Consider the following 43,293-nt stretch of genomic DNA (forward strand, 5'->3'; position numbering starts at 1 on the left):
ACCCTGGTTGACCGCATCGTTACCGGCTTTCCGGCGGAAAGCGAGCAGTTGCAACGTGAACTGGGTTATGAAGATCGCTATCTGGTGGCGGGCGAAGTCTACTACCAGTTTGTGATTCAGGGGCCGTCGGCGCTGTTCAGTGAACTGAAACTGGCGGCGCTGTCGCCACAGGTGCGTCATGTGGATGACATTGCGCCCTATAAAGCGCAGAAAGTGGCGATCCTCAATGGCGCACATACCGCGATGGTGCCGGTGGCGTTTCTGGCCGGTCTTGAAAGTGTCGGGGAGGCGATGGCCGATCCGGCGATTGCCGGATTTGTGGATAACCTGCTGCGTCATGAAGTGATCCCGACGCTGGATCTGCCAGCCGATGAACTGCACGCCTTTGCTGATGCGGTACAACGCCGCTTCCGCAATCCGTTCATTCGCCATGCGCTGCTGTCGATTGCGCTTAATGGCATGACCAAGTTCCGCACCCGTCTGTTGACGCCACTGCTTGCCGCGCATCAGCAAACGGGCAAATGGCCGACACACATCACTTTTGCGCTGGCGGCGCTGATCGCCTTTTATCGCGGCGAGTCAGCCGGTAAAAGCTGGCCATTACAGGATGAGCCGCAGTGGTTACAGCACTACGCCGACGCCTGGAAAGCACTTGATGCGGATCAGCTGTCACCGCAACAGCTGGTGCACGGCGTGCTTAGCGACGCGCAACACTGGGGCGAAGATTTAACCCGTCAGCCCGGACTGGCTACGGTTGTCACCCAACACCTGCAAAATATCATCGCCCACGGAATGCGTGAGGCGCTGAGCCAACTGAGATAACGCTATGCAAGACGCAATTAAAATTGATCCCCGCGACAATGTCGCCGTGGCGTTACGTGACTTAGAGGCGGGCGCCACCATAGAGCTGCCACCACTGAGTGTGTCGGTGCAACAGGCGGTCGGGCGCGGGCATAAATTTGCCCTGCAGCCTATCGCCCAGGATGAGCTGGTGATCAAGTATGGGTTGCCGATTGCCCATGCCACCCAGCCTGTGGCCGCCGGTGTGTTAATCCATTCGCAGAACGCTCGCACCAATCTCAGCGATCTGGATGAGTATGCGTATCAGCCTGAGTTCGTGAACTTACCGCCGCAGCCGGGTGACCGTGAGGTTCAGATCTACCGTCGTGCTAACGGCGAAGTCGGCATCCGCAATGAGCTGTGGATCCTGCCGACCGTCGGCTGTGTAAACGGCATTGCGCGTCAGATCCTGCAGCGTTTCCTGAAAGAGACACAGGAGGCCGAAGGAATCGATGGCGCATTCCTGTTCAGCCACACCTTCGGCTGTTCGCAACTGGGGCAGGACCACGAAAATACCCGCACCATGCTGCAGAATATGGTGCGCCACCCTAATGCGGGTGCGGTGCTGGTGATTGGTCTCGGTTGTGAAAACAATCAGGTCGATGTTTTCCGTGAGACCCTCGGCGCGTTTGAAAGCGACCGGGTCGAATTTATGGTGTGCCAGCAGCATGATGATGAGGTTGAAGCCGGGCTGGAGCGCCTGCATGCCTTGTATGAAAAAATGCGGCATGACCGGCGTGAACCAGGCAAACTCAGCGAGCTGAAGTTTGGTCTGGAGTGCGGCGGTTCGGACGGTTTGTCTGGCATCACGGCCAACCCGTTACTGGGGCGTTTCTCGGACCAGATGATCGCTAATGGCGGCACGACCGTGCTGACTGAAGTGCCAGAAATGTTTGGCGCAGAGCGGATTCTGATGAGTCGCTGTCGCGACGAAGAGACCTTCGGCAAAACAGTAGCCATGATCAATGACTTCAAGCAGTACTTTATCGATCACCAGCAGCCCATCTACGAGAATCCGTCGCCGGGCAATAAAGCAGGCGGCATCACCACGCTGGAAGAGAAGTCACTGGGCTGTACTCAGAAAGCGGGGCAGAGCCAGGTCGTCGATGTGCTGAAGTATGGCGAGCGGTTAAAAACGCCTGGTCTCAATCTGCTGAGTGCGCCGGGCAATGATGCGGTCGCTACCAGTGCGCTGGCAGGAGCCGGTTGCCACATGGTGCTGTTCAGTACCGGACGCGGCACGCCATATGGCGGTTTTGTGCCAACAGTGAAGCTGGCGACCAACACGCCGCTGGCGGAGAAGAAACCGCACTGGATCGACTTTAATGCCGGACGATTGATCGAGGGCATGAGCATGGATGCGCTGCTGGAAGATTTTGTCGACAGCATTGTGGCGATTGCCAGCGGTCAGCCGACCAACAACGAGAAGAACGACTTCCGCGAGCTGGCGATTTTCAAAAGTGGTGTGACGTTATAGTCTGCCGGACGAAATGGCGGCCTTGAGGTCGTCATTACCGTCGGTTAATCCTGTGCCCTTCGCGGATGGCAGAGTCCGATCGCAAAGTCGCTTAAAGCATCCCTGCTCGCTCGGCCCGCGCCTTCCCTGGCGCGGGACGCTTTGCTCTTCGGACTCTGCCACCCGCTCTTTGAGCTTTTGAGCTATCTGAAAGATTAAGCCCGGCTGGTTTCGCGCTCTGCTTCTGCCTGACAGACGGCGGCAGTAAACAGAATGTCAGTAGAGGAATTCAGCGCGGTTTCCGCCGAATCCTGCAGTACGCCGATAATAAAGCCGACCGCCACCACCTGCATCGCCAGGTCATTCGGAATGCCGAACATATTGCAGGCTACCGGAATCAGCAGCAGCGAACCGCCCGCCACGCCCGATGCACCACAAGCGCAAAGTGACGCCACCAGACTCAGCAGAATCGCCGTCGGCACATCAATGCTGATCCCCAGCGTATGCACCGCCGCCAGCGTCAGCACGGTAATCGTGATCGACGCACCCGCCATACTGATGGTTGCGCCCAGCGGAATCGACACCGAATAGGTATCCTCATCCAGATCCAGACGTTTCGCCAGCGCCATATTCACCGGAATGTTGGCAGCAGAACTGCGGGTAAAGAAGGCGGTGACGCCACTTTCACGCAGGCAGGTGAAGACCAGTGGATAAGGGTTACGGCGGATTTTAGAGAACACCAGCATCGGGTTCACCACCAGTGCCATCAGCAGCATACAGCCGATCAACAGCGCCAGCAGATGCGCATATTGCCACAGTGCCCCAAAGCCGGTTGAAGCCAGAATCGATGCCACCAGACCGAAAATACCGACTGGCGCGCAGCGGATGACGCAGCGTACCAGCCAGGTTACGGCATGAGACGCATCATTCAGCAAGGCGCGGGTGCTGTCACTGCTGTGACGGAACGCCAGCCCCAGGCCAATGGCCCACACCAGAATGCCAATATAGTTAGCCTGCATCAGCGCGGTGATTGGGTTGGCGACCATGCTCATCAGCAGCCCATGGAGCACTTCGGTGATGCCGGAAGGAGGAACGATTTCCGTGGTGCCTGCCGCCAGTGTAAGTGTCTGCGGAACCAGATGGCTGAAGACCACCGCGACCACCGCCGCGAAAAAGGTGCTCAGCAGATAGAGCATGATAATTGGCCGGATATTACTTTTCTGGCCCTGCTGGTGGTTGGCAATCGAGGCGATCACCAGCATCAGTACCAGCAATGGCGCGACCGCTTTCAGCGCACTGACAAACAGTTCACCCAGCAGACCGACTGCCAGCGCGGCATCGTGTGAAATCCAGGCGAGCGCCACACCAGCGATCAGCCCAATCAAGATTTGCTTCACCAGGCTTCCGGCGAGCAGCGTGCCCAGTCGTGCGGAGAAAGTTTTCTGCATAATATTTTCTGTATTTTGTCGCGGATGTAGTTTCAGACGCGATGTTTTACATCGGCTAAAACGGTTTGCCCGGCGGAGTATAAGGAAAACATCAGATGAGAAAAGAGAAAGTTCTGTCAGTGTGGCGCAGGTCAGATTTTAATTATGCTGAATAGTGGAAGTGTGACAGAGGGATGAAATGGCACGACAGTCTGTCGCAAAATAAAACAGGGGCATACGCTGCCCCTGCAGGTAATTATGGTGCGATCTTTTTCTGATCTCTTTTGCGGTTAACCCAGGCATTAATCAGCAGGGTTGAGGCCAGAATGGCGCCGACCACACCCAGTGAGATACCAACCGGGATATGGTACAGGTCCACAATCAGCATCTTAAAGCCGATAAACACCAGCACAATCGCCAGACCATACTTCAGCATCGAGAAGCGTTCTGCCACGTTTGCCAGCAGGAAGTACATGGCACGCAAGCCCAGGATAGCGAACAGGTTTGAGGTCAGCACGATGAACGGGTCGGTGGTTACGGCGAAAATGGCCGGGATACTGTCGACGGCAAAGATCACATCGCTGAGTTCCACCATGATTAGCACCAGCAGCAGCGGGGTCGCAAACAGCACGCCGTTTTTGCGGGTAAAGAACTTCTCGCCGTCGAGATCATCGGTCATGCGTAAATGCTTACGCAACCAGCGCACCACCGGTTTGTCACCCACTGCACCGTCATCCTCTTTCGCCAGCGCCATCTTCACACCGGTAAACAGCAGGAAGGCACCGAACACATAGAGGATCCAGCTGAACTGGGTGACCAGCCAGCTACCGGCAAAGATCATGATAGTACGCAGCACGATAGCGCCTAACACACCGTAGATCAGTACACGGCGCTGCAGGTTAGCCGGAATAGAGAAGTAGCTGAACAGCATCAGCCAGACGAAGACGTTATCTACCGCCAGCGCTTTTTCCAGAACGTAGCCGGTCAGGAAGGCGAGCGTCTGGGTGTTAGCGACTTCACGTCCCACGCTGCCCTCCAGATACCACCAGAAAGCGGCGCTAAACAGCAGTGAGACGGAAACCCAGATCAGCGACCAGACAGCCGCCTGTTTGAAAGACATGGTCTGCGCGCCGCGGCGTCCCTGCAACAGCAGGTCGATAGCCAGCATGATAAGCACCACAACCGCAAAGCTGCCCCAGAGTAAAGGCGTACCCACAGTTTGCATATTCGTATCCTGTCTTAAAAAGAAAAAAACGGCTGAAGTCAGAAGACGTCAGCCGCTTATTTTTGTGTAAGCAAACCTCGCCTTCCGGCAAGGTCTCACTTACAACACAGAAATCGATTCCGGGTTGCCTGATGACCGGATGCTTTCGCAACGTAGTGACGATCAATCAGCTTACAAGTTACTCCCCTTTGCAGGAGAGTAAGTTACGGTTTAGCCGCACAGGAAGCAACCTATCTCAGACATATTTAGAAATATTTACACAGCAGCCTGATCGGCCGGGAAGATGACACCGGTCTGGCGGCGGATTTCGGTCAGAAGCGCGGCGGTAATCCGCGAAACCTCCAGTCCGGGATGGTCCACCTGACGCTGCTCAACCAGCCGTGCAAACGCAGCCGCTTCATATAGCATGGTGTTGATATGCTGCGGCTCACTCAGCGCCTGCTTTTCAGCACCACGAGGAATAAAGGTCAGCTTCTGGCACTCCGAAAGCTTCTCAATGACCAGCGTACCCGCTTCACCCTGAATTTCGCTGGGCAGTGAAGAGTCACTCACCTTGGAATGCAGAATCGTCACGTCGAAATCGCCGTAGCTCAGCACCACCACGCCATGGGCATCCACGCCGCTCGCCAGCAACGTCGCGGTGGCCTGCACACGGTCTGGCTCGCCCCATAGTGCTACTGCCGATGCCAGGCAGTAATAACCGATATCCATGACTGAGCCATTCGACCAGCGTGGATCAAAGGTATTGGGGTTCTCGCCGTTGAGATAACGCGGATAACGTGAGGAGTACTGGCAGTAATTCAGCAGGGCTTTTCGCAGTGTACCCACGTCTGGCAGCGCCTGCTTCAGCCGCTGGAAGTTTGGCAGGCTGGCGGTTTTAAACGCCTCGAACAGCACCACCTCATGCTCACGGGCGCAGGCGATCATCTGCTCCACTTCCGCCAGGTTAGAGGCCAGCGGTTTTTCGCAAATCACATGCTTGCCGTGCGACATAAACAGCAGCGCCTGCTGGCAGTGCAGAGCATTGGGGCTGGCAAGATAGACCGCGTCGATCTCCGGGCAGGCGGCCAGGGCATCCAGTGAGGTAAAGGTCTGTTTGCAGGGATAATCAGCAATAAAGGCGTCGGCCTGCTGCTGACTGCGTGAGTAGACCGCACAGAGCTTCATCGCTCCGGTTTCATGGGCGGCATCAATAAACTGGCGTGTAATCCAGTTTGTTCCCACAATGGCAAAACGAATCACGTCATCTCTCCGGCAGCGTTAAAGCGGCAGAGTAACATCTCCCCGAGGCGGTGCAAGGGGGCCGGGTACGCAAGGATTGATCCTGCGATCCGCATTCCAATAATATGCTGAAGCCATGATATTCAGGCATCAACCAGGGAGCGAAGGTGAAAGCAAGTAAGCACGCATTAAACTGGACCACACTACTGATCGCCATTCCGGTCGGGTGTGCGGCGTCGCTGGTGACGCTGGCTTTTCGCGGCGTGATAGAACTGATCAACCATCTGCTCTTTGCCCGAAGTGGCGAAATTACCGAATCCCTGCATCTCTGGCCGTGGATCTTCTGGCCGCTGCTGGTGGGGGCGGGCGGGGTGCTGGCGGGCTATTTTTTGCGTTATGCGGTTGCCATTGAGCAACAGCAGACGGTGAAAACGGATTATCTTGAAGTGATCAACGCCCGACTCGATGCGGTACCGACACGAACCTCGCTGTTCCGTGCCTTATCGTCGATTGCCAGTATCGGCAGCGGTGCTTCGATCGGTAAAGAGGGGCCGATGGTGCAGCTTTCGGCGCTGTGCGGCAGTGCGATTGGCCGCCTGTTACCGGCCTCACTGAACCTGAAAAACAGTGACGTGGTGGCGATGGCGGCTGCGGCGGGCCTGGCGTCGGTCTATCATGCGCCGCTGGCCTCGGCGATTTTTGTGGCGGAGATTGCGTTTGGTATTTCTGCGTTGCAGCGGCTGATCCCTCTGATTATCGCGTCGGCGACAGCGGTGATGACCATGTGGACGCTGGGCTTCCGCAGCGCGCTCTATCCACTGGCAGACGCAAACTTCGCCATGGATCTCAGCAGCCTGTTGATGACGGTGGTCATTGGTTTGAGCGCCGGTCTGGCGGGCTGGCTTCTGATTAAATGCATCGCCCGCAGCAAAGTACTGTTCAGCGGCATCGCTTCTCTGCCCTTGCGCCTGGGCGCGGGTGGATTCGCCGTCGGCTTACTGGCGCTGATCTCTACTGATATTCTCGGCAACGGCTACGAAGTCATCGTCAAAGTCATGGCAGGCGACTATCTGCTGCCGGGATTACTGCTGTTGCTGGTGCTGAAAACCCTCGCCACCAGCCTGTCTGTGGGGTCGAACGCTGTCGGCGGACTCTTTACGCCTTCGCTGCTGATAGGCGCGCTGCTTGGGGTGATTATCGCGATGATCGGGGCGGCGCTGCATTTGCCGCTGGGCAATGTGCTGCTTTATGCCGCGATTGGCATGGCAGCGGTGCTGGCGGCGGTCAGTCAGGCGCCATTGATGGCGATGCTGATGGTGCTGGAGATGACGCTGAATAGCAGCCTGCTGTTTCCGCTGATGATAGCAACAGTGCTGGCGTCGATGGTGGTTTATCGCCTGCAATCCGCCAGTACTTATCCAGTGGTGAGTCATCACTTCAGCCGTTCAGAAGCGAAATACGATTTCGATAACATGCGCATTGCTGAGCTGATCATTCCTGGTGCGGCGTTGCAGCCTGAGGAGTCAGTGGGGCAGGCGCTGGCAGTCAGCTCGCTAAAACGTGAACGCTACGTCTATGTAATCAACGCTGCAGGGGCATTCCTTGGCGTAGTGTCGATTCATGAGATCTCACGGCGGGTGCTGGCGCAGGAGATCACCCTCGACTCCCCGGTGCAGTGCGTCATGGATCAGGATTTCCCGGTGGTCTTTCAGAATCAGAGCATGCGTGAGGGATGGGAGGCGTTTGCCGCGGTCACGCTGGAGCGTCTGCCGGTGCTGAATAATCCTCAGGAGCGACGCTTTCTGGGGGCGCTGACTAAAACCAGCCTGATTCAGAAAGCGCAGGAGTTTCTTTAAGCCGCATTGCCGCGCATCGCCTGGTCAGTCATCCACAGGCGTGCGTCAAATTCGAGCTGGTGGTAATCCGGCTCCATATGGCAGCAGAGCTGGTAAAACGCTTTATCGTGGTCTTTCTCTTTCAGGTGGGCCAGCTCATGCACCACGATCATCCGCAGAAATGGCTCAGGGGCGAGGCGGAAAAAGGTTGAGATACGGATTTCCGCTTTCGCCTTGAGTTTGCCGCCCTGAATCCGCGAGATAGCCGTGTGCAGCCCGAGTGCATGCTTCATCACCTTGATCTTGTTATCCCACATCACTTTGCTGATTGGCGGCGCGTTGCGCATATAGCGGTTTTTCAGCGCCTGCGTGTAGTCATACAGCGCCTTATCACTGATCACGTCGTGGGTGTCAGGATAGCGTTCCTGCAGAAATGCACCTAAGCGCTGGTGGGCGATTAGCGTCTGGACCTGCTCAAGAAGAGGGGCAGGATAACCCTGAAGGTAGATCAGTGAGGACATTAGGGATTCCTGGCGAAAGACAGTATACTGCGCCCCCGATTTTGGGGCGAAAATCAATCAAAGTGTACCACGCCGGAGAATTCATGAGCCAACTTGAACTGAACGATCGCACACTGATCCTGCATCGCTTCCCGCAGATGCGTGACGAAAGTCCATTACAAGCCTGGGATGCGGCTGATGAATACCTGTTACAGCAGGCGCTGCCAGAAGGACCCGTGCTGATCTTCAACGACAGCTTCGGGGCGTTAACCTGCGCACTGAATCCGCGCACTGTCTGGCACGTCAGCGACTCCTGGCTGAGCCAGCAGGCCGCTCGTCAAAATCTGAGCTTCAATGAGATGGATGACAGCAACGTGCACTTTGTTGATAGCCTGGCTGAGCTGCCCGCGGCTCCGGCGGCGGTGCTGATTAAAGTGCCTAAAACGCTGGCGCTGCTGGAGCATCAGCTGCGTGCCATTCGTGAAGTCGTCACGCCAGATACGGTGATTGTGGCGGCGGCGCGCGCCAAAGAGATCCACAACTCGACTCTGCAGCTGTTCGAACAGATCATCGGTGAAACCAAAACCTCACTGGCCTGGAAAAAAGCGCGCCTGATCTACAGCCAGTTCAGTCAGCCTGAACTGCGTGAGGCCACGCCGACGCTGGTCTGGCCGCTGGATGGCACCTCTTATCAGATCCACAACTACGCTAACGTCTTCTCGCGTTCTTCGCTGGATATCGGCGCACGACTGTTTGTGCAGCATCTGCCGGAAAACATTGAAGGTGAGATTGTCGATCTGGGCTGTGGCAACGGTGTGGTAGGACTGGTGGCGCTGGAGCAGAATCCGCAGGCCGAGGTGCATTTCCTTGATGAGTCTTATATGGCGGTCGCCTCCAGCAAGCGGAACGTAGAAGTAAACCGTCCTGATGACCTGTCGCGCTGTCAGTTCCTGGTGAATAACGTGCTGAGCGGCTATCCATCAGATCGGCTGCACGCGGTGCTGTGCAACCCGCCATTCCATCAGCAGCACGCTGTTACCGATCATCTGGCATGGCAGATGTTCCGCGATGCGAAACGCTGCCTTCAGTATGGCGGCGAGTTGCGCATTGTCGGCAACCGCCACCTCGATTATCACCACAAGCTGAAGAAGTTGTTCGGCAACTGTACACTGATCGCCTCAAACCAGAAGTTTGTGGTGCTGCGCGCGGTGAAAATGCGCTAGTCAGATCGTCAAAGCGAGTTGCGTCGCCTGTGCTATCGCGCGGCGCGCATCCAGTTCCTCCGCGACATCTGCGCCGCCTATTACGGTTACCACCTGTCCTTTTGCACGCAGCGCGGCTTCCAGTTCGCGCTGCGGCTCCTGGCCGGCACAGATAATCACGTTATCGACCTCCAGCAGCAGCGTTTCACCGTTACGCCTCAGGTGCAGGCCGCTGTCATCAATGGCCAGATATTCAATGCCGCCCCACATCTCCACGCCGCGCGCCTGAAGGCTGGTGCGATGAATCCAGCCGGTCGTTTTTGCCAGCCTGGCACCCGGTTTCCCTGATCGGCGCTGCAATAGCCAGATTTGCCGTGATGCGGCAGGCGGCTGTGGGGCAACCAGGCCGCCGCGCTGTGTAAGGCTGTGGTCGATGCCCCATTCTGTGTAAAACGCCGCCAGATCCTCGTCATGCGACGGCTGAGACAGATACTCCGCCACATCAAAGCCAATCCCACCCGCGCCAATAATCGCCACCCGTTTACCCACCGGGCGCTTATCGCGCAGCACCTCCAGATAACTCAGCACGCTGTGGTGATCGATGCCCGGAATAGCCGGTGTACGCGGCTTAATGCCGGTTGCGAGCACCACTTCATCGGCGTCACTCAGCTGATCGGGCGTGACCCGACAGCCCGTCTGAACCGTCACGCCTGCTGCCGCCAGTTGATAGCGGAAATAACGCAGCGTTTCACTGAACTCAGATTTGCCGGGGATCTGCCGGGCAATATTGAACTGACCGCCAATCCCGGGCGCGGCCTCATAGAGCGTCACCTGATGTCCGCGCTGCGCCGCCTGCAGGGCAAACGCCATTCCGGCCGGGCCGGCACCCACCACTGCCAGTCTGCGCGGTGCGGTGCTGGCGATGACCGGCATCAGCGACTCATGGCAGGCGCGTGGATTGACCAGGCAGGAGGTGATTTTACCGGCGAACACCTGGTCAAGGCAGGCCTGATTACAGGCGATGCAGGTGTTGATGCTGTCCGGTTCGCCGCGCTGCGCTTTGCTGACAAAGGCGGGGTCGGCGAGGAAAGGGCGTGCCATCGACACCATATCGGCACAGCCCGACTGCAACAGGGCCTCAGCGACAGCGGGATGGTTAATACGGTTGGTGGCGATCACTGGCACCGAAACGTGGGCACGCAGGCGCTGCGTCACCCAGGCAAAGGCCGCGCGCGGCACGCAGGTGGCGATGGTCGGGATGCGCGCTTCGTGCCAGCCGATGCCGGTATTGAACAGCGTGACGCCGCACTGTTCCAGCTCGCCCGCCAGCAACAGGGTCTCCTCCAGCGAACTGCCTTCTTCGATCAGGTCGAGCATCGACAGCCGGAAGATAATGATAAAAGCGTCACCGGTTGCGGCGCGAACCGCGCGGGTAATTGCCAGTGCGAACTGCATCCGCTGCCGGAAGTCGCCGCCCCAGCGGTCGGTGCGCTGATTGGTGTGTTTCACCAGAAACTGATTAATCAGGTAGCCTTCGGAACCCATGATCTCCACACCATCGTAACCTGCCTGCTGGGCAAGCCGTGCGCAGCGGGCGAAGTCCTCAATGGTCTGTTCAATCGCCGTCTCGCTCATCGCCTGTGGCGTAAACGGGTTGATGGGTGCCTGACGGGCGGAGGGCGCGACCAGATCGGGCTGATAGCTGTAACGGCCAGTGTGCAGGATTTGCAGGGCGATTTTGCCCTGATGCTGATGCACCGCCTCCGTAATCTGCCGATGCCAGCTACATTGTGCTTCATCGGTGAGCATCGCGCCATGCGCGGTGGTAACACCCTGCGCATTGGGGGCGATGCCGCCGGTGACAATCAGCGCTACGCCTTCCCGTGCCCGCTCGCCGTAGAACGCCGCCAGCCGGGCTGCGCCATCCGGATGCTCTTCCAGGCCGGTATGCATCGACCCCATCAGAAAGCGGTTTTTCAGGCGGGTAAAGCCAAGATCCAGCGGCGTAAACAGCGCAGGATAATCAGGATTGACGGACATGGTAGTCACTCACAGCAAAGTGGTCGGATGAGTTTACTCTAGCCCCTTCTGCATTAAAAAAAAGTGAAAGAATGTCAGGGTGTGAGTGAAATCATAAACATCGGCAGGTGAGCAGGGCGAGCGAGCGCAGGGAACCCGGGCCTTAAGCAACACGGCCATCCGTGGCGTGCGTGGCTTTTAATGTTTCTGGCTCTGAAACCGTTAACGCCGCCGGATCCACGAATAGCGCGAACGATAGCCGCTGCTATGGTGGGTATTGAAGCGGTAGCTGGAACCGCTCTCGGCCATGCAATAGGTGCAGACATTAACGTTGTCGATCTGCGCGGCCGGCACACCCGCGTTGACCAGCAGCTGCGTCGCCAGTGCGGGCAGATCGAACCAGACACCCTGCTGATGGGCTGCGGCCTGTGGACGTTGTGCTTGTGGGTTTACCGGTTGATTCCGGTGCCAGCGTAACCCGCTGGCAAACGCTGGGTTCTGCGCAATCTCCGCCAGCTGCGGTTCGGCCAGCTCATAGCAGCAGGGGCCCATCGCCGGGCCAATCGCCACCACCAGATCCTGCGGGTTGCAGCCCTGCTCGCCCAGTTTTTCCACGGCGCGGGTCAGCACACCCGCCAGTGTGCCCTTAAGTCCGGCATGCACCGCCGCCACGATCCGCTGTTGGCGGTCGGCGAACAGCACCGGCAGACAATCGGCGGTGTAGACCGCCACCGGTCGCGTTCCGCTGCCGATCACGCCATCGGACTCACAGCTTTTGGGCGGAATGTTCTCACTATCGGTGACCACGGTTGCGCTGTGGCGCTGATGTCCATAGGCGGCATCGGCGGGAGGTGGCTCACCGGCTGGCTGAAACGCATAATCGAGCCACTCCAGCGAATCGAGCAACGGCGAGCGCGGGATCACGGCCATAAGAATCTCCTGTTATAACAGCGTGCGTTGGGCTGCCAACAGCTTACGTTAACTGCTACATTTTTGAAGCTTCTCCTCAGACCTTTCTCACCTTAAGGATGAAATGATGAAAACCTCCGCAAAACTCGCAGCATCCGGACTGGTCGCGCTGCTCCTGACCGGCTGCGCCTCGTCGACACATCAGACCGCGCAACAGCAACTCGGTCAGCAATCGGTGCTGGCTGTAAACTGGTTCCAGCAGTCTGGCGAATATCAGGCGCTGACCTGGCAGGCGTTTAACACCGCGCGCATGGCATTTGATCAGGCACCGTCGCTGACCGGCAAACCCAAAGCGGTGATTGTCGATCTGGATGAAACCATGCTGGATAACAGCGCCTACAGCGCGTGGCAGGCGAAAAACGGCCAGCCGTTCAGCAGCAAAACCTGGTCAGCCTGGACGCAGGCGCGTCAGGCGAAAGCGGTGCCGGGCGCGGTTGAGTTCGCGCGTCATGTGACAGAAAATGGCGGCACGCTGTTTTATGTGTCGAACCGCGATCAGAAAGATTACGCTGCCACGGTCGCCAATATGCAGCAGCTCGGCTTCCCTGACGTCAGCGATAAAACGGTACGTCTGAATACCGACAGCTCCAATAAGCAGGCACGTTTCGATGCCATCAAAAATGCGGGCTATAACGTGGTGCTTTACGTCGGCGATAACCTCAACGATTTTGGTGGGGCGACCTGGCATAAGGGTAATCAGACGCGTCGCGATTTCGTGAATCTCAACCATCAGCAGTTTGGTACGCAGTTCATCGTGCTGCCCAATCCACTCTACGGCGACTGGGAGAGCGGAATGGCGGAAAACTACAATAAGCTGACCCCGGAACAGCAGTTGTCGGTGCGTGAATCACGTCTGCAGAGCTGGAACGGTAAATAATTCGTCAAGAAAAAGAGCCTGCTCGTTCAGGCTCTGTTTATTATTGGTCCTTATTTACTTACTGTCGTCACTATTTTCCTGCAAATTAAATTAATCATCTCTTGCTCCCTTCTTAACTCATTACAGGTATATCTGACTGGCTTATACCCATTAAGCCGGTTGATTGTGCTAATGGTTAATTTTTTAATTAAGAGGATTCCTGGTGAAATGAGCGCTGGCTGGTATGGTGCTGAAAAACCCCTTTGTTAATGCTTGTATTTATTTGTCAGCATTAACTTTAGTTAATTTTCTAACTACATGTTTTTGATTCATTAAAAATGAATTCTGGCTTTTCCCTTTCGTCTTTGCTGCTTAATTAAATTTACGTAACCCTGACTCTTACTGACGGCAAATTGACAAAACCCGTGAGAACAAAGCGTTGTGAAATATTGCCCGTGCATTGGGAATGGTTAGCGTCTATAACCTTTTTCTGTGATTCAGTTCTTATTTCCCTGGCGGCTCATGCTTTATTTGTGTGCCGACACATGTTGTGGTTAGCCAGGATGCGACATCCCGGTAGTAGAGAGAAGATGATTGTGACGACACTTAAACCCTTATTAGCGAAAAATCGCAGTTGGGCCTTGCAGCGCCGCCAGCGTAATCCGGATTATTTTAAAAAATTCCTTCATCAGCAAAAGCCGCACTCACTCTGGATAGGTTGCTCTGATAGTCGCGTTCCGGCTGAGGTATTAACCGGCTCCCATCCTGGCGAACTCTTTGTACATCGTAATATCGCCAACATGGTGATTGAGGACGACGACAATTTGCTGAGCGTACTGCAATACGCGCTCTTCTTTCTCGGTGTGAAACGCATTGTCCTTAGCGGCCACTATGGCTGTGGCGGCGTAGAAGCCGCGCAAAACCTGCCGGGCAGCGTGCTGGACGGACAGGAAAGCGCGCTGGCGAGACGTATTCAGACGCTGCGAAATGATATTCAGCAGGGGCTGGCAGAAAGCCCGGCCTCAGACGTGACGCCGGGTGAACAGCTTGATCGGCTGGTTGAGGCCAACGTGAAGGCGCAATTCGCCAGACTGGTGAAATCTGAACCGGTCCGGCAAATCTGGCAATCGGGCCAGGAACTGGAGGTGTTTGGTTGTGTTTATGACCTGCGCTCCGGTCATCTCAAAGAACTGATTCATCAATCTGCAGAGGAACCTTCATTATGAACCTCGATACCCTGCGTCGCGATATTCCGGCGGGTCTGGTGGTGTTTCTGGTCGCCTTACCGCTCTGTCTTGGCATCGCACAGGCCAGCGGATTACCGCCGTTTGCCGGTCTGCTGACGGGTGTGATTGGCGGTCTGGTCGTGACGTCGCTGAGTCCATCCCGATTTGCCGTCAGCGGCCCGGCAGCGGGCCTGGTCACTATCGTGGTCGCCTCAATGGCGTCGCTAGGCAGTTTCTCCGCGTTTCTCACTGCACTGATTATTGCCGGGGCGCTGCAATGCCTGTTTGGTCTGCTGCGTGCCGGACGGTTTATTTCGCTGGTGCCGGGCAGCGTTATCAAAGGGATGCTGGCGGCGATTGGTTTGCTGCTCATCATGCAGCAGATCCCGGTGGCACTGGGTGCCGCTGGCGATGCGGAGCTGGTGTCGCTGGTGACCGGCGAGATGACCTTCTCGCTGCCCGCCATCGTGGTAGCAGGTGTCGGTCTGGCCATTTTATGTCTCTGGACCACCGCACCGGTGAAACGGATCAAGGCGCTGGCCTGGATCCCCGGCCCGCTGATTGCCGTGCTCATCGGCTGCCTGGCTACCGTGATGGGTGGGAGGCTGTTTCCTGAGATGACGCAGGGTCTGGCTCGCATTTCGCTGCCCGCTTTTGACAGCGTCTCTGCGCTGGTGGCGGAGCTGGAAACGCCTGACTGGATGGCCTGGCAGAATCCGCAGGTCTGGGTGGTTGCGGTGACCTTAGCCCTGGTCGCCAGTCTGGAGACCCTGCTGAGCCAGGAGGCGCTGAAAAAACTGCGTCCTCAGACGCCCGCGCCGTCGCCCAACAAAGAGATGTTCGCGCAGGGTATCGGTAACCTGGCGGCCGGTTTCCTTGGCGCGATGCCGATCACGGCGGTGATTGTGCGCAGTTCAGTGAACGTCAGTGCGGGCGCGCAGACCAAATTGTCGATTTTCATTCATGGTGTACTGCTGCTGATTTGCGGCATGTGGTTCAGCGAGATGCTGAATGCCATTCCGCTGGCCAGCCTCGCTGCCGTACTGCTCTATACCGGTTATAAACTGGCGACACCGCGACTGTTCGTTGAGCAGTTCCGGATGGGCGCGCAGCAGTACGTGCCGTTTCTGGCCACCATCATCGGGATTATCACGCTGGGCATGCTGGTCGGTATTGGTATCGGTATCGCCACGCAGATCCTCTATAGCATCTATAAGAGTCATCGCAACGCACTGCAGCTCACCCGCTATGATGACCACTATGTGCTGCGCTTTCAGCAGAACCTGACCTTTATGCATAATCCCAGGCTCCAGGGATTGCTGGATGAGATCCCAGAGAACAGCGTGGTCATCGTTGATAACGACAATGCGGAATATATCGATCCCGACGTCAAAGCGGTGCTGAAAGATTTTGGCGATAACGCTGATAAACGCGGCATTCGCCTGAGTCAGTGGCCGGTTGCGGTAAAATAGCGCTAAACGCAACGGTAAAGTCGTTTGAGAGGGAAAAATCGGATATCTCGGATATCCGTTTTTTTTATTTGCGAGGCATAATAAGTCCCCAATTTTTACTGTCATCTGATGAGGTTAGACTCTTCAGCGTCACGTTCCTGAGTCAGCCCAGGAAGGGCGGTTGACCGCCGGATGACAGTGAGAGTATCCAGGATTTAATCATTCTGACACCACGCGCCTGTGCAGGCTGACGTGGACAGCCAGCCTCTCTGCGACAAGGTCCGGATGTATGCGCATGCAGCTGTTTGAAGAGCACAACGCTAAGAAGAACGCATTTTCGCTGTTTTTAGTGACGTTGTTATTTTGCTTTATCGGCGGACACCTGCGCATCCCACAGGAGCTGTCACTGTTCTGGCCAGTCAACGCGATCGTCACTGGCATTATCGTCCGAAATCCTTATCTGCATCAGACCCGCTATTACCTGGCTACGTTTGCTGGCATGGTGTTTAACGACACTGTTTTTTCAGGCTGGGCGCTTTCTGCCTTCACGCTGAACCTGGCGAATCTTCTGTTTGTGCTGATAGCGGTTACGCTGCTGATAAAACATCTTCAGAATGATTCCGGAAGGGAGCGCATTATCAATGTGCTACGTATTTTCCCCGCCTGCCTGCTGGCCGCGTTAGCCTGTGCCAGCTGGGGGGCACTGGCACAGCAGGCTGATTTCACTGTCGGTCTGGCGATCGCCTGGGGTGAGTGGTTTAGTGAGCAGTTCTCTACCGGGCTCATGGTACTGCCGTTTTTGCTGACGCGTGACTGGTCGTCGCTGTCGCCCCGCCAGTTTTTGCAGCTGCGCAAGCTGGCACCCGTTATCGCTCTGATCTTTTCGATGATGATTGGGGCAATAATGGGTGGCGCAGGTAGCCTGACGTTACCGGTTCCGGCGCTGGTGTGGTGTGCCATCGTGTTGCCGATGCCGCTGACCAGCCTGGTGATTCTGCTGAGCGGTATTGTCGAAATCATTCTGGTTTCGCACGGCGTAATGAACATTCAGGGCGATGATACCCTCCTGCTCGTCAGCCACCTGACCTCGGCGCGATTGGGTGTGGCGACTATCGCAATTAGCCCGCTGATCGTGGCCGCGAGCATGGATGCCATTCGCCAGCTGAATCAACGGCTCGCGCTGCGCGCGAATTACGATTTCCTGACCCGGCTGCTGTCGCGTTCCGGCTTATATGAAAGCCTGCGTGCGGAGCCTATTTTCCCGGATCGTAAGGTGGGCGTGATCCTGCTGGATGTCGACTACTTCAAAGCGATTAATGATAATTTTGGTCATGACGCGGGTGACAGCGTGCTGGAAGAGATCGCTCGCCGGATGCAGCAGGTTATCGGTAAAGAGGGACGCGTCTGCCGGTTTGGCGGAGAGGAATTTGTGGTGGTGCTGTTCGACCAGAATCCCGCAAAGCTCTATTTTCTCGCCGAGAGCATCCGGCAGAAGATGGCGAAAGAGAAATTCTGGCTACAGGGCAGTACGGCTACCGTGACCGTCAGTCTGGGACTGGCGCATAGCAGTGCCGGAGAAGCGACGGAGTGGCACCGTGTGATTAACCGGCTCATTTCGGCGGCGGATAAAAACCTCTATCTCTCGAAGCGCAATGGCCGTAATCAGACCTCACCCGTCAACTATTGCGGCATCTCCAGCGACGTGGCATAACGCCACGCCGCCGGAGCGGGTCAACTGACGCTGCTTTTCAGCGTGCTGGCCTGCTGGTGGCGTTCAATCGCCAGGTCGATCAGACGGCTGATCAGATCCTGATAGCTGAGCCCGGCTGCCTGCCAGAGTTTCGGGTACATGCTGATGTTGGTAAAGCCGGGCAGGGTATTCACTTCATTGACGATAATTTCGCCGTCGTCAGTCAGGAACACATCGACGCGCGCCATGCCAAAGCACTCCAGCGCGGTAAAGGCCTTGATGGCGACGTCACGAATCGCATCGCTGGTTTCCGCTGCGATGGCCGCCGGGACCACCGTCTGTGCTCCGTTCTCAGAAATATATTTGGTGTCATACGTGTAGAAGGCGTCATGCACCACCACTTCGCCGCAGGGGCTGGCTTCAGGTGCATCGTTGCCCAGCACCGCGCACTCAATCTCCCGACCTTTTATCCCCTGTTCAATCAGTACTTTGCGGTCAAAGGAGAAAGCCAGTGCCAGCGCGGCATCAAACTCTTCAATGCTATCTACTTTGCTCACGCCCACTGAAGAACCCTGGTTGGCGGGTTTGATAAATAGCGGCAGTCCAAAGCGGGCAATCACGGCCTCTGGATCCAGATGGGCGCGTTGTGCCTGAGTGACGCTCAGCCACGGCGCGACGTTGAGGCCGGCATCGCGTAGCAGGCGTTTGGTGAAATCTTTGTCCATGCTCACCGCAGAACCCAGCACATCGGACCCGACGAACGGTAAAGAGGCCATACGCAGCAGACCCTGCAGAGAACCATCTTCACCCAGCGTACCGTGAACAATCGGGAAGATAACGTCGATTTGCGACAGTGGATGGGCGTTGTGACGGGTGATGATCTGCTGCTGCGTCTTGCCCGGCACCAGCGCCACATCTTCAGCGGCGTGATTCAGTGCGATCAGCGCCGGATTTTCAGCGTTAAGTAAGAAGTTGGACGCATCATTCAGACGCCAGTGTCCCTGTTTGTCGATGCCCAGCAACACCACGTCAAACCTGGTTTTGTCGATCGCCTCAAGGATATTTTTGGCCGACTGCAACGACACCTCATGCTCGGCCGACTTCCCGCCAAACACGATCCCTACCCGCAACTTTGTCATCTGTTTTGCCCACTGAAAAAATCAAAACCACAAGATAGCATGGGGTTTGCGCGGGTTAAATTACCTGAAATCTAAATGCTGGCGACAGTAATTGCCTCGTCAGGCTGTTTTAATCGCAGCTACCTTTTCTCCATACGTTATCGACAGGTCGCAGGGATAACTTCGGATGAAGAGCGGTTGCAGATCAGAAAGGATAAGAGATGACTAAATCTGACGATCAGGCAGAGGGCAATGCGGGATATCGCCAGGTTTGGCTGGAGAATATCACAACCCGTTGTCGTACCTTACCCAGTATGGTGTTGCGGGCGCTTTCGGGATAATGATCTGCGATGTGGCGATGACGCCACATTCAGGACTATCGCTGACGATTCGCGGTGCCGCTTGAGAGGATGAAAACTGTGAGCTGAGGTAAAACGGTCAGCGTGGAAGATAGCTTCTGCAAGTTTCGCTTGTGTTCACACCAGCAAATATGAGGATGAGTACGTTTTCTCAGTTGCTCTCATCTTTGTGCGGCACATCATTTCTTTTTTGGTCGGGCGTTATCTTGCATAAAGGTTCGTAGGCAAGACCTGAGATCTTCCTGGTGTCCTTGGCGGGCTTCTTCTCCTTTCGCTTTCCCGACATGACAGGCCACGCGCTAAATAACTCTGAGAGTATTTCGAAAATCTGATGCATAGCTGTTGCTCACTTGTTCGAGTCAGGCAATGCCAATGACTTTAACATGAAGCTAATATTTAATGGGCCGGATTTATGAGAGGCGTTGAGGGTTAGTTACAGGTGAGAAACCGTGTCGCTGTTTCCGGCTTCAGCCATTATTGATGCGTGGTGGACTCTTTGAAACCGTCTACTGATTCTGCTGTGTGGCGCCAGCCGTGCCATTGATGATAAAGACTCGCAGAAGGCTCTGCAATTCACGGTCTTGATTCGGGCTGCTCAGGATAATCAGTTGAGGATTTCCCATGGCAGTGAAAATGCATCGCCACTTTGCCGCCACTCGAAAAGCCAGTAACAAAAAAGCCGCTTCAACGAGCGGCTTAGGTATATGTTTTTTTATCACTAAATTTGGTGGCCCCTGCTGGGTTTGAACCAGCGACCAAGCGATTATGAGTCCCAATTCGAAGTGAGTTAAATCAGTAACTTACTGATTTTTATATTTTCTTTAGGCCGAATAGAGACAGAAAGCGTTTAATAGCATTGCGCTCTGCTGCCAATTATTTTGAAAACTAGTCAACTAAAATCCGTAACCAATCACGGTTACTAAGAATTCGATAGAAAGGTCGTAAACGTGTTCTCAAGTAAGTGATCAGTTGATGTTCACTCATCTCTGAAGCTCTGGAGTTAAAAACGGGTACTGCTTCGTCGTAAAGCTCCCAATAAAAATTAGAAATTAAATTCGTTATTCTGGCGAAAGCTCTTGGCGGATAATCCGAAAAGTAGTGAGTAAAAAACGCCAACCTTTTTTCTATCTCATTGGATGATGAATCTGTTATTAAATAACTTATCTCCCTCCTGAGCCAAACTAACGCGCTGTAATAAATGTCTGGATTTTGAATGTTTTTTTCACGTTGATAAATGCGTAGGTATTTTTCTACATCATGGCGGTCTGGTGTGGGTTCGAGATTCAATGATGCCAGAATCAGGAGTGTGTCTGATTCTTCTCCAGCTATAATCTCTCTTTCTGCCCAATTTGTTATTGCTTTAATGGAATCATCCAAACCGATTACTTCGAAGGTCTCACTGAATACCTTTAGGCATAGTAGATCTTCTAAGCTCAGTTCATTATTATGGCATTCCATTTTCATCACAATTCCATTCTATTCAAAGGATTTAACAACATCGCTTCAGACAAATGGTCTGGTGCAAAGTGTGCGTATCGCATCGTTACCTTAATATCCGTATGTCCCAATATCCGTTGAAGCACAAGGATATTGCCACCATTCATCATGAAATGAGAAGCAAAAGTGTGGCGTAAAACATGCGTTAGCTGTCCGGCAGGTGTCTCAATGCCTGCGCGCTGCATTGCCTTTCTAAAAGCTGAATAGCACGTAGAAAAGAGTGGCTGCGCCTTTCTGCTTAATGGCAACTCAGCCTGCAACTTCTCAGTGATCGGCACTGCACGGTTTTTCTTGCCTTTAGTTTTTACGTAGATTATCTGACCCGCACGAATCTGGTTCCCTTTCAAACCTTCTGCTTCACTCCAGCGTGCTCCAGTAGCAAGGCAAATTTTAACGACTGTCGTTAAATCCTTAGAACGGCTACTCTCACATTCGGCAAGTAACGTGCGTATCTCATCAATGGTGAGATAGGCCATCTCTGATTCACTGATTTTAAACTCGCGCACGTTCTCTAACGGGTTCGGTGCGGCCCATTCATCTAACCGCCGCAGTTCATTAAACATCGCCCTGAAATATGCCAGCTCTAGATTTACCGTGCGCGGCGTAACCGTCTTTACTCGACTGGAGCGGGTGATCTTCCCGCTTAATAGCTGCTCGCTGTAGGACGCAAAAATCTTCGCGTTGAACTCGGTAGCGAGTGGATTTCCCATCGCTTCGCAGGCGAACGCCATCGTAGTTCGCCGCTTCTCACCATCCGCCAAGGTGATGCCATGCGTGTTGAACCACAATTCAACCAGCTCAATTATCCGGCGCTTATCTGTTTTCTCACCCAGCCAAGGCTTGTCCTGACGCTGATCTTTTACGAACTTCTTAAAAGATTGCGCTTCGCCTTTAGTGGCGAACTGGCGGCGTATTCTCTTACCGTCTCGGCCGTTCGGGAAAACCTGAGTCTGCCATTCCCCAGTGGGTAATTTACCTATCGCCATGCTATGCCTTTCTCTGAGCGGGCAACGACTTGCCCAAAAACTTGATATTATGGCCGCGCTCACCGCCTGGATGAAGTACGTATGGGCAGTGCAGATCACCAATGTGTTAGCCACGCCGCATATCAGTTGGCCCGAAAAGCCCGCCTGACTGGCGAACTGGCAATGGATTAACAACCTGGCACACAGATGGTAAAGTAAAATTCGCTAACCATTTAACGAAAGGGATCAGCAGGTATGGATACAACAGAGCAACTGGATGGTACGTATTATTTCAACCAATTGCCTAATCTGACGCCGCAGGAGTTGCTGTTCTGGATACTTATTGATGAGACACAAAAGCAACTAGGCGTTCAGGATATTTTGGCCGTTGCGGGATTAATTCTGGGCAACAATAATATCGACGTTCCGGGGAAACCTAACACGGCAACCCCCGGTACTTCCGTTGCGTCGCTCTTTTTCCGCAAACACCTTTCTTACAAATTCCGGTGCCGCATTCTGCCAACGCTGACCGCCAAATCTTTCAGCCTGCGTGGGCTGAAGATTTTTTGGGTAAACAATCTGGGGGCATTTGTAGGCAGAGCCGTGCCTGTTGTCGGATGGTTGATTCTGGCAAACGATGTTGCACAAATTAGTTTCCACACTGTCCATCGCTATAACCTGATTGTGCGATCGGAGGATAAAATCTGGTGAATAATATGACAGTAACCCCTGATGCAGTGCGCGAATTTATTCTGCGTGAACTGCCGCTGGTGACGACGTTTCTGTTGAAGAAAATTGAAGTCGGCGACGATGACATTCTGCAGGAACAGTTCGAGGCGGATGATATCGCTGAAATGGCGAAAAATTTTTTTAATGACTTTGATGTGCAGCCAGCAGGCTTCAATCTTGTCGCTTATTTCCCCTGGAAATCCTCCTCGCTGTTCTCACGCAAAAATGTAAAACAGGATAAAGAGCCACTGACCATAAGAATGTTTATTGAGTCAGCCCGTGCAGGGCGCTGGCTTTTCTGATTGCTCATAGCAGGTGATAAAGTTCCCCGTTTTGTCAGCTGCCACACAATTACAATAATATGATTTACCTTCCCTAAGGCCTGACCATAACGGAACTCCTTCACAGAAGTATCGCCATATAACACAGAATTATCACCTGGACGCCGCGAAACCGCACAACAGGCCAGCCGTTGCAGAAAACACCCATACAGCGGCAGGTTGAAAGCCATTATCCGGAGCTGGCCAGCGGTCTGCACCTGCCTGAAAGGCGCGTGTTGTTGCCCCGACTGAGGCGGTTAAAAGCGGAAACTTTGATGACCCCTTTCAGGCCGCGCTATGACGTCAATCTGCAGCTGCTGGACGCTGACGGTAATCCTGACGGCAGTACGCCGGTTTATCCTGCTGTGCCGTTGCCTGTACCGATAACCGGTAATGATCCCGGCATGTTTCAGTTCCCGCCGGAGGGTACGCTGGTTGAGGTCGGTTTTACCGGCGGACGCCCGGACAAGCCGTTTGTGCGCCAGACGATGCCGGAAGGGACCAGCCTGCCGGACGTTAAGCCGGGCGAACAGCTGCAGCAGCAGCGCGCGGAAGTATCGCAGCGGGTAACGCAGGCAGGAGACTGGGAGCGCCAGACCGATCAGGCCATCCGTGAAACGTCCATGAGCCGGGAGGTTAAAGCCGATACGGAAAAGCGTGAGCTGGTCAGCAGGGAAACGACTGTGAAAGCAACGGACAGGACCACGGTGATCGGAACGACGTCACTGATGGCCGGAGCCATTCAGCACGTAACGACCGGTAGTTACAGCGTGGCCGCACAGCAGAATCAGCTGATTACAGTGGGCGGCAATGCCGAATCGGACGTTACGGGCAGCGCGGCGATAAAAGTCGGGCAGGCACTGACTGAGAAAATCGGCCAGCTGCGCCAGAGCATTGCCGGGACGCGTCAGGAAATTATCGCGCCGGTGGTGTGGATTGGTTCAGAGAAGATTAACGTTGCCCAGCTGATGCTCGATACCGTGGCACTTGTGCAGCAGCTGGCTGAACAGCTGGCCAGCCATACGCACCCGTCAACCGGTCAGCCCACGAACAGCAGCGCCATCGCACAGAGTGGCCAGCAGGCCGCTGCGCTCAGTAAGAAATACTCCCCCGTCATAGGCAAGTAAGCCAGCACGCTAACCCGCTACCGCAGCGGGTTTTTTATTGCCCGTCACCAGAACGCCTCAGACGCACGCTGCGCTACGCGCAGGCGCGACCATTACGCACAATTACCTCCGACAGATCATCCGCAGAGCGTGGCACTGGCTGCGCGTCAGCCCCGGCAAAATAATCGCTGTGAAGACAAAATCGGCGCTACACCGCACCCGCCTGCAGGTTTTGGATCATAAAAATTTTTCAGTTTTATTTTTTTACAATGGGCATGGCCAGACTGCGCCATTGCTGGTGTTCTGCCTGAGTTCGCCAACTGAAAAGAGCGAAAAGAATTTCAGTGTTTTTCAGTTCTCTGGATCTCTATTGGATCTCAGGGTAAGCATAGTTTGTTGAATTTAAAGCATATTAAATATTTTTGTTCACTTTTTGGATCTCAAGTGGATCTCAATAAGACTAAGCGAGTCAACAGCCAAAGCAGATAGGACAAGGGTTTCAGAGGTTTCAGGACATTTTACAAGGCTGAAAAACACAGTAAGATATACACTGTTTTTATGTACAGTGTTTTTATTGGCAAGAGGTCGCCCAAATGCGACGTATTTCACTTAATGGCGCGCTGTTTATGTTTATGGAGCGGGGAGAAAAGCTAACTCATGAAACTATCTGGAATGACCGGCTGGGACCGGATAACAGATACGTGTTATGGCCACGGGGTGAATACTGGGATGTCCGATTCAAGCATGTTAAAAACAACAAACTTGAGTGGCTTCCTGTAGCAGATAAAATATTCACGAATGAAAATGAGGCGTGGACTGCGGCTTATAGTCATTGGCAGAAGCAATTAGCTGCAAAGTGTTTTAGATCAAAATGAATAAGAAAATCCTGTAAATATAAAATTCAAATTGATTTTTTATCAAGTGGAAAAGAATAATTCTTTGGAATGTAATTTATAAAACTTTGATTTTCTGTATCAAACAAACATATACTCTTTGTTTTAACAGAAATGCTAATTCCTTTTTGACTGTAAATTGCTAAAAGAACGAATTGGTCTGAAGTGTCAAGTGAGCACTGAGAGTGACCTTTCATAACAAGGCTTGATTCTTCTATTTTTGGTTCTCCTTTAACATGTCCGAGATTAAGGCATAATCCGGGCAAGAAGATAAAAATAAAGGCAAAGAATGCTAATCTTCTTGAGTTGTAATAATCTAACTTAAGCAAGTAATGATTAACAGTCCAAAAAATTACAATAGAGAATCCAAAGCAATATATTACGGATCCATAAAAATCTATTTCTTGTATTAGATATTTATAGGAATAATAAATGCCGTACAAGAAAAAGATAAATTGAAGGAATTTTATAGTTCTATCATATCTTTTAAATAACTTTATTTTCTCTTCTTTTTCGTCAGCAATAACGTCATCATTAGCCATGCTTAAAATATAAAAAGCAGTAAAGAAAAAAGCTGTTATGAAGGGCATGATAAGAAATTTGACCATGTCTAGTGGTGAAATTAGCCCTAAGACTACTTGAAAGTCAATGTTATACGATGACCAATAACCATAAGTGTAAGCGAAGCCCAGCAATACAATATATCCAGTAATTATGGCAGTTAATGGAATCATTCCTGTTATTTTAGATATTAGTTCTTTTTCGTTGAAAGCCATTAGTAACTCATTCCTTTGCAAAGCTAAAATTATCTTTTTAATGGTATCTTTGGAAACACAACATTAAGCAAAAAATCTTTAAAGAAGAAACAGCTGGACGTTCTTGAAAAACTTAGAAGTTTACGAAGAAAGGCCACCATCTTTTTGATGGCCTTGCTAGGATTTACCAGTGGCTGAGTAATTATGAGTAAAATGCAAACTTAATACTAGCAAAATCGCTGCCGCCATTTTGCCGCCAATTACAGAAGAAGTATGCATAAGTTATTGATATTTTTACGGTATTTATCATAGTTAGGTATTTTTGCATAACAACAAATTAAATCATCCGGAAGGAAATTCTGTTTTACTGCTAAAGAGGACTTTGACACTCCTCAACAAAGGTATACGCCCTTCAAATGTGAGGGTTCGGCATTTCAAGTTTCGTCTGTTCAGCTAGTATGTAGCTAAGCCTGATGGGACAAAAAGGGGACAGTTGACTGACAGAGACAAAAAAGCCACCTCTGAAAGATGGCTTAACTGCATGATATACATCACTAAATTTGGTGGCCCCTGCTGGGTTTGAACCAGCGACCAAGCGATTATGAGTCATATGAATAGCTTGTTTCATCATTTTCCATCTTTAATCATTCCCACCTTTTAAATAATAAAAATCAGTAATTTATGTTTGTGTCTTCGTTTCATGTTGTTCCGGGTATTTGCTTTCAGTATCATCCTTACGTCACCTGCTACATCACCCAGAAAACGGCAGTAAAACATTTCTCGTAAGGACTCTCTTTTGGCAGATAATTTAACGGACTCAATGGTGCGCGGCCTGAAAGCGCGCGACTCGGCTTATCAGGTATGGGACAAAAGTGGTGAGCGCGGAGCAGGGCGTCTGGGCGTTAAAGTTGAGCCATCCGGGCAGCGGGTTTTCTACTATCGCTACTACTGGGATGCTAAGCGCCATTTCATTCAGTTGGGTCGTTACCCTGAAATGTCGTTAGCTCAGGCTCGCCAGCTTGCGAAAGGTTATGCCGGTACGCTGAAGGAAGGAAAGAACCCTAAGGTCGAAAAGGCTGAACAGGAAATCGCGCTGGAAAAGCAAAAGCGTGCCGAACAGCTAAAGGGCAGCATCGAGCAGCTTATTCAGGGCTATACCAACAAAATGCGGGAAGATGGAAAGCGGACATGGCAGCAGGTGCTGTACCGTCTGGAAAAGGAAACCTATTCCTTCATCGCCAAAGATACGAAAGCTAACGAAGTCACACCGCTACATATCAAACAGATTTTGTCTGCCATCATTCAGCGCGGGGCGAGCGTTGAAGCGAATCGTGTGCGCTCTTATCTGATGGCGGCTTTCAACTACGGGCTCAAAGCGGACAACGATCCGGCCAACCACCAGCAGAACGTGATGTTTGGACTTGAGATGAACCCGGTGGGCGTCATCCCTAAGCAGTCGGCTGCAGAGAAAGCGGGAACCAACTGGCTGAAGTTGAATGAGCTGCAACAGCTAATGGGTGATTTTCCCAAAACGCCAAGCGTCGGCAGCACGGTGAGCTTGCTGCTTAATTTATGTGTTTACGCTGGTGGTCAGCGCCCACATGAACTGGCTTCCAGTCGGTGGGATGCCGTGAACTGGGAAGAGAAAACGCTGTTGATAGTTGCTGACGTCTCAAAGAACAAGCGCGACCATCTGGTGCCGTTAACGGATTCAGCTATAGAAATTCTGGAAAGGCTGAAGAGCGAGAACGTTAATGATAGCCCGTATATCTTCTCGCAGCGGTTGGATGCAGGTAAGCATCTACGAACTGACAGCTTTGCGCAGGCAATCATCTATTATCGCGAGCATTTTTCTGACAATCCGGTGTTTGTTGCGAGGGATTTGCGGCGGACCTGCAAAACGCTGATGGGCGAAATAGGTCTCTCGAAAGAGTTACGTGACCGTATTCAAAACCATGCATTACAGGATGTCAGCTCGAAGCATTATGACCGTTATGATTATCTTGTAGAGAAAAGAAGGGCATTAGAACAGTGGGAAAACAGGGTCAATCATATTGAACAGGCCACCAGCAATGTCGTAAATTTATTCCAGAGAGGATGAGAATTGGCTAGATATGGTCTGGATTATTTGGAGAGCATACGCTAGTCAGGTTCATCGGATAGCATATTGTTGAATAGACTGGGTATTATCGATGAAGCCGAGTTTGATGTGTTATCAGTTCACGCAGATACTGGCTTACAGTCTTTTTGACGGGCATAAAGCGTTTTGAAGGCTATTCAGGCCGAAATCATCGACAGCTATATGCCGATGATACAGCTTGTTGACGATATTTTGCCGAATTAGCGAGCTAAGCCTATAGCTTTTGCTCAATTTTCTGCACAGCTACACCCGTTTCAATAGCCGTTGAGCTAGCAGCGGAGCGGCAAATTTGTTGTTTGGTGATTTTGGCGCTGGTGGCTCGACTTTGCATTGTGAGGTCCTCATTGTGCTTATTGGGTTTGTAGTGGGTGGGAGATGAGCTTACAAGATGGTTTATCAGAGGGTGTTTGCCGGGAGGTAGCCCACCATTGAGGTGGGCTAATCTGCTTAATCCTGGTACTTGGCTCTTGCTCTCACTTCCTGCTTTGCATTTGGCCTGCAGAATCAGCAGGTTCTGACCGCCATTGAGCAATCCATCCTATCCCGTCAGTGGGTTGCTGTAGCAGGCAACCGCCAGGACCGTACTTAAAAGGAATCACTATGTTTCCCTCTTCCCTGCCCGCTCCGCGACTGCCCTCTGAAAAGTCGACATCGCGCATGGCCGTCCGGGTGACATGCTCTACGAACGCCAGCTGAATTCGCCCCCCGAACGCTACCCGGCATGGGAGAGCACCCCTGCGTCTTTCAGGCTGAAGGGAGGAATGCAGGCGCTGACGGCGGCACTCAAAAGTCAGATCCCTGCTCAGAAGATTAAAACCGGCCATCAGGTGGTGGCGGTTTCCCGGGCTGGCAAAGAAGTGCAGGTCCATACTAGGGCCGAAGGCAGTAAAAAAACCGTGTTTAACGGTGAGCATGTCTTCCTCGCTCTGCCTCCTGCCCTGGCAGCTAAAATAGAATTCAGACCGGCGATGCCGGAACAGGTGCTGTCAGGCTGGCGGAAAACCCCGATATGGATGGCCCCTCATGCGAAATATGTCGCTGTATATAAAACGGACTTATTGCATGCACGACAGCTTTCAGGGCATGCAGGGAGCCGCGTGGGGCCAATGGCTGAGATCCACGACGTGTCCGAGCCAGACTCGGGTAAAACGGTGATATTTGGTTTTATTGGCGTACCGGCAAAATCGAGATGGACTGTCAGCGAAGCTGCTCTCAAAAACCTTTGCCGGGAGCAGCTCGTACGCTTATTTGGCCAGGATGCGGCAGAGCCCGAAGCTGAGTATATAAAAGACTGAGCGGCGGATCCGTTTACTGCAACGGACTTTGATCTTCTGCAGGACGCCGGACACGTGATGCCTGAGCAACTTCCCGCCGGTGAAGAATGGTCTGGTGAGATAACGGGTATTGCCAGTGAATGGTCGCCGCAGTTTTCAGGCTATCTGGCAGGCGCCATTGAGTCTGCATCAATGGGGATTCAGCGCTGGCTACAACAGAATTAATCCTGTGAGAATGGTTCGCGGCCTTTCGAGCCAGAAATAGTGTGTTAAAAACATAATGATCCCGCTGGCGTTAAAAGGAGCTGGCTTCTGGAACGTCCGCTTCTGGCGCAAAGCTGACTGATGCCTAGGCCAATGTCCGCTATGAGCGAAGAGCGGACGTCTGTAAATTTACCATCATTAATTAATGAGGCTACTATACCTTGGTATTCCTTAATATTGTGTTACCTGAAGCGTCTCAGTTTAACAAAGTAAAATTTTGCGCCAACGATTCACCAGGAGCCTTTCTGGGCATGGTGATGAAGGCGCTCTCAGGAAGTGTTCTGTCATTACCTCCAACAGTACGCAGGGTTAATTTACAGTTGTACAACCTAACCCGGTATTGGTAATTGATATTTCCGATATTTCACCTGGCAGAGATGTCGGGTTACATCTGACGCTATATGTCGCATTCGCGCATAACCTTTTCAAAACGGAATGCATCATTGTCTTCCCCGAGGAAAACATCATCTTCTGAATGGTTAATGTCAGGATGTTTTTTATTAAAGAATTCGACGATTTTGAACCCACACTTGTTTACATAAAAATGGATGTTACGCCTTTCAAAATAGGGCGTATGTGTTTGCCAGGATACTGTCTCGGGATATTTTTTCTCAATTAAATGCCAGCCTTTAAGGCCTATGCCTCGGCCCTCTTCTCCAGCCCTTAAGAAAAAGAGATCGAGTGAATTGTGATGGGTTTTACTATCAATATTCAGCACAGCACCTCCAACCTTTCGACCATTACAAAGAATGTGAAGTGATACGGCATTGGTAGCATTCATTGTCATGTCTAGCGTTTTATCTGACGGGATTGGCTCATCTGAACGCTCTTCAAATTTATCCACTATCGCTACAGAAAAAGCTTTCTGTAAATCTGACTTGAAGTCAGCAATGTCAGCTATTTTTAGAGGCATAAGTGTTATGCGTTCTTTCATTTTTATCCTTAAGAATGTATTAGATAATCGGATTTGACAAATGCGGGTTATGTTCATCTTGAAAGCATTTCGTTCAAGGTGTAGATGAAAAAACCTCTCGGTCAGGTGGTTTTTAGAAGGTGCATCAATCAGCAAATTTCTTAACTATGGCGATTTTTTTTCAAAGTACAGGAACCGAACTCGCTCTGACAGCCTGGCCGTGAGTAGCCTTATCATTCAACACTTCTGTGTACTGTGAATCCTTCATCATAGGTGTTTTAACAATTAATTTTCGCGCTGAATAACGTCGTAATTATTCGGCTCTTGCGCCGTCAGTAAGCCACTCTGTTTAGTGGTCGTAATATCTGCCGCGCTATGAAACCTTTTAGAACCACCAAACGTTTGCTCCTGGCACCAAGCGGGCACCACGTAATTCTTTTCCGCCAGCAACGTATAAGCAGGACAACTTTTATAATTATCAACCCGCCTTTATCCTCAGAAATATTTGCGGCAGAGTTTATTCTGCCTTCAGTCAGGGTGACTGACTTTAGTTTCAGGCAGCCAGAAAGAGAATCGGGTGCCATTAAGATTGTTTTTTTCGCATGACACCTTTCCACCCTGTGCAAGCACGATCGCTTTGACAACCGCCAGACCTAAGCCTGTTCCGCCACTCAGGCGTGAACGTGAATCATCTGTGCGCACAAACGCATCCCAGATCGATCTGGCAAAAGCCGGATCGATGCCGGGTCCCTCATCATCTATATGCACCGCTACGAAGCCAGCTTCCTGTTCACAGGAAATCATGACGACGCCAGGGATAGAATAACGACGGGCATTTTCCAGAAAGGCCAGCATCACCTGCCTGAAGCGTAAAGCATCGCATTCAATGATGGCCGGATTAACTTTCAGCACGAGTGAGTGGTGACTGGCTTTGAAATCCTCTTTCACCAGTTCAGCTAACGATTCAATCTCACTTTTGATATTCACGCGCTCATAGTGAATATGCAGATGTCCCGTCTGGGCCAGACTCAGCGTTCGGAGATCTTCAATTAACCGCGTCAGGCCATCGGCCTGATGAATCAGATTAACGAAGAGCTTATGATCGGGCGCAAATATACCGTCAGCTAAACCCTGAAGTCTCCCGCGTAATATCGTCACCGGGGTTCTTAATTCGTGTGCGATAGCGGCGTTCCAGGTCCGGCTATCGTTTGACAGGGTTTCGAGTGTTTCCGCCATGCGGTTAAAGTCTTTGACCAGCGCATTAATCTCACCGATTTCGATTGCGCCTTCACTCGCTCGTGCGCTTAAATCACCTTCCGCGACGCGCTTTGCACTGTGAGTCAGCGACTCCAGAGGAACGATCATCTGACGCGCGAACCGTGCAGAAAAAAACACCGAGACGGCTATCGTTAACAGCGTTGTCACCAGCAGGGTAATCCAGTCGCTGGCTGTCCCCTGGTCGAGATCGAGCGGAACAAGCTGACCTGAAAATAATCCAATAACGGTCGGATAAAGTGAGTAGGTGGCAAACGAGGTCAGGAAGGAATAGATCGTAACTTTGACGATGAGCCAGTTCAGCTGCCCGCTAAGACCACGCTGCTTCATTTACTCTCTCCCAGGCGATAGCCGAAGCCCCTCACATTTTGCAGCAGTCCTGATACCCCCGCGTCATCGAGTTTCCTGCGTAATTTACTGATATGGCTGTCAACGGTTCGCGGTAACGTGTCACCTTCCGGAAAACACGCGTCCAGCAGTTCATCCCGGCTAAAAACCCGGTTAGGTTCGCGCACAAAATGGGTGATCAATCTGAACTCGGTTGTGGTCAGGCGGGGGGCGATATCCGTCCCGTCAGGTTTAACAACCACGCTGTGCTGCTGCAGGTTAATGGAAAGCGATCGGGTAGAGTAAATATCTTCCGAACGCGTGATAACCTGGGTACGTCTCAATACTGCCTGAACCCGTGCCACAACCTCAGCAGGATTAAACGGCTTAACGACATAATCATCGGCCCCAATACGGAGTGCGGAAAGTTTATCCACATCATCGTCGTTGGCCGTAAGCATAATGACCGGGGTATTTCCGCGCCGACGCACTTCGGCCAGCACCTGCCAGCCATCCATCACCGGCATGCGGACATCCAGTATGATCAGCTCAGGTGAGGATGTCGCACAAAACGCCAGGGCTAACGCTCCGTTTTCCGCATGACTTACCGTGTAACCGGCATTCTGCAGATAGGCGGTTAATATTGCGGCTATTTCAACATCATCTTCGACGATTAAAATCACGCTGCTGTTCATCCTTATCCTGTCTTCGATCTGTATCGACCCGGACGGCGACGGTGCAGATCTGATTCTGAAAGACCGCCGCCGGGCTCATACTAAAAGAGTGTTAACGTCGCTATGGCTTCAGGGACGTTGTCATGATGATATCAGGTCCGTGAAACAATAAATCAGACGAGATACGCGCTGGGCGCGCGGTATGCATATCATTTTTCATGCGTACTCAGCCTGTTGCGCAGTGTCATCACGGTGACAAAAAACAGCGGAACAAAAATAACGGCCAGAACCGTAGCGCTGATGATCCCCCCAAAAACGCCGGTGCCGATGGCATGCTGGGTTTCGCTGGCGGGTCCTGAAGCCATGATCAACGGGACGACGCCCAATCCGAAAGCCAGCGAGGTCATGATAATCGGACGCAGACGCATTCTGGCCGCAGTGATTGCCGCTTCACGCAGGCTCTTGCCCTCCTGGTGTAACTGTCTGGCAAACTCAACAATGAGCACGGCGTTCTTGGCTGATAGTCCAATCACCGTAATCAACCCCACTTTAAAGAACACGTCATCAGGCAATCCGCGAATCATCACGGCGGCGACAGCGCCCGCGATCCCCAACGGAATCACCATCAATACGGAGAGCGGAATGGCCCAGCTCTCATAGAGCGCCGCTAAGACCAGGAAGATCACCAGGATAGAGAGCGCCATCAGCATAGGTGCCTGTGCGGCAGACTGCTGCTCCTGCAACGACTGGCCGGTCCATTCAACTGCGAACCCCGGCGGCAGCTGTCTGGCCAGCGCTTCGATCTCTTTCATGGCATCACCACTTGACACACCCCGCGCAGCGCTACCGGAGAGCCTCATCGCGGGATAGCCCTGATAGCGGACCTGCTGGAGAGGGGCTGACGACCAGACCGGCGTTACAAAGGTCTTCAGCGCCACCATCCGGTTTTCACTGCTTCGGACATACAAATTGAGGATGTCATCAATCTGCATACGATCTTTCGCCTCTGCCTGAATAATTACCTGCTGCATCCGGCCTTTATTCGGGTAATCGTTGACGTAGAGCGACCCCATGGCGGCGGAGAGCGTATCGCTGATGCTGCTGAACGAAACGCCCATGGCATTGGCCTTTTCACGGTCAATATTCAGCCGGACCGTCGTTCCCGGCGGCAAACCGTCCGGGTACACCTGGGTGACTTTGCTGCTTTTCGCGGCAAGCTGTAAAAGCGTATTCTGTGCGGCTTCCAGCGCCGCATAACCCTGATTCGCACGATCTTCAAGTCTCAGCGTAAAGCCCGATGTGTTTCCCAGCTCCTCGATGGCCGGGGGCATCATCGTCATGATGGTGCCTTCCGGCGAGTCGCGCATGGCCTGTCCGACAAATTCAACTTCACCCCGGGTCGTGTTATTGCCGCGTTCTTTACCCTCTTTCAGTACGGTGAAAGCCAGTGCGGTGTTCGCCCCGGCACCGGAGAAGCCAAAGCCAATGATGGATTGATTGGTCGCGATGGCGGAACGCGAATTCAGGGCTTCCTCATATTTTTTTACCACCGCCAGTGTCCGCTGCTGAGTGGCCTCTGCCGGTAGCTGAAACGCAGTCATGAAATAGCCCTGATCTTCTTCTGGCAGAAAAGCTGAGGAGAGCTGACTGAATGCCAGCCCGGTGCCTGCGCACAGGGCAATAAATAACAGCATCATCCGGCCAGAGCGCTTCAGAGTCACACCTGTCCAGCCCGAATAGCGGTTTGTCAGTCGATCAACGCCGCGATTGAACAGGCCGAAAAAACCGCGCCGGGCATGATCGGAAGGCATTTTAAGCAGCGTCGCGCACAGTGCGGGCGTCAGGGTCAGGGCCAGCAACGCGGAGAACAGAATTGCGGTTGCCATTGAGAGGGAAAACTGACGATAGATGATGCCGACTGAACCGCTGGCGAATCCCATGGGGATGAAGACCGCCGTGAGCACCAGCGTAATGCCGGTGATGGCACCCGTTATTTCGCGCATCGCTTTTGAGGTCGCCTCACGGGGCCCGAGGTTTTCCTCACGCATGATGCGCTCAACGTTTTCAACCACGACAATCGCATCATCAACGATGATGCCGATGGCGAGCACCAGTCCAAACATCGTGAGAACATTAACGGAGAAGCCAGAGAGCAGCATCACGGATAGCGTGCCCAACAAGGCAATCGGCGCGACAATGGCGGGTATAATGGTATAGCGGATGTTCTGCAGGAACAGATACATCACCACGAACACCAGCACCATTGCTTCGAGAAGCGTGTGGATCACCTTCCCGATTGAGAGCTTTACGAAGGGTGCGGTGTTGAAAGGGAGCGCGTACCGGATGTCCTCCGGCATCGACAGACTCAGTTCCTGCATCCGGGACGTGACCGCTTCTGCTGTCTTTACCGCGTTGGCACCGGGCGCCAGCATAATCGCCGCACCCGTTGAGTTCTGACCGTTCTCACGCATCAGCATGCTGTAACTTTGAGAACCGGCCTCCACTTTTGCCACGTCAGAGAGTTTGACGCTGGAGCCATCCTGATTCGCGCGCAGCACAATGCGGCCGAACGCTTCCGGCGTGGTTAACTGACCCTCTACCATTAAGGGAAGGGTGACCATCTGACCGGGCAACGCGGGCTCGTCGCCGACCCGTCCCGGGGCGATTTGCGCATTCTGCTGGGTGATGGCGGCAGAGATATCATTCATCGTCAGGTTGAGTGAAAGCAGTCTGGCAGGATCCACCCAGACGCGCAGGGCACTTTCCGCGCCGAACAGCTGAACACGTCCTACGCCAGGCAGTCTGCGCAGTTCTTCAACCACGTTTCGGGCCATGTAGTCACTTAACGCTTCGCTGTCTGTTTTCCCGGCTTCAGAGGTGAGACTGATAATCATCAGGAAGCCGGTGTCAGCCGATTCAACCTGGAGCCCATTCTGCCGCACCGCCTGAGGCAGGCGGGATTCCACCGTCTTAATACGGTTCTGAACATCAACCTGCGCCAGTTCAGCATTTGTGCCCGGTTTGAACGTGACCGTAATGGTCGCCTGGCCTGATGTGTCCGTGGATGACTCAAAATAGAGCAGATTCTTAACGCTGGAGAGTTCACGCTCGATCAGACTGACGACCGTGTCGTTCATCGTCTGAGGTGAAGCGCCTGCCCAGGTCGCGGTGATGGTGACATTCGGCGGTGCCACCGAGGGGTAACGGGCCACCGGCAGTTTCGGGATCGCAATAATCCCGAACAGAATGATGAACAAGGCGACCACCCAGGCGAAAACCGGGCGCTTAATAAAAAACTGAGTCATTTTACTCTCCGGCCTTCATGGTCAGAATTGCAGGGGTGGCAGCTGAAATCACTGCCGCGACTTTGGTGCCGTTGCTGAGCTTATCCATGCCCTGGACGACGACACGGCTGCCGGCAGGTAATCCTTCGGCAATGCGGTAGGCGCCATGGATTAACTCCCCGACGCGGACGTTGATCTGACGGGCCTGTTGCTGACTATCTACTATCCAGAGCACAGCGTGCCCCTCCTGATGCGAGACCGCCTGCTGGGGAACCATCAGCGCATCGTCATAGTGCTGACGAGGGATCTCAACCCGCACAAACATGCCGGGCAGAAGTTCGCGGTCAGGATTACTCACCTGGATGCGCACCATCACGTCGCCCGTCGCGGTATCAACGCTCATGCCGGAGAAAAGGATCCTGCCCGGCTGTGGATAGACCGTGCCGCCAGGTAACAACACCTTTACCGGCACGCCTGCAGCGGCGTCCTGATGAATCGCCGCCTGCTGGCGCAGCTGGTGGTAAACCTCAGCGGGCTGGTGGACGTCCACATAAATGGGGTCTGTCTGGTAGATGCGAGCCAGTGGCGTGCTGTCGCTGGCTGTCACATACGCCCCTTCGGAAACCAGAGCCTGATCGATACGTCCGAATATCGGTGCCTCAACGGTGGCAAAACTCAGATCAAGCTCTTTGCGCCTGAGCGCGGCGCTTGCCTGCGCAACATCTGCCGCGGCCTGACGAGCATTCGCGATAGCTTCATCAAAACTCTGACGGCTCACTGCACCCGTTTTCATGAGTGGCCGCAGACGCGCCGCCTGCTGCTGAGCCTTGTCATTGGCGGCCCTGGCACGCTGTAAACCGGCCTGCGCACTGGCGACTTCCGCTTCAAAAGGCGCCGCGTTAATCTGAAAAAGGGGCGTACCTTTTTTAATTTCTGCGCCCTGTTCAAACAAACGACGCTGAATAATACCGCTGACCTGCGGGCGTATTTCTGCTGTGTGCAGCGCGTTAACGCGACCCGGAAGCATCTCGCTGACCGCTAACACTTGTGGCTGGATCACCTCAATGGCAACCTGAGGAGCAGGGGCTTCAGCTTCATTAATGGTTTTATCATCGCAGCCCGTCAGCGCGACAATCAGGGCAACCAAAAATAAAGGCAGCGAAAAGTGTTTGAGGGACAACATGGGTTTCTCGTCTCAAAGAGTGATGACCCATATTATCGGACACGCGTTTATTCGCCGTTGAGGGTGTGTTGAGATTGTGTGTAGAAGCGAAATTTTTTTATTTTATTGTATTGCCAGCGAAAAACCGGCTGGCAATGAAAAAACCTGACTGCATTCACTTTCAGAACAGCGTACGGCCTGAGGGCATAATATCGCACCACTGTTTTTTGTAATGCCAGCCTGGGTTGTAGGCCCCCAGAGAAAAAATAAATTTTTTATCTGATGACGCAGCTAACCATCTGGCGTGCTGGATATTCTCCCAGAGCAAAACAGAGCCAACCCCCATCGATTTAAACCGGGGATCTATCCCGCCATTAAAGTCTTCGAAGTAATACCATGTTGGGCACTCAACTTTATAATTAAGATCAAACGCGCAGGGTGAGTCATTGATGAATAAGACTTTGCCGAAAATCATGTCTCTGAACGTGGTGAACGTCTCAGTCAGGATGCCGGTGTCAGTACACTTAAGGCTGTTTTGCCAACGCAAATCGAACAGGTGCTGATAGATAGCGGAAAGTTCAGCAGGAGAAAAAGAGGTCACATCTTCGACTGTTCCGCCTGCTTTTCTGAATCGCCGGACCTCACCGGTACGTTTCTTAGCGGTTTTCACGGAAAAGTCAGACTTGATGTGAGCCATTTTCTTTTTAAACAGGTTGTGACGGATGCTGTTAAAGATGACGCCCTGAGAATGGGGCGATAAGCGCTTAGTTTTAAATGGAAGAATGACTTTTTCACCCGCCTTAATCGGGAGGATAAGATCATCAAAAACAAAGGGAAGATTGGATTTTTTATATTCCAGCGAGCCATTGATAGAAAACACGGCAGCAATGGGTTGTCCGTGTCGCCTTTTCATGTAGTAGTGAATCCGGACGCCTTCACGCTGAGCAAGATAAGCGAGAACGCGGGGATGGGTGCAAACACTCCCCCCAAATGCAGCGTAAATTTGAGCGTACGCGGATGGCGTACACGCTTCCCAGCCGGTATTTTTAAGTTTTAAGTGTGTTGTAAACATGCCTGTCACCTGAAGTGTAACGCGAGAGTCCGCCTGAGAATCTGTGCGGAAATATTTCATGACGGGCAAGGGTGTAATGGATAGATATTAAACAAGGGGTAAACAAATGCTGGGATTTATACTATAAATCCTCTTTGTTTAGCTTCTACACATGTTCTACACAAAGTCTGAACTGACTCTCCATAAATAAGTGCAGGAAAAACGTCATTTATTAAAATAATAATAAGTTCATGAAAAAGAGTTTAAATAAAGCTTGATCCCAAATGGCAAAAGTTGCTCAAATCAGAGCGTGAACTCAGCAGGGATGAGGAGATTCAAGAGTTGCTTTATATGCATAGGATATAAACAGAATCTAAATGAATAAATTTAATGAAATGTATGCACTGTTGTTGAGTCTGGCGGTTATTATTAGCTTTATACTGGTGTGGTTTACTACCTGACAAGTGATTAACTCGGCAGGAGGGAAGTTAGTATCAAATAACAACTTCACCCTTAAATTCATAAAAACAATGTAATTACAATTATTTTATTAATTTGTGAATTATTTTAATGCTCGGGAAGTGTTCTATTAATGCTTTCCATTGATAAAACAGATTAAATGGCACTATCATGAAAAAAATCCTTATTACCGGTTCTACAGGTTTTCTGGGCGGGGCTGTCGTAGCAAATTTATTACATAACAACGTTAAGGATCGACTGCTACTACTGGTCAGAGGCGAAACTGTTGAGGAAGGGTTGCGCCGGCTCAAAGCGAACCTGAAGAACTTTGGTTTAAATGAGTCAGTTACCAATACAATAGCACCTGAAAATATTATTTTGGGTGACATGGAATTTACGGATAATTTTATTCATGACGCACGACTTAATGATGTTACCCATGTCATTAATTGTGCAGCTGTGGCCTCATTTGGTAAAAATCCCACCATCTGGAAAGTAAACGTTGAAGGCACATTTCGGTTTGCTGAACGAATGAGCCGTGTTGAAGGATTAAAGAAATTTATCCAAGTTGGAACCGCTATGTCCTGTGCGCCGGAACCCGGCTCACTGGTCACTGAGGGCGGGCTCAACTCCTGCCGGGATCAGCATATCGTTGAATACACCTGGAGTAAGGCTTCGATTGAAAAGCTGATGACAGAGAAGCTGCCGAAGTTGCCACTGGTTATTGCCCGGCCGTCGATCGTAGTGGGTCACTCCGTTCTGGGATGCCTACCTTCAGCCAGCATTTTCTGGGTATTCCGGATGGCGCTGGCACTGGGTAAATTCACCTGCGACCTGAATGACCGTATTGATGTAGTTCCCGTTGATTACTGCGCGGAAGCGCTTATCATGCTGCTTGATGCAGAAGATGTGATTAATGAGGTAATTCATATTTCTGCAGGAACAAACAGCTGTGTGACATTTGCCGAAATTGATGAAGCGATGGCCAAAGCATCAGGAAGCAGGCCACTGGGGGTTGATTACCAGAAGGTGTCTTATAAACAGCTTTCTGAAAGTCGGAGAACTTTTAAGGATCTGTTTGGACCCTGCAATGAGCGGATAATGCTTCGCGCCATGAACCTGTACGGTCATTTCTCAAACCTTAACGTGGTATTTGATAACTCTAAGCTAATGCAGCTTGGAATGAATAAGCCTTCGCGGTTTACCGATTATCTGGATCGCTGCGTGCTGACAACGCGTGATTCAACCATTGCCGAACTGATGCAGATCGATTTTAAATAGTCCGCTATCGAAAAAGCACAGAATACCGGGGCATAATTGGGGTCACGTAATGAGTTATGTAGCCCTGTTCATGATGAATGGTGATGCTCCGCTGGCCAGGATGCATCCACACTGGTTTCCAATCCCGCAGGGATGACGCGCCTGCATGACTATATGCTGACCGGGGGTCTTCAGGCGCTCTACGGCGATACGCCTTATACGCTGAATAACGATGCCGGACTGCAGGGGAACAGCCCTGGCAATACGATTGGCTGGTTCCCCGGAGCCAGCATCTTTTATCACCAGCGTCTGAATGACCGCTGGTCGGCGGGTATAGGTCTCTACGGCAATTACGGCCTCGGGCTGGACTTTGGCAACTGGGCGGGAGAACGCCTTATCAAAAAGAGCACGCTGGTCGGCATGACGCTGAGCCCGGCACTGGCGTGGAAAATCAACGACCGCCTGTCATGGGGCGCGGGTGTAGGTATCAATTACGGCTTTCTTTCCCTGACCCGCAACCTCGGCGGCCAGGATGAGAAGCAGAGCGACCACGACTGGGCCACCAACTTCCGAACCGGGTTATTGTTTGACATCACGGACGCCACGCGCGCCGGCCTGACGTATGCCAGTAAAATCGAGTATCACTTCAACATTGACGGCACCGCACGCTTCCCTCAGTTGCCTAATCAGCAATATACCCTGCCGCTTTCGGCGCAGGTTAACACCCCTGCGCAGCTGATGTTCAGCCTGGTGCATGATTTCAGCCCGCGCTGGTCGGTGCTGGGCGATCTGGGCTGGCAGGACTGGAGCGCTTACGGAGCAAACCAGGTTTATATCAGCGGTGAGCCGCTCGCACGTGATAATCGTCTGCGCGACACCTGGCACACCGCGCTGGGCGTGCAGTTCAGGCCCGATGACCGCTGGCGTCTGAACACCGGCATGGCCTATGACAGCAGTTTCTATCGCTCACAGGATAACTCCTCCCTGACCATGCCGTCGGGCGCAGCATGGCGCTTTGGCATTGGCGCGCAGTACCAGGTCACGCCTGCCAGCAGCGTGGGTGCCGCTTTTGAATATCTCACCATGGAGTCTTCCGGCGTCAGCGCGCCAGTTGTTAAAGGTGGCTATAACGACCCTGCAATTTACTTTTTCAGCATGAACTACAGTTATCAGTTCTGACAATCCGGTTCTGGTTAACCCTGAGCAGTGCTTTGCCCTCCCGCGCAGGATCCGGACGACGGAAATCACACTGACCACCGGTCCCGGCCGCTGCGCCTGGCGCGATACAGTGCTGCATCTGCACGCGCAACTCCTGCGCGTGAACGTCTGCATCAGGCACCTGGCGGATTGACGCCAAGCCAATGTCCGCTAAGAGCGATATGCGGCAGTTGTCACATGCAGTGAAATCATTAATTTTTACTATGTATAGGAGTGGCAGACTTTCACACAAAAGTGGATAATAAGATTTTTCTTATGTAAATCTCTTGGTGCTGTTAAAAAATGACAGAATTTGAAATAAATAGTCCGCTGCTTCAGCTCGCTTTGCTTGAAACTCTAAAGCGAGACGATATACACGATGAAATAGATTTATTTCTACCTTTTATTGCAGTAACTGCATCAGAAATTGGCAAGCCAGTTATAAATGAGAGTGATATACAGTATAAACTGCAGCAAAGCTTTGGGTTTAAGCCTCCACTGGCAGCGGTGAAGGTCTTAATGACACGAGCTAAAAAAAGAGGCCTTCTAATCCGTGAAAATTATGCTTTCATTCCCGTTCACGATAAAATTACTGAATGGAAAAATGGCTTTGAGCATAAAAAAGAAGATGTTGAAACCTCGCTTGCAAGTCTCAAAAATGAGTTTATCATCTTTACGGAGACCAACTTTGCTAAGAAAATCTCTGACAGTGAAGCTGAGAAACTAATTACTGGATTTATTGAAGTGAATGTCAGCAGCGTGATTAGCCACCGGGCTTATCAAAAAATGGAACTTGCTGATCGCATTAAAAACACCAACCATGTTATTGCATCTTTTATAAGTCATATTCATCGCAATCAGCCTGGAGTTCTTGAGCACTTCAGTCGGTGTGTTAAAGGAATGTTACTAGCTAATTATCTATTTTATGCGGATAAAGCTACAGACAAGAAATCTTATAAAGGCATTACCGTCTACCTTGACTCTCCAATAGTCATAGGCATGCTAGGTTACAGCGGACGTCAAGCTAAAGAAGCATATATAGACTTTTTGAACCTTTTAAAATCACTAGATATTAAAATAGTGATTTTTGACCGCACACTTAGTGAAATTGAAGGCCTGCTTTATGCTTGGAAAAATGACATTTCACGGAAACGTTATGAACGATTTAATACAAAAACGTTAGAGTGGCTGAGGGCGCAAGGCTATGATGCAGAACGTATTGATACTGATCTTAAGCTTTTGGAAAGTAATATTTATAAACTTGGCATCGATGTTCAGCTCGGTTTTAGTCCTAAGACAATGTATCAATGTGATGAAGCAAAACTTCAAAGTGCTATTGGAAAGGCTTTTCGGCGAGATAAAAATCTCGAGCACGACACTGTTTGCGTTTCCCGTGTACACAATATGCGGGAAGGTAAAATAATCAACAACCTCAGTCAGTCTTTTAGTGTTTTTGTTACTCCCAATACAGGCTTGGTCAAGGAGGCTAATGATTTTTTCCGCCATGAAACTAACCGCCAGGCTATTCCTGTAGTCGTTTCAGAGCAATGGATGACAGCCATGTTCTGGCTAAAAAAGCCGGACATTTATGCTCGGCTACCTCAAGAGCAGCTTCTTTCAACAGCTTACAGCTTATTGTATACCGATGATCGCTTCTGGGAAGCTTTCATCAGTCGTCTTGAAAAACTTGAAAAACGCGGAGATGTTACTCAAGATGAATTTCTTCAAATCCGCTGGGATAGTGATCTTCTCCGACTTGTCCATGATGTTTCTGTTGATGTGGGAGAAAATTTTTCCGAGGAAGATGTTTTCGACGTTGTTAATACTATTAAGAGAAAACATGATGAAAAACATTAAAGTGATATGGCAGAACTTGAAGACCGAAGTCGTTCGGAAATTGAGACTGTACGTCAAGAAGCATCCACACAACTTCAGGCCATTAGTCAGGAGAACCAAGCTGCGCAGGAAAGAATTGAATCTTTAGAGCGCAAAATACGTAAGGGCAGTGCCTTTTTGGCAGGTTCAATAGCTTGGTTTTTCAGTGGGGTGCTTGTTTTCGCTCTTTGCTTGGCAGCGGTGAAAGGTATTCCTGATGAAATACAGCCTGCGTTGATCAAAAGCGAGTTATTCAAAGGTAATCTAGTCGGATTTACAGTAATTATTACCTTATTATTTGGGTTAATAAGTAGCATTACAGGGATAGATTTAGCTGTTTGCCACAAGTTTATAAAAGCAAAAATGGAAAAATGGTTTTTTTCCTTATTTAGTTAATTTTTACGATACAGTTAGGTGGTTAGTTATTTCTACTTAACCCATACTGCTTACAATTTTAAGGTATGTGCGGTGTCCGCTTC

Annotated in this window: 34 protein-coding genes and 2 pseudogenes (1 of these 36 only partly in view); 20 read left to right on the forward strand and 16 right to left on the reverse strand. The window is 51.9% G+C overall.

Annotated elements, in window-relative coordinates; all coding sequences use genetic code 11:
• Both LQK91_RS19985 and LQK91_RS19990 read left to right on the forward strand, forming a co-directional pair.
• Positions 1–822: the 3' portion of a tagaturonate reductase gene (locus LQK91_RS19985; RefSeq protein ID WP_105100055.1), read on the forward strand. It extends 627 nt beyond the left edge of the window; the window shows 822 of its 1,449 coding nt (coding positions 628–1,449); its start codon lies beyond the left edge, outside the window; its stop codon occupies positions 820–822.
• Positions 823–826: 4 nt separating this feature from the next.
• Positions 827–2,317, forward strand: a complete 1,491-nt coding sequence (locus LQK91_RS19990; protein WP_105100039.1) for a UxaA family hydrolase — start codon at positions 827–829, stop codon at positions 2,315–2,317.
• Between the two features lie 194 nt (positions 2,318–2,511).
• Here LQK91_RS19990 and sstT read toward each other — a convergent pair whose 3' ends face one another.
• From sstT to LQK91_RS20005, 3 genes are all read right to left on the reverse strand, one after another.
• On the reverse strand, positions 2,512–3,744 hold the full coding sequence (sstT, locus tag LQK91_RS19995) for a serine/threonine transporter SstT (protein WP_039659397.1): 1,233 nt from the start codon (positions 3,742–3,744) through the stop codon (positions 2,512–2,514).
• Between the two features lie 235 nt (positions 3,745–3,979).
• Complete coding sequence (locus LQK91_RS20000; protein WP_003850208.1) at positions 3,980–4,948, reverse strand: TerC family protein; 969 nt, start codon at positions 4,946–4,948, stop codon at positions 3,980–3,982.
• A 255-nt stretch (positions 4,949–5,203) separates the two neighbouring features.
• On the reverse strand, positions 5,204–6,190 hold the full coding sequence (locus tag LQK91_RS20005; RefSeq protein ID WP_105100040.1) for a Gfo/Idh/MocA family protein: 987 nt from the start codon (positions 6,188–6,190) through the stop codon (positions 5,204–5,206).
• Positions 6,191–6,336: 146 nt separating this feature from the next.
• On the opposite strand from LQK91_RS20005, the gene LQK91_RS20010 reads away from it, so the two are divergent.
• Positions 6,337–8,025 carry a chloride channel protein gene (locus LQK91_RS20010; RefSeq protein ID WP_008925762.1) on the forward strand — a complete coding sequence of 563 codons (1,689 nt, stop codon included), beginning with the start codon at positions 6,337–6,339 and terminating at the stop codon, positions 8,023–8,025.
• On the opposite strand, the gene LQK91_RS20015 is transcribed toward LQK91_RS20010, so the two are convergent.
• A complete protein-coding gene (locus tag LQK91_RS20015; RefSeq protein ID WP_008925761.1) occupies positions 8,022–8,525 on the reverse strand; it encodes a M48 metallopeptidase family protein in 504 nt (167 codons plus the stop codon). The two genes, LQK91_RS20010 and LQK91_RS20015, sit on opposite strands and share 4 nt — an antisense overlap.
• A gap of 83 nt (positions 8,526–8,608) precedes the next feature.
• Here LQK91_RS20015 and rlmG point away from each other — a divergent pair, with 83 nt between their 5' ends.
• Positions 8,609–9,727: a 23S rRNA (guanine(1835)-N(2))-methyltransferase RlmG gene (gene rlmG / locus LQK91_RS20020; protein ID WP_039659392.1), complete on the forward strand. Its 1,119-nt coding sequence runs from the start codon at positions 8,609–8,611 to the stop codon at positions 9,725–9,727.
• Here rlmG and LQK91_RS20025 read toward each other — a convergent pair whose 3' ends face one another.
• On the reverse strand, positions 9,728–11,746 hold the full coding sequence (locus LQK91_RS20025; RefSeq protein ID WP_039659390.1) for an NADPH-dependent 2,4-dienoyl-CoA reductase: 2,019 nt from the start codon (positions 11,744–11,746) through the stop codon (positions 9,728–9,730).
• Positions 11,747–11,947: 201 nt separating this feature from the next.
• Positions 11,948–12,655 carry a polyphenol oxidase family protein gene (locus LQK91_RS20030; protein WP_003850193.1) on the reverse strand — a complete coding sequence of 236 codons (708 nt, stop codon included), beginning with the start codon at positions 12,653–12,655 and terminating at the stop codon, positions 11,948–11,950.
• A gap of 106 nt (positions 12,656–12,761) precedes the next feature.
• On the opposite strand from LQK91_RS20030, the gene LQK91_RS20035 reads away from it, so the two are divergent.
• The 4 genes from LQK91_RS20035 (at position 12,762) to LQK91_RS20050 (ending at position 17,938) form a co-directional block, all read left to right on the forward strand.
• A complete protein-coding gene (locus LQK91_RS20035) occupies positions 12,762–13,571 on the forward strand; it encodes a 5'-nucleotidase, lipoprotein e(P4) family (protein WP_008925757.1) in 810 nt (269 codons plus the stop codon).
• Between the two features lie 569 nt (positions 13,572–14,140).
• Positions 14,141–14,776, forward strand: coding sequence for a carbonic anhydrase (locus LQK91_RS20040; RefSeq protein WP_105100041.1), 636 nt, complete (start codon positions 14,141–14,143; stop codon positions 14,774–14,776).
• A complete protein-coding gene (locus tag LQK91_RS20045; RefSeq protein ID WP_078804992.1) occupies positions 14,773–16,248 on the forward strand; it encodes a SulP family inorganic anion transporter in 1,476 nt (491 codons plus the stop codon). The genes LQK91_RS20040 and LQK91_RS20045 overlap by 4 nt, the downstream gene beginning before the upstream one ends.
• 268 nt (positions 16,249–16,516) lie before the next feature.
• Positions 16,517–17,938 (forward strand): GGDEF domain-containing protein, encoded by a 1,422-nt coding sequence (locus tag LQK91_RS20050; RefSeq protein WP_039659386.1) that lies wholly within the window; start codon positions 16,517–16,519, stop codon positions 17,936–17,938.
• A 20-nt stretch (positions 17,939–17,958) separates the two neighbouring features.
• Here the strand turns inward: LQK91_RS20050 and ddlA are convergent, their stop codons facing one another.
• From ddlA to LQK91_RS20065, 3 genes are all read right to left on the reverse strand, one after another.
• Positions 17,959–19,056 carry a D-alanine--D-alanine ligase gene (ddlA, locus tag LQK91_RS20055; RefSeq protein WP_039659385.1) on the reverse strand — a complete coding sequence of 366 codons (1,098 nt, stop codon included), beginning with the start codon at positions 19,054–19,056 and terminating at the stop codon, positions 17,959–17,961.
• 1,223 nt (positions 19,057–20,279) lie between these two features.
• Complete coding sequence (locus LQK91_RS20060) at positions 20,280–20,858, reverse strand: hypothetical protein (protein ID WP_105100042.1); 579 nt, start codon at positions 20,856–20,858, stop codon at positions 20,280–20,282.
• On the reverse strand, positions 20,858–21,877 hold the full coding sequence (locus tag LQK91_RS20065; RefSeq protein WP_003848083.1) for a phage integrase: 1,020 nt from the start codon (positions 21,875–21,877) through the stop codon (positions 20,858–20,860). Before LQK91_RS20065 ends, LQK91_RS20060 begins: the two co-directional genes overlap by 1 nt.
• Before the next feature lie 49 nt (positions 21,878–21,926).
• On the opposite strand from LQK91_RS20065, the gene LQK91_RS20070 reads away from it, so the two are divergent.
• From LQK91_RS20070 to LQK91_RS20090, 5 genes and pseudogenes are all read left to right on the forward strand, one after another.
• Positions 21,927–22,025: a tail fiber assembly protein gene (locus LQK91_RS20070; protein ID WP_223296442.1), complete on the forward strand. Its 99-nt coding sequence runs from the start codon at positions 21,927–21,929 to the stop codon at positions 22,023–22,025.
• Between the two features lie 86 nt (positions 22,026–22,111).
• Positions 22,112–22,567 (forward strand): STM2901 family protein, encoded by a 456-nt coding sequence (locus LQK91_RS20075; protein WP_003848082.1) that lies wholly within the window; start codon positions 22,112–22,114, stop codon positions 22,565–22,567.
• Complete coding sequence (locus LQK91_RS20080) at positions 22,564–22,887, forward strand: DUF1493 family protein (protein ID WP_003848081.1); 324 nt, start codon at positions 22,564–22,566, stop codon at positions 22,885–22,887. Before LQK91_RS20075 ends, LQK91_RS20080 begins: the two co-directional genes overlap by 4 nt.
• Before the next feature lie 131 nt (positions 22,888–23,018).
• A pseudogene (locus tag LQK91_RS20085) lies at positions 23,019–24,032 on the forward strand (hypothetical protein); the annotation flags it as partial.
• A 572-nt stretch (positions 24,033–24,604) separates the two neighbouring features.
• Positions 24,605–24,886, forward strand: a complete 282-nt coding sequence (locus LQK91_RS20090) for a hypothetical protein (protein WP_033761226.1) — start codon at positions 24,605–24,607, stop codon at positions 24,884–24,886.
• Positions 24,887–24,912: 26 nt separating this feature from the next.
• Here the strand turns inward: LQK91_RS20090 and LQK91_RS20095 are convergent, their stop codons facing one another.
• Entirely contained in the window at positions 24,913–25,680 is a 768-nt protein-coding gene (locus tag LQK91_RS20095; protein ID WP_033761224.1) for a hypothetical protein, read from the reverse strand.
• A gap of 775 nt (positions 25,681–26,455) precedes the next feature.
• On the opposite strand from LQK91_RS20095, the gene LQK91_RS20100 reads away from it, so the two are divergent.
• The 3 genes from LQK91_RS20100 (at position 26,456) to LQK91_RS20110 (ending at position 29,298) form a co-directional block, all read left to right on the forward strand.
• The gene (locus tag LQK91_RS20100) at positions 26,456–27,760 is read left to right on the forward strand and encodes a tyrosine-type recombinase/integrase (RefSeq protein WP_105100044.1); all 1,305 of its coding nucleotides are present in this window, start codon (positions 26,456–26,458) and stop codon (positions 27,758–27,760) included.
• 713 nt (positions 27,761–28,473) lie between these two features.
• A complete protein-coding gene (locus tag LQK91_RS20105) occupies positions 28,474–29,094 on the forward strand; it encodes an FAD-dependent oxidoreductase (protein WP_231001656.1) in 621 nt (206 codons plus the stop codon).
• Positions 29,095–29,151: 57 nt separating this feature from the next.
• Positions 29,152–29,298, forward strand: a complete 147-nt coding sequence (locus LQK91_RS20110; RefSeq protein ID WP_231001657.1) for a hypothetical protein — start codon at positions 29,152–29,154, stop codon at positions 29,296–29,298.
• Between the two features lie 436 nt (positions 29,299–29,734).
• Here LQK91_RS20110 and LQK91_RS20115 read toward each other — a convergent pair whose 3' ends face one another.
• The 6 genes from LQK91_RS20115 to LQK91_RS20140 all read right to left on the reverse strand — a co-directional run bounded on the left by LQK91_RS20115 (position 29,735) and on the right by LQK91_RS20140 (position 38,044).
• Positions 29,735–30,271 carry an N-acetyltransferase gene (locus tag LQK91_RS20115; protein ID WP_105100045.1) on the reverse strand — a complete coding sequence of 179 codons (537 nt, stop codon included), beginning with the start codon at positions 30,269–30,271 and terminating at the stop codon, positions 29,735–29,737.
• Between the two features lie 507 nt (positions 30,272–30,778).
• Positions 30,779–31,855 (reverse strand): ATP-binding protein, encoded by a 1,077-nt coding sequence (locus tag LQK91_RS20120; protein ID WP_105100046.1) that lies wholly within the window; start codon positions 31,853–31,855, stop codon positions 30,779–30,781.
• Positions 31,852–32,547, reverse strand: coding sequence for a response regulator (locus LQK91_RS20125; protein ID WP_105100047.1), 696 nt, complete (start codon positions 32,545–32,547; stop codon positions 31,852–31,854). Before LQK91_RS20125 ends, LQK91_RS20120 begins: the two co-directional genes overlap by 4 nt.
• A gap of 188 nt (positions 32,548–32,735) precedes the next feature.
• Positions 32,736–35,831, reverse strand: a complete 3,096-nt coding sequence (locus LQK91_RS20130) for a multidrug efflux RND transporter permease subunit (RefSeq protein WP_105100048.1) — start codon at positions 35,829–35,831, stop codon at positions 32,736–32,738.
• A 1-nt stretch (position 35,832) separates the two neighbouring features.
• Positions 35,833–36,993 carry an efflux RND transporter periplasmic adaptor subunit gene (locus tag LQK91_RS20135; protein ID WP_105100049.1) on the reverse strand — a complete coding sequence of 387 codons (1,161 nt, stop codon included), beginning with the start codon at positions 36,991–36,993 and terminating at the stop codon, positions 35,833–35,835.
• 160 nt (positions 36,994–37,153) lie between these two features.
• Positions 37,154–38,044 carry an antimicrobial resistance protein Mig-14 gene (locus LQK91_RS20140; protein WP_231001658.1) on the reverse strand — a complete coding sequence of 297 codons (891 nt, stop codon included), beginning with the start codon at positions 38,042–38,044 and terminating at the stop codon, positions 37,154–37,156.
• A gap of 609 nt (positions 38,045–38,653) precedes the next feature.
• Between LQK91_RS20140 and LQK91_RS20145 the strand changes: the two genes are divergently transcribed.
• The 4 genes and pseudogenes from LQK91_RS20145 to LQK91_RS20160 all read left to right on the forward strand — a co-directional run bounded on the left by LQK91_RS20145 (position 38,654) and on the right by LQK91_RS20160 (position 43,210).
• On the forward strand, positions 38,654–39,763 hold the full coding sequence (locus tag LQK91_RS20145) for an SDR family oxidoreductase (RefSeq protein ID WP_105100051.1): 1,110 nt from the start codon (positions 38,654–38,656) through the stop codon (positions 39,761–39,763).
• Positions 39,764–39,859: 96 nt separating this feature from the next.
• Positions 39,860–40,921 (forward strand): annotated as a pseudogene (locus LQK91_RS20150) (OmpP1/FadL family transporter); the annotation flags it as partial.
• A gap of 321 nt (positions 40,922–41,242) precedes the next feature.
• Positions 41,243–42,796 (forward strand): hypothetical protein, encoded by a 1,554-nt coding sequence (locus tag LQK91_RS20155; protein WP_105100053.1) that lies wholly within the window; start codon positions 41,243–41,245, stop codon positions 42,794–42,796.
• 6 nt (positions 42,797–42,802) lie between these two features.
• Positions 42,803–43,210, forward strand: a complete 408-nt coding sequence (locus tag LQK91_RS20160) for a hypothetical protein (protein ID WP_105100054.1) — start codon at positions 42,803–42,805, stop codon at positions 43,208–43,210.
• The last annotated feature ends 83 nt before the right edge of the window (positions 43,211–43,293 follow it).

It is taken from the genome of Pantoea sp. MHSD4, assembly GCF_021043305.1.
Classification (GTDB): Bacteria; Pseudomonadota; Gammaproteobacteria; order Enterobacterales; family Enterobacteriaceae; genus Pantoea; species Pantoea eucalypti.

Bases quoted from the DNA above. Each gene is read 5' to 3' on its own strand.
- LQK91_RS20030 (WP_003850193.1), bottom strand. From the start codon at position 12,655: ATGGCCGTGATCCCGCGCTCGCCGTTGCTCGATTCGCTGGAGTGGCTC.
- LQK91_RS20035 (WP_008925757.1), top strand. From the start codon at position 12,762: ATGAAAACCTCCGCAAAACTCGCAGCATCCGGACTGGTCGCGCTGCTC.
- LQK91_RS19990 (WP_105100039.1), top strand. From the start codon at position 827: ATGCAAGACGCAATTAAAATTGATCCCCGCGACAATGTCGCCGTGGCG.
- LQK91_RS20115 (WP_105100045.1), bottom strand. From the start codon at position 30,271: ATGAAAGAACGCATAACACTTATGCCTCTAAAAATAGCTGACATTGCT.
- LQK91_RS20125 (WP_105100047.1), bottom strand. From the start codon at position 32,547: ATGAACAGCAGCGTGATTTTAATCGTCGAAGATGATGTTGAAATAGCC.
- LQK91_RS20155 (WP_105100053.1), top strand. From the start codon at position 41,243: ATGACAGAATTTGAAATAAATAGTCCGCTGCTTCAGCTCGCTTTGCTT.
- LQK91_RS20015 (WP_008925761.1), bottom strand. From the start codon at position 8,525: ATGTCCTCACTGATCTACCTTCAGGGTTATCCTGCCCCTCTTCTTGAG.
- LQK91_RS20075 (WP_003848082.1), top strand. From the start codon at position 22,112: ATGGATACAACAGAGCAACTGGATGGTACGTATTATTTCAACCAATTG.
- LQK91_RS20060 (WP_105100042.1), bottom strand. From the start codon at position 20,858: ATGAAAATGGAATGCCATAATAATGAACTGAGCTTAGAAGATCTACTA.
- LQK91_RS20160 (WP_105100054.1), top strand. From the start codon at position 42,803: ATGGCAGAACTTGAAGACCGAAGTCGTTCGGAAATTGAGACTGTACGT.
- LQK91_RS20045 (WP_078804992.1), top strand. From the start codon at position 14,773: ATGAACCTCGATACCCTGCGTCGCGATATTCCGGCGGGTCTGGTGGTG.
- LQK91_RS20120 (WP_105100046.1), bottom strand. From the start codon at position 31,855: ATGAAGCAGCGTGGTCTTAGCGGGCAGCTGAACTGGCTCATCGTCAAA.
- LQK91_RS20095 (WP_033761224.1), bottom strand. From the start codon at position 25,680: ATGGCTTTCAACGAAAAAGAACTAATATCTAAAATAACAGGAATGATT.
- LQK91_RS20090 (WP_033761226.1), top strand. From the start codon at position 24,605: ATGCGACGTATTTCACTTAATGGCGCGCTGTTTATGTTTATGGAGCGG.
- LQK91_RS20025 (WP_039659390.1), bottom strand. From the start codon at position 11,746: ATGTCCGTCAATCCTGATTATCCTGCGCTGTTTACGCCGCTGGATCTT.
- LQK91_RS20040 (WP_105100041.1), top strand. From the start codon at position 14,141: ATGATTGTGACGACACTTAAACCCTTATTAGCGAAAAATCGCAGTTGG.
- LQK91_RS20065 (WP_003848083.1), bottom strand. From the start codon at position 21,877: ATGGCGATAGGTAAATTACCCACTGGGGAATGGCAGACTCAGGTTTTC.
- LQK91_RS20130 (WP_105100048.1), bottom strand. From the start codon at position 35,831: ATGACTCAGTTTTTTATTAAGCGCCCGGTTTTCGCCTGGGTGGTCGCC.
- ddlA (WP_039659385.1), bottom strand. From the start codon at position 19,056: ATGACAAAGTTGCGGGTAGGGATCGTGTTTGGCGGGAAGTCGGCCGAG.
- LQK91_RS20135 (WP_105100049.1), bottom strand. From the start codon at position 36,993: ATGTTGTCCCTCAAACACTTTTCGCTGCCTTTATTTTTGGTTGCCCTG.
- LQK91_RS20105 (WP_231001656.1), top strand. From the start codon at position 28,474: ATGCTCTACGAACGCCAGCTGAATTCGCCCCCCGAACGCTACCCGGCA.
- LQK91_RS20110 (WP_231001657.1), top strand. From the start codon at position 29,152: ATGCCTGAGCAACTTCCCGCCGGTGAAGAATGGTCTGGTGAGATAACG.
- LQK91_RS20070 (WP_223296442.1), top strand. From the start codon at position 21,927: ATGGCCGCGCTCACCGCCTGGATGAAGTACGTATGGGCAGTGCAGATC.
- LQK91_RS20000 (WP_003850208.1), bottom strand. From the start codon at position 4,948: ATGCAAACTGTGGGTACGCCTTTACTCTGGGGCAGCTTTGCGGTTGTG.
- LQK91_RS20050 (WP_039659386.1), top strand. From the start codon at position 16,517: ATGCGCATGCAGCTGTTTGAAGAGCACAACGCTAAGAAGAACGCATTT.
- LQK91_RS20145 (WP_105100051.1), top strand. From the start codon at position 38,654: ATGAAAAAAATCCTTATTACCGGTTCTACAGGTTTTCTGGGCGGGGCT.
- rlmG (WP_039659392.1), top strand. From the start codon at position 8,609: ATGAGCCAACTTGAACTGAACGATCGCACACTGATCCTGCATCGCTTC.
- LQK91_RS20140 (WP_231001658.1), bottom strand. From the start codon at position 38,044: ATGTTTACAACACACTTAAAACTTAAAAATACCGGCTGGGAAGCGTGT.
- sstT (WP_039659397.1), bottom strand. From the start codon at position 3,744: ATGCAGAAAACTTTCTCCGCACGACTGGGCACGCTGCTCGCCGGAAGC.